Raw genomic sequence first — 57,671 nt, forward strand, 5'->3', positions numbered from 1 at the left:
TCAAGAATTTTCAGTAGCGCCTGCTGTACCCCTTCCCCGGAGACGTCGCGTGTAATGGAGGGGTTGTCCCCTTTTCGGGTGATTTTATCTACCTCGTCGATGTAAATGATCCCGTGCTGGGCTCGTTCTAGGTTATTGTCTGCTGCTTGAATTAAGCGCAGCAAAATATTTTCGACGTCTTCTCCCACATAGCCGGCTTCGGTTAAGGAAGTTGCATCCGCCATCGCAAAGGGAACATCCAGCAGCCGAGCAAGAGTTTGGGCCAGATAAGTTTTTCCGGAGCCGGTGGGCCCCAGCAACAAGATATTAGATTTTGCTAATTCTACCGTGTCATCTTCAGTGTCATTCATCGCACCACTAGCCCCCGGAAGAGAAGCTTTCCCGCGAGCTTCTTGGGCACGTACCCGCTTGTAGTGGTTATAGACCGCTACCGACAAGGTGCGCTTGGCCGCATCTTGTCCAATAACATAGCGATCCAAGAAAGCAGCGATTTCCGAAGGGCGCGGCAGCTTCGCTGGAGATTCTTTCTCAGATTCCTGAGATTGCGCCATTTCCTCGGCAATGATCTCATTACACAGTTCAATGCATTCATCGCAGATATACACCCCACCACCGGCGATAAGCTTTTTCACCTGTTTCTGGGTTTTCCCACAAAAAGAACATTTCAGCAGGTCAGAGGTTTCTTGCATACGTGTCATGAGGGTTTGGTGACTCGCTTCTGAATACGGCTTCTAAGGTCTTGTCCTCCCACTGTAGCTAACCCGTCAACACCACCCATAGTGCCGTGCCGATAGCGTCGCGCTAATCTTGCCCACGTGTCCTCTCTCTATCAGGAAATTTTTGGTTCCCTCCCCCCGGAATTCCTCGATCGTCCAGCAATAACAGATGATCACCGCACCGTCAGCTACCGAGAACTTCGAGCCCTCATCAACAACGTGGCCCACAATCTCCACGACGCTGGATTTCGCCAGGGAGATGTTCTTGGGCTTTGCCTCCCAAATTCCATAGAATTTGCGGCGTTTTTCCACGGGGCTCTCCGCGCCGGATGCGTGATATCCCCCTTTCACCCTGCTTCCCAACCCCACGACCGGGACTACCAGCTACAGTGCGCCCAAGCTCAACAACTATTCGACGCCTCCTCAGTCTCGGACTTTCTTTCTCCCCCGGCACCAGGACGTCCCCCTCTGTCCTTTCCCCTGATTAAGGATACCGACCTGGCGGTGATTCCCTTTTCATCGGGAACCACCGATGCTCGCCCGCGCGGGGTCAAACTCCACCACGGCAATCTAGTTGCCAATATCCGACAAACCTTACCCTGCATGAAGAATCTAGGGTTGCAACCGTCGTGGACAATGCTGGCGCCTCTCCCCTTTTCCCATATTTATGGCCTTACTGTAGAACTCAACATGGCCCTCGCCCATGGCAACCATATCCTCACGATGGAGCGGTTCTCCCTTTCTTTCTTAGGGGAATTAGCCGAACGCTATCAAGCCAAGTGGCTCAGCGTCGCTCCCCCTATTCTTCTGGCTTTACGTTCGGCGCTGCATTCTTCTTCCCAGACTGAAGTGTTAGCCCAGTTTAAGAGCTTAGAAGTAGTGCTTTCCGGTGCTGCACCTTTAGACGGTCACTTAGCAGCCGATATATCAAAAAAACTCAATGCCCAGGTTGTCCAAGGCTACGGCCTCACCGAGGCTTCACCAGTCACTCACGTGTCCCTTCCGCACCAAGAAGATCCTGCATCAGCGGGGGTGCCGGTAGCTGACACAGAAGTAAAGGTCACTGATCCACACCAACCTAACCGTCTTGTTCCCCCGGGCGAACTAGGCGAAATGTGGGTTCGCGGTCCTCAGGTGATGTCTGGATATATCAACGGCGGAGGTGTTGACCCAGAAGGTTGGTTAGCCACGGGAGACATCGTGAAGGTCGATGAGCACGGCTTTACCTGGATCATTGACCGAGCTAAAGAGTTAATTTTCTATCACGGCTACCAAGTACCGCCGGCAGAATTAGAGGCAGTAATGTTGTCTCATCCTGGAGTTGCCGCCGCAGCAGCAACCTCTGGCTATGATTCCCAGGGCCAAGAGTTCCCCCGGGCGTTTGTGGTGCGAGCCGATAACCCCCAGGGAAAAGCGTTGACAGAAAACGACGTTATATCTTGGGTCGCCAGCCGAGTTACCCCATATAAGAAGGTTCGCCAGGTAGATTTCGTCGACCATATCCCGGTTTCTGCGAGCGGCAAGATTCTTCGACGACTATTAAGAGACAAACCCTGAGGTCACGGCCATGTCCAGGGCCTATGAAACACTAAGTGCGTGAGTAGGAAGAAGAAAACTCTACTGGGCTGGATACGCGTTCGACGTCTCCCCGCGATCCTAGTTGCGCTCCTGGTTGCCATCACCTGGGGGCAAGGCAAAGAGCAAGATTTTTCTTCACTGCTTCAGCAACTAACTCGTGTTCCCTCACAATTAGCCTCCGAGTTGGAAGCTGAGGATTCCCCAGCAGCAGCGGAACGCTTCCCGACGGTGGATGCGCATCGCGCCTTCCAAGAGCTTTCTGAGCTCGAGGTGAAAGGTCGAGCCCCGAAAACCGGTTATCAGCGCAACATGTTCGGCCAAACCTGGAGCGATGATGTGGACGTGGAGTTCGGCCACAACGGCTGTGACACTAGGAATGACATTTTGCGACGGGATTTACAGGACGTAAGGCTTAAACCCGGAACTTTTGATTGTGTGGTGCTGTCCGGTCATTTGCTCGATCCGTATTCCGGGAAAGAGATTGATTTTGAGCGTGGCAAAGACAGCAGTTCTCGGGTGCAAATTGATCATGTGGTGGCGCTTTCCGATGCTTGGCAAAAGGGTGCCCAACAACTAACCCCGGAACAGCGGCGAAACTTTGCTAATGATCCGCGTAATCTTCTTGCGGTCGATGGTTCCGTTAATCAGGCGAAAGGAGATGGAGACGCCGCTACCTGGCTGCCACCTAATAAGGCTTTCCGGTGCTATTACGCTGCTCAACAAGTTCTGGTGAAGTGGAGTTATGGTTTGTGGGTGACCGAATCAGAAAAAGCCGCCTTGGAGCAGCAGCTGCGCAGCTGCCCACAATAGCGACACGCGTTATCTGTTCCGCGGCGCTTAGTCCGCGACGGTGAAAGGAGCGTCGGTAATTTCCTTAAGCTCTTCTACGCTAACTCCCTCTGCGCATTCCACCAAAGTTAAACCGTGAGTATGGTCCACTTGGAACACCGCATGAGAAGTAACAATCATATCCACGCAGCGAGCTCCAGTCAGGGGAAGAGTGCAGGCTTTAAGGATTTTTGAGGTTCCTTTTTTAGTCAGGTGATCGGTCATCACAATCACCTTCTTCGCTCCGCGCACCAAGTCCATGGCTCCCCCCATGCCGCGGACCATTTTCCCTGGGATCATCCAGTTGGCTAGATCTCCAAACTGGGAGACCTCCATGGCACCGAGTACCGCAACATCAACAGTCCGGGAACGAATCATCCCAAAAGATTCTGAGGAGCTAAAGAAACTCGCACCGGGATTCACCGTAATAGTTTCCTTACCGGCATTTGTTAACTCGGGATCTAGTTCTTCTTCCGTGGGGTATGGCCCTACCCCTAGCACCCCGTTTTCCGAGTGAAGAACAACGTCTTTACCTTCCGGGATAAAACCGGGGACCAAGGTAGGCATACCAATCCCTAAGTTGACGTACTGTCCATCTTCTAATTCTTGGGCTACTCGCACAGCCATTTGTTCTCTACTCCAAGTCACTGGCGCACCTTCTTAATCTCGATGGGGGTTTCTTGCGGACCAACTTCTACGACCCGTTGAACATAAATGCCGGGAACGTGGATCTCATCTGGATCTAGTGCTGGCACAATCTCTTCGACCTGCGCGATGGTCACCTTGGCGCATCGCGCAGCATCCGGATTAAAGTTTCGCGCAGTTTTGGAAAAAACTAGGTTTCCAGCCTGATCTGCTTTCTTGGCGTGCACCAAAGCGAAATCAGCGTTGATTGCTTCTTCGAGCACAAAAAGTTCACCGTTGAACTCACGAGTCTCTTTTGGTTTTGATAACTCGGCTACGCTTCCGTCGGGATTATGCCGCACCGGGATACCACCGTCAGCAACGGGGGTGTTAACTCCAGCAGTCGTGTAAAAGGCGGGAATACCAGCACCCCCGGCGCGCATCCTTTCGGCCAAAGTTCCCTGAGGGGTAAATTCAACAGCAATTTCGCCAGCAAAGTACTGACGTGCGTACTCCTTGTTGTAGCCGATATAGGATCCGATTGTCCGAGAGATCCGATGGTCAGCCAGCAAAATCCCTAAACCCTGACCGTCTGCCCCACAGTTATTGGAGATAATGGTGAGGTCTGTAGCCCCTTGACTGTGCAATGCCTCGATCAGGCGGACGGGAACTCCGACCAGGCCGAATCCGCCTACGGCGATGGAAGCGCCGGAAGGAATATCGGCCACGGCTTCTTGTGGCGAAGGCACTGTCTTGTCAATCATGAAAGGTAGTGTACACTTAGTTCATATATTGCACAATTGTTCTATATACGAACATTTGGGAGGTTCTTTGTGAGGCACACATCCGCCAGAGATTCCTCAACCATTACTCCGGTCCAATCTCTCATCCGGGGGTTAGCCGTAATCCAAACCTTTGGTGCGGAACGCCCCCGTCAAACCCTGACCCAAGTTGCCGAAGCTACCGGCCTTGCCCGAGCCACTGCTCGACGTTTCTTACACACCTTGGTACAGCTTGGCTTTGCTGCCACCGACGGTCATGAATTCTGGCTTACTCCCCGAATTCTCAGCCTCGGCACCGCCTATCTCTCTGGCTTAGGGCTACCCGCTCTGGCTCAGCCTCGGCTCGAACAGCTCTCCCGACAACTTAATGAGTCTGTCTCTATGGCTGTTCTTGATAACACTGACGTGGTGTATGTCAATCGGGTGGCCGTGCGTCGAATCATGACGGTCGGAATTACCATTGGCTCCCGATTCCCCGCTTACGCCACCTCAATGGGGCGCGTATTACTTGCCGACCTCAGCGATAAGGAACTCAAAGAGCATCTTGACCAGGTTGACATAACCAAAATTGCACCTAATACCCTCACTGACTCCAAGACCATTATGAAACGGATCCGTGAGGTCAAAAACCAAGGATGGTGCATTGTAGATCAGGAATTGGAAGCGGGATTGCGGTCATTAGCGGCCCCGGTGCGCAATGCTGAGGGGCGCGTAGTCGCAGCCATTAATACCTCAACCCAGACCGCTGTCCACGATCTGGCCACCCTCCACGAGAAATTCCTACCCGCACTTTTAGAAACAGCTCATGCCATTAGTGAAGATTTGACAGCTACCGGAAAGGATTACCATGACGTCAACTCATGCCGATAACGCCATTGTTCTCTGCCACCCCTTACGCACCCCGGTGGGACGCTATGGCGGCTCTCTGCGATCGGTACCGGTACAGGATCTCGCCACCATCGTGGTCCAAGAAATTATTTCCCGGGCAGGCGAAAACATTAAACCCGAAATCGACGATTTAATTTTAGGACAAGCAACTCCTGGCAGCGCCGCTCCCGCTTTGGGTCGAGTTGTTGCCCTCGACAGCGGTCTTGACCATGTCCCAGGCATGCAACTAGACCGGCGATGTGGCTCTGGACTCCAAGCCATCGGCACCGCCGCCGCACATATCCAAGCTGGTGCGGCCGAACTCATCATTGCCGGCGGGGCAGAATCGATGTCCCGCGCAGAATACTCCGTAGACTCCGACATTCGATGGGGAATTAAAGGCGGAAACCTCAAGCTTAAAGACCGCCTTGCGGAAGGGCGCGAAACAGCTGGCGGCAAGAACCACCCCATTCTAGGCGGCATGATTGAGACTGCCGAAAACCTCCGGGAAGAATACAATATTGCCCGCGAGCCACAAGATCAAATGGCAGTGGAATCACATCAGCGCGCCGTCGCCGCACAGGAAGATGGGCGCTTGGCGGAAGAAATCGTCGCCGTCGGCGACGTCACTAAAGATGAACACCCCCGTCCGGGATCCACGCTGGAGAAACTCTCCACCCTGCGGCCAGTGATGAAGAACAAGGAAGGCTCAACCGTCACCGCTGGCAACGCCTCAGGCCAAAATGATGGCGCCGCAGCGGTGATTGTGACTACCGCTAAGAAAGCTCAAGAAATAGGACTACCCATCGCAGCGGTGCTGCGCGGCTGGGCGGTAGCGGCGGTAGAGCCAGAACGCATGGGAATTGGTCCAGTTCCCGCTACCGCCAAGGTGCTAGAGAGGCTTGGCTTGAGCCTGGAGGACATGGATCTCATCGAACTCAATGAGGCCTTCGCCGCCCAAGCTCTAGCAGTCCTCCAGGAGTGGGGTATCTCCCCCGATGATCCCCGACTCAACCCTCAAGGTTCAGGAATTTCCCTAGGGCACCCGGTAGGGGCGACGGGAGCTCGGCTGGTAGTTAGCGCTGCGCATCAACTGAATCGGAACAACCAAAAGCTCGCGCTCGTGACTATGTGCATTGGCGGGGGCCAGGGTATTGCTGCGGTTATCGAAAACCCGAACGCCTAAAACCTAAGGAGAAAAAATGCCTGTGCTGCACCACAAACGCTATGGAGCCGGACAACCGGTGGTGTTTTTAGGGTCAGTTGCTTCCACGTTGGAGATGTGGGAACCTCAACTAAACGCCCTCAGTCATAGCTATGATGTCATAGCCCTTGACCACCGAGGACACGGGGAATCACCCCTTATTGATGCCCCGACAAGTGTGGCCGAGCTGGCCGAGGACGTTCTAGAAACCTTGGACCAGTTAGACGTCGAGCGCTTTTCCGTAGTGGGATTATCTCTGGGAGGCGCGGTGGCGCAGCACTTATCTGAGCACAGTGGCCGGGTGGAACGAGCAGTATTAATGTGCACAGCTCCAAAATTCGGTGAGGAATCCACCTGGCGAGAGCGCGAAAAATTGACCCGAGAACAAGGTATAGCTCCGATGGTCGATGCCATTTCAGGATTGTGGTTCAGCAAAGAATTCGCTCAACAGCAACCTGCAACCGTAGACCGGTTCCGCACAATGATAGCGGGCATCTCCGGGATTGGATATGCCGCATGTTGCACCGCGCTTGCCGTCTTTGATCGGCGCACCTCCCCCGCCCTTCCAGTCCCCACCCTCACTATTGCGGGGGATCAGGACGCTTCGACGCCGCCGGATGTCGTAGCACAATTAGGCAGTAACTCTCTCGTAGTGCGTGGTGGGCATGTTCCCACCATTGAGTCACCGGAAGAAATTAACCGAGCCCTGATCGAATTTCTTGGATGAGTGATGCAAATTGAATGAGAAGAAGATTGCTCCACTCCGCCCAGGTAATGCGAAGTCGTTGCCACAAAAAGTCGACTTAGTGGTGGTTGGCAGTGGCGCGGGCGGGCTTAGTACTGCCACAATCGCCACCCACTACGGACTCAGTGTGCTCATCGTCGAGAAGTCGGAGTACATCGGGGGAACCACCGCATATTCAGCAGGCACCTGTTGGGCGCCGGGTAATAAATTCCAGACATCCCCCGACCGAATTCAAGCATCAGAATACCTTGATCAGGTGGTAGGAGATAAAGCACCTCGGGAACTACGAGAGGCATATCTTGATGCAGTTCCACAAGTCATATCAGAACTGGAATCGCTAGACGTACACTTTCTGCATTCCCCAGCAGTAGTTGATTATCACAGCGAAATTGATGGTGCTGGATGTACCGGCCGGGCTTTAGAACCCGAGCCCTATGATGGTCGCCGTCTCCATCGAGAAGCTTTTGCTGCAATACGACCTCCCGTACCAGAGTTCGCCTTGTTTGGGGGCAAGCTCATGATTCGGAGGCCGGAAGTCAACATCCTCCTCGGTCTGTTTAGTAAGAAACCCGCATCAACTCTTTCCGCCATGAGTACTGCGTTTCGTCTTGGCCTGCGATATGTGATCGACCGGCTACGAGGGTGGCCACGAGGTACTCGCCTAGTTATGGGCAACGCTTTAATAGCTTCTCTATACCAAAGCGCTACCAAACGCGGCGCCATAGTCGCAGTAAGCGCAGAGCCTAAACGAATCTATCGAGAAGGCAAAGCTATTACCAGCCTTGATATTTCCTTTGATGGAAATACTCACAACGTCAAGGTGAATCGAGGCATCGTACTCGCGGCTGGCGGGTTTCCCCAATCCCCTGAGTTGAAAAAGCAATTACTCCCCGAACCAACTCCTCAATTTAGCCGAGCCGCAGAATCGTGTACTGGGGATACTCATGTCCTCGCCCAAGAGGTTGGCGCGGTTCTTGATGGAGGCTTTGATAATGCACTATGGTTTCCGTCATCTATCGCAAGTCGGCGAGACGGAACACGCTCCGTTTTCCCACATATTTGGGATCGTGGACGGCCAGGCCTCATTGCAGTTAATTCACGAGGGAAAAGGTTTGTCGATGAGTCCTGCTCATATCATCGGTTTGTTCGCGCAATGTATGGAGAAAACAAAACCTCGCAAGCAATTCCCACTTGGTTAATTTTTGATTCGCGAACATTGCAACACTACGGCATGGGAAGAATTACTATGCCTCATCTCCCGAAGATTTTCCTCCGCAATGCAAAACGCTCAGGGTATCTCCACTGCGGAAAGACAATTAAGGATTTAGCTCAAAAAATAAATGTTAACGAAAATAACCTTGCCGAAACCCTAAATCAATGGAATAAAAATTGCGAAAAAGGAGTTGATCCCTTATTCCATAAAGGTGAGAGTGCTTTTGGTTTAGCGGCAGGTGATTCTGAGTCGCCAATAAATCCGAATTTAGGACCTATTGATAAAGCACCTTTCTATGCCATCGCAGTTTATCCAACCCCATTGGCCACAACTTACGGAATCATCACAAATACCTCCGCACAAGCTTTAGACAAAGACGGCGAGCCCATCCCAGGTCTATACGCGGTTGGAACTGACGCCCGCGGCATCATGGGTGCAGAGTACCCCGGCGCTGGAGTTCAAGTTGGTTCAGCTCTCGTATCAGGCTGGCAAGCAGCCCAACATGCCGCTCGTTCTTCTATAGGTTCTGCGGAACAGGATCCTAGGAAAGACTAGTCAAGGAGATGGCACCCTATCCCCGTATTGACAGTTTTTGGCTTGAAGCCTTCCTAGCTGTAGCTGAAGATCTACATTTTGGTAAAGCATCACAGCGCCTATCCATAGGACAATCCCCACTCAGTCAAATCATCAAACGCTTAGAAAGGCAATTGGGGGTCGCGCTATTCGACCGTTCTACTAGACAAGTGAGATTGACGCCCGCCGGCCATGCTTTTCTTTCTGACGCACAATCGTTACTTTTTGACCTTCGATTAGGAGTCGAACGGGCCCAATTGGCAAGTGGCGAGATACACGGAGCTATACGCGTATCTTTCTCAGGATTTATGAACCATTCTACTTTGCCGTCACTGGTGGTTCAGGTCCGGAACCGCTATCCCAACATTGAGTTGCAATGTACGCACCGATTATTATCCGGCGAAGCGATATCAGCCCTGGAAAATGATCTAGTGGACATTGCTTTCATTGGTTTACCTGTTACTTCTCCGTTAATTTCAACTCTTCCAATAGCTGCAGAGCAACATTTTCTCTTGATTCCCGAGAACCACCCCCTGAGGGAACTTAATCGAAAGAGCTGTCGCTTTGAGGAGTTAAAAGAAGAAAAATTTATTACCACTCCTGCAGATCAGGGGTCTACTTTGCGTCGAATACTCGACAACACTGCACAAAACGCAGGGTGGGAGCCAACAGTGGTACATGAGGTGGCAGATGCAGCGTTAGTCATGGCGTTTGTATCTCGTGGTTTGGGTGTGGCAATGGTTCCCGAGTGCCTTCAGCAAGTAAAACCCAAAAGAACCGTAGCCATACCTATTGAAGATGTTCCTCCACTCCATTCTGCTTTAGCATGGCGGAGTGGTAATGAATCCCAGGTAGTGGCTGCGGTGATCGAATGTGCCAAGGAAACTTGGCCGTCATAGGACTAGGTTCTTGTTAGGCTTTCCGCTACAGCGAAAGCACGCACCATTGCTGCACCAAGAGTTGCTCCTCCCCCCGGATATGCTCCCTGGAATATGGTGCTAGAGCAATTTCCTGCAGCCCACAGCCCGGGAATCGGATTACCTTCAGGATCCAACACACGCCCGTCTAGGCTTACCTTAATACCGCCAGCTGTACCCAAGGTGCCAGGATATATCTGAACCGCATAAAAAGGAGGGGTCTTCAGCGGGGCCAAGCATGGATTTGGAGACTGTCGGGGATCACCTAAGTGTCGGTCTTCGTCTGTTTCGCCACGATGGAATTCCGGATCCTTTCCGTCGACGGCATGTCGATTAAAATTGGATACTGTATCTTCCAATCCTTGCCCATCTACCTGAATAGCCCCAGCCAATTCCTTTAGCGAGCCTCGCTGAATAAACCATGGCAATGGTTTTCCGGGTGTTGACCCGCTTAAAGAATAACGTTGAATATACCGATCATCGACTATCAACCAGGCTGGAATATTTTCCCAATCTCCTGTTGCTGGGTCTGTATTTATAAATATTCTATTTAGGTCATGGTAATTAAGAGCCTCGTTAATAAACCTTTTCCCTTTCGAATTAATCAAAATTGCACCAGGAAGAGTCATTTCAACGTTCCCCATTCGCCCTCCCTGAACACCGTCATATTGGGAATCAGGAGGGCAGATTACCGGCACTCCCCACAAAGCTTGAGTATTTTCAATATCCGCACCCAATTTTAGTGCAAGGTAAAGCCCATCACCTTCGTTTGAAGGGGCTGAAATGGGAGTAATTGGATAGGGTAAGAGATTCTCACGTAAATGCGAATTCCACTCAAATCCCCCAGAAGCTATGATCACATTTCTACTTACAATCGTTGTCTGAATGTCTCCTGCTAAGGTCACCTCATACTCCGAATCAGATATCCTGTGGAGTGATTTGACGGAAGTACCTCGAACAATGTCTACCCCCTTTTCCAAGGCAGACACTATAAGCGCCCCTGCTAAAGCTCCACCCATCGTCCGGATATTATTGGCCGCCCGCCATTCTAAAAGCTCCTGATCAGGTAATGCTCCCGATAGTTGATCTCGTTCTGCCATTGAAATCAAAGGGAAGTACGTTGGCGGGCGGAGAATCTCTGCAACCTCAGGCCATGGCTTCAAGTCAAAAGGTGCGTTATCTAAACCTCGTCCGGTCTTAGCTCCCGGAGCCGAACCATGATAATCAGGACGGGAGAGGGGCTGCAGACGGACTCTGCTATTAGCAATTAACCAGTGGATAAAACGCCTCCCAGTATTGACATACCAGTCAATCTGAGTTTCTGACATAAGGTTGTTAGTGACCGCAGCTAGGTACTCCTTAGCGGCCACGACATCATCTATCCAACCCGCCTCCTCCATGAGGTGATTGTTAGGGATCCACGAAACACCGCCACCGGCAGCTGTGGTACCGCCAAGAAATGATGATTTCTCCACAACCAATACCGACTTACCATTTTGACTCACACGAAGAGCAGAAACCATGCCAGCTGCCCCGGAGCCAATAACCAGAACATCTAACTGTTTTTCTCTATTAGGGAGTTCCGAAAGGCTTGAAAATAGCATATCGTTTTCCTAACTAATTGTTTCCAGCTCACTGGTAGCCATATCCATGAGAACCGCTATTTTGCCCACCCCTGAAGCACGTCGAGCCATTTGTTCCAATGCTAATGACACCCCCGATAAACCTGTCTGGTGAGTAATTAAGCTACTAAATAGCTTTTGATGAAGAGTCAAGAACTTTAGAGGTTCAGTTAATCCTCCCTCACAATTTCTGGAACCGAGGATCTCAATTTCTTTAGTGGGCAGACTGCGTAATGGAATCTGTGCGGAATGCTCAGAGATGCCAACAGCCACGACGCGTCCGGTGCAACCCACAACGTTAATAGCTGACTCAAAGCACTGCGGAACTCCGGTAGCCTCGATGACTATCTCAGGCCCAAACTGTCCAGCCCAAGCCGCGACGACCTCTTCGACACTTTCAACCCCCGCCAACACAACCCTATCAGCGCCGCATACTTGAGCAGAGCGAATCCGATCAGCAACGGTGTCAATTGCTAAAACTTCACAACCTTTATCTTTCAATGCTCTAATAGCGATGAGGCCGATGGCTCCACAACCAAAAACCACCGCCTTTTCCCCAGCACAGGCTTTACTTCGACGCACTGCATGATAGGCAATCGAGACTGGTTCAGTAAGCGCTGCGGTACGTAAATCTAATGTCTTTGGTATAGCTACAATTCGTTCGGTTGGCACTGCGATCGTCTCGGTAAGGCCACCGTTCGTGTAGCACCCTAAAACCGATAGATCAGTACAGGCATTTTCCCTTCCATTTAGGCACGGAGGACATACACCACAGGGAATTAGAGGGTGTATTACTACCGAATCCCCCACTTCCAGCGTTCTGCCATCCGCATCGACCTGACCTGGCGCAACTTCTTTAATTGTCCCTGAGATTTCATGCCCCTGGACAATCGGAAATTCACATGCGTAGTGCCCCTCCCAAATGTGAATATCTGTCCCACAGAGTGTTACCGTGTGAACATCGACTAGAGCTTCATTTTCTTTACATTTTGGCGCTGGAAGATCGACGATCTCTATCAGCTTTTCCCCAACAGTTATTGCTCCTTTCATGATAAATTATTCATCCTATATTTCCGAAAGCGGGATTCCATTCTCGAATTGGACGTTCTTTAATGAAGCCAGATTTCCAGAACGGATCTTGATTTAATATATCTTTTAAGTAATCTTTCGATTCAGCTTCGAAGATGAGCAAAGCAGAAATTCCACCATCAGCAGGACCAGAAACTTTCAATATCCCCGATTCATGCAACCCTCGAAGAAATTCGACGTGGACAGGGCGGATTTCTGCCATTTCTTGGGGACTACCCTCATAAAAGTACTGAACAGCAAAAAGTGACATTGAAATCACTCCTTTTCATGATAGCTAATTACAGATTAGGTTCAGTATTGTTCATGGTTAACCATCAATCAAGGATCAAATTCCACATTCTGTATACTGTTTTTCAGCTTAATCCAAACGATACCTGCATTCTGCACCTACCTTAAGGAAATTAGATTACACTTAAAAATAAGTATAACCCTCCCATGATCCCCAAGAAAGAACATGTGAAGAGTTATAGTTACTAGAATTTAATAAGTTGCCACGCAAATTATGGAGCTGTCTTACACAAAGCTGTTGACATGATCAATTAATCTTTTCTTTCCTGACCCTGCTGAAGAAAAGCTTCCCGCATCCGGGCCGGGTCCGCTTCTCTTCCCGTGAATATCCGAAAAGCATCTACCGCCTGACCTACTGCCATCCCCGTTCCATCAAGGGTTTTACACCCTAAGGCACGGGCTTCACGAAGAAGCTGCGTTTCAACCGGCATATACACGACGTCGCTTACCCAATGGCGAGGAGTAAGCCAAGAAGTATCGAAACTAGTTCCAGGGTGAGCTTGCATTCCCATAGGCGTTGCATTTACCACCCCAAATGATGCCGCAATGCTTTCTTCTAGAGCAGTTAATCCTATGCCCTCCACTTTATCCACTCCGAGAGCGGAATTTATATTATCTGCCAACAGACGAGATCGATTTTCATCCATATCGGCAATCATTAGCCTCTTCACCCCTGCAGCTACCAGTGCATAGGCTACGGCATTACCGGCGCCCCCCGCACCAATTTGTACCACTACTTCACCGGAAATCTCACCCGGAAGACTACGCCCATACCCAGTAACGTCGGTATTATACCCAATGGTTTTACCATCTTTGATAACTACGGTATTTACCGCATTGATAGATGCTGCAACAGGATCAATCTCATCCAATAATGGAATAATTTCTTGCTTATGCGGGTGAGTTATATTTAAACCCTGAAATCCGAAATCGATTGCACTTTCCAGAACCTCATTGATAGATCTTTTCAACAAGAGCGTATCAATAATTCTATATACTATTGGACAGCCTTGATGAAAACCTTCGATTTCGTGCATTTTTGGAGTTCGGGATAAACCAATCCCATGCCCTATAAGGCCTAAAAGATAAGTTTTCATAGAAAATCCTTTCATGGAAATAATTATTGTTTAAGTCGGTATCCCTCTAGTGTGGTCCCTCAGTACTCTATACTGCGCTGCCAGCCGCACCGCGGAATTAGCCCAGCCGTATCCACGATAGCCATTAATTCGTTGAGCAATTTCTACGTAAATATTTCCAGAATCACCAAAGTTTTCTGTATAGAAATGCAGATACTCGCCCTGATCATCTCTGTCATACAAGAGATTTAAATCACGATATGTGTTTATAAATTTTTCCGGCAAATCATAGCGCGCAGTTAAATCATCATAATAATTATCCGGAATTTCAAGAATATTCAATCCTCTAGATCGACACTGGCGCGCGCACTCAATCGCATTGTCAGTATTAAAGGTCAGATGCTCCGGATAAGATGCAACAAGGAAATCTCCTTGCTCCGAAGCTTCAGGTGCCACGTTTAGTGCAAGACGAATTCCGCCTTCCATAGATTGACTGGTTACTAAACCAGCAGGCGTAGGTACCTGTTCGACAGGAGATGCTTCCAGGCCTAACAACGAGGTAAAAAATAACCGAGCCTCATCTAACCGGTGCCACGGTTGAGCCAAAGTAACGTGATCAATTCCGGTTAATATCGAAGGCTCTGCTTTCTGTACCGCATGAAATTCAGACAGCCATTTATGTCCGCTGTCACAAAAATAGATTTCTGTCCCGTCGGGAGCATACACAGCAGGAAGCCGAATTTCTCCTTCCTCTTCAGAGCGCTCTACTTGGCGCACCCCTAGCTGCCGTGCTCTTTGTATCGCACCTTCCGAAGAGTTCACAGAAATCCCGAGTGCTGTCAGCTCTGCTGGTGCACCATTAGGGCCCAAGTCTTGCACTACAACTGTTATTTCACCTGCTCGCCATACTTGAAAATCTGTTTTACGGCGGTGGTATCCACCTAGTCGAAAACCCAATTGGTGCAGGATCTTTGACACCTCTCCGACATTTCCGGTTTTTAATTCGACGAAGTTATAAGCCAAAGACTGAGGGGCATCAGGCAGCCGACACAATCCGGCTTGATCGGCAACCCATCTCAAGGAGCGTTGCCCATCAATTGCGGTTCGAAGAGCATCAGCCTCTCGAAATGAGTCATTAAAGATTTCTAAAGATAGCGGCCCAGAATACTTTTTTAGATATGACACGAATTTTGGCAGATTGAGCTCGCCTTCACCAGGAAAAACACGAGAGTGCCTTGACCAATCCAGGAGATTCATATCCTTGCGGGGAGCATCAGCTAATTGAACGAAGAAGATCTTGTCAGCGTCCAGCTCAGCTATTCCAGCAGGATCATCGTTTCTAGATAAAATATGAAAGCTGTCAAGACATACGCCAATTCTTCGATGCGCTGCTTTCATCACTATGTCATAGGAATGGCGAAAAGTATTGACAAATTTTCCCCAGGCTAAAGCTTCATAAGCGATCCACATATCGTAGCGCTCTGCTAATTTGCCTGCCTCATTAAGTTGTTGCGCTACAACTTCGTCATCGTTAATAGTTGCGGTAGCTACGTTAGAGCACAGAAGGATCATCTTGCACCCAAGCCGCTGCATCAATTGGAATTTAGCTTCTAAACGTCGCAGATTCTTCCGAAAAAGCTCTTGCTCCACGCCCTCAAAATCTCGAAAAGGTTGAAAGAGCTCAATGGTTAAACCAAGTTGCTCCGCTCTCTCTCGTATTTGTTCCGGAGAGTGTGGAGAGACTGTTAAGTCTTGCTCAAAGATCTCAACGCCCTGGAAACCAGCATCTGATGCGGAACGAAGTTTCTCCGCTAAGGTTCCAGACAGGCAAACGGTAGCAATAGAAGTACGCATAAGTTTTAACTTCCGGTGGATGAACTAATAATTGATGCAGTTCGAAGAGAAGTAGAGACAGAAAAAATTACAGCTCCCAAGGCGCCTACGGCAGCAAATGCGAAGAATCCCCAAGGGTAAGCGTAACCAGCTCCAGCTAGAGTTCCGGCTAATATGGGACCACAAATCGCGCCGATTCTGCCAACTCCCGCAGAAAAGCCCATTGCCGTCGCGCGTATGGATGAAGGATGATTGGCTGCGGTGAAACCGTAGATTAAAACTTGAGAGCTAAAAACAAAGATTCCGGTGATAAAGACCACACCATATAGCGCAATCATCGGCATTCTGACTGCAAGTAAAGCCAAGAATATTGCCGAGGCGATGAACCATATCAAAGCCGTCGTACGGGGAGTGAGGTTATCTGACAGCCGGCCCGCAACGAGAAGACCCACTACGGCTCCGACGTTGAGAATGAGAAGAAATCCTAAGGAATCTCCCATCGGGTAGTTTGCTGCGCGCATAATTTGAGGTAGCCAGGTATTCAACCCATAAACCAAGAGAAGCCCCATGAACGATGTACCCCAGATCGCTATGGTATTTCTCCGGTAACGGGGAGCAAAAAGTGCAAGCACGGAACTTTTTTCGGCGACGTTGGCGTTTTCTTGACGGTCAAAGTCGTCGTGGAGGTCCAATCCCCACTGCTCCGCGATACTGTGGGCTTCTTTTTTCTTTCCAATATTGATCAAATAGTGCGGAGATTCTGGGAGTAACCAAATCAAAAATGGAACCAGCACGATACCGGCCGCTCCTCCGATGAGGAACATTGATGGCCATCCGAAATGCGAGATGAGATAGAGAGCAAGTACCGCGGTCAATACCGCGCCCACATGGTATCCCGTCATAAGTGCGGTTGATGCGGATCCCGCTTTTGCTCCGCCTCGGAATTCGGTTACCAATGCCATGGCAATTGGCAGAGCACCGCCTAGACCAAGGCCCGCTAGAAATCGCAATGCAATAAACCACCCCACTGATGGGTGAAGCGCCAAAGGGAGAGTGAATAACGAGAAAAGGAACACGGCAGAGATGAGGACTTTTCGACGTCCGAATCTGTCGGTAATGGTTCCGATAGTTACTGCCCCTATTGTCATGCCAACCAGGCCGGAAGTAGTTACTTCCGTCGCCTGGGCTGAAGTCAGCTCCCAATTGGGGTCTTCCAACATGTGCGGTAATACCGTTCCAAGAACAACTAAATCGAAGCCATCTAGGAGAGCAGCCAACCAACAAAGAGTCAGGATAATTCCAGTTGAACGCTTCATGAGGTGAGTTCCTTTGCTTGAGTACCTACATATTGTTCAGCTAAGAATCGACGACCGGCTTCGGAATCTAATACGGAACGAAGCTGCGCTATTCTACGTCGCGCGGAAAAATGGTTTTCCCCCTTGGTTGCATGAAGCAAAGAAGACATCCACCAACTAAACTGCTGGGCACGCCATACATGAGGTAAAGCGAATTCAGTGTACTTATCTAGTAAATCAGTATGACCGGTCTTAACGGCCCGAATTAACCCGGGAGCTAAAACCTCAACATCCGCTACTGCTAAATTTAATCCTTTAGCCCCAGTTGGCGGAACAGTATGGGCAGAATCTCCCGCCAAATATAGATTTCCACGCTGCATAGGTTCGGTGACTGCGGATCGGAATCGCAATACTGCTTTTTCAGTAATATTACCTTCTGAAACAGTTATCTCATTCGAATCAGCCCGCAAATGAAGCTGTTCCCATATTCTTTCTTCGGGCCAATCTTCAGGCTGATCATTGGGATCACATTGCAGATAATATCGCTGCACATTCTCATTACGCTTGGAAATTAAAGCAAAACCGGCTGGGTGCGTCGCATAAATTAACTCTGAATGGGTTGGGGGGGCTTCTACCAGCAATCCAAACCAGGCGTACGGATATTCGTGACGTGCACGTACTTCAGCAACCTTTTGACGCCATGGAGAGGCTGAACCATCGGCAGCTACCACATGATCAGCACGTATGTGAGTGATCTCGCCCGCCGGTGTTTCGATAGTGACAACTTCACCTTCGATATCTCGTACGGTGGTGTTAAAAAGAATCGTTCCTTTATCTTTTAGACGACGGGAAATGAAATCCTTTAAAAACTCATGCTGGGGATAGATTGCCGCGGTTTTTCCCGTTAATCCATATAAGTCAATTCGTGTTCTGTTACCGTCAACACTGATTTCAATTCCCTCTTCAGGAATTCCTTCACGAGCAACTCGATCTCCAACTCCAGTTCGCTTCATTAAGTCTAGAGTTGCAGGTTCCAAGATTCCCGCTCGAATCGTTCCTTCTACTTCTTCCCTAGAACGCTTTTCTAAAACAATTGATTCAACACCGTCTAAATGCAGTAAATGGGATAAAGTTAAGCCAGCAGGCCCAGCCCCGATAATAAGAACCGGAGTGTGGTTGTGGTTCATAATTCCTCCTTGACAGCTTGATCAAGTAGAGCAAACCCATGATTGGAATTGGGAACTCCGGCATAAATCGCGGTATGCAAGAGAACTTCTCCGAGAGTGTCAGCGCTAATACCTGCCCGTAGCGCTGCTCGAAGGTGCATATCGAGTTCTCCGTCATTACCAACTGCAGTGAGAATCGCAATTGTTAATAAGCGACGCTGAGTATGGTCTAACCCTTCTCGGTTCCAAATATCCCCCCATGCGGTTCTAGTAATAAAGTTTTGAAAAGGCTCAGTTACTGGTGTTTGTTTAGCTAAGGCTCGGTCCACATGAGCGTCGCCAAGAACAGCACGTCGATTTTTCATTCCTTGCTCATAGCGGTCAGTCATAACAATCTCCTCGAAGAATGGTGTCAACTAATTCAGCAGCATGGCCGACACTTTGCTTTCCCGTTTCGGCCTGCTTTAGGTTTCTTGACATTGTTTCGGTGTAGACCTGGAGGCCACTTAAAGCAGCATTTATTCGGGCTTGCGCCGACCCAGCACACGCAGCTAGTTCCCTTATGCTGCGCCATTCGGCGTGCCACTCCCCAATAGCTCGTTGTTGAAGATGGACCGCACACGTTGTCAACATGTTCAAGTATCCGGGTGCTTGTAGGGCATATCCTCGCGCTGCAATAGCAGCTGCGGGGTTAGCTTTGTGGGGCATTGCGGACGAACCACCCGGATTAGCTTCTTGGACCTCAGCAATTTCCGTAGCAGAAAAAGCGATTAAATCTGTTGCGATCTTGTTTGCTGCAATAGCGGTCTCGCAGAGACTGTTGGCTATCTTTAACATGGGGGTTCGATCGGTGTGCCAAACCATGGGACGAGAGACTAAGCCAAGCTCTTCTGCAATGATTTCATGCATTTTCATCCCATGCGGATACACTGCAGCTAAAGTGCCGGTGGCGCCAGCAAATTGCACCGGAAAAACAAGAGCATCAAGGTCCCGGCGGGCTTCTTGCAATTGCTGCCACCATAAAGCGGCACATAAACCAAAGGTTGTTGGGGTTGCTTGTTGACCTAAAGTATGGCCAATAACAGGAGAATTCCGGTGAGTAAGCGCTAAGGTTTTCAGTAGCTCCAAATTCTCATCTACAAGCACAAGAAGCTGCCTAATGGCTTTTCTCATTACCAGCATCAATGAACTATCTATGGCATCTTGACTCGTCGCTCCGACATGTATCCCCTGAGGACTCTTTGCCTTGAGCTCTTTAACCAGAGGAATAACCGGATTAGCACCACTAATCGCGGAACGAGAGAGATCTTCGAGCTTCAAGTCAAAATCCTCGATGACGTGAAGTGCTTGTTCTAGGCCACTGGAATCTATTAATCCAACCTGACATGCTGCTTTTGCGACAGCTTTTTCAAAGTCAACCAAACCACCAAGAAATGCCTCGTCACTAAGACAATGGTGGACTCTGGTGTCTCCGCCAGCTAAATCCGCATAGGTGGATCTGCTCACAGCGCTCTACTCCTTAGTGAGTGTCAAAAAATGGGGTTTCTTTTGTAGGGTCTTCATGCTGCACTTGAATATCAAAGCGGTAACCACCCGGTACTTCTTGTGCAATTAAAAGATGACGACGCTCTTCTGGGACGATTTCTAATACTGGGTCAGTAGCGGATTCATCCGCTAAGTACATTCTGGTGTACAACCGCTCAAGCATCCCCCTGGCGAAAACTCCGACTTTGAAATGAGCCGCTTCTTGACCACGAGATCCGGGTTTCAATGTCGTAAAAGTAACCTCACCAGCGTCGTTAACCATGCCTCGACCTAAGCCCCTAAAGCCTTCAGGGCTAGCCTGATCGCAGTCCGGGTCTAGGGGTGAGTTATAGATACCTGCGCAGTTAGTTTGCCAAATCTCAATCATGGCGTCAGCAATCGGTTCTCCGGCGCCGTCAGTTACCGAAATAGTCACCTCGATAGCATTAGGATCTGTAGGATCCACCATAATTTCAGAACCCTCACGAGTCAGCCCAATGTGAACATAAGGACCCACAGTTTGACTCGGTGTGATCCCCCACTCAGCCTCATCCTGATCTGTTATAGCGGACTGATGGTAGCGAAATTCACCTGTTTTCATATTGTCAATCATTTGATTTCCCCGTTTCACTAGTGAGTTTTTGTTTCAAAAGGTGTAGCGTTGCGACCACGCAGCACGATGTCGAATTTGTACCCCAATGCCCAGTTAGGTCGCGTTTCGTCATAATCGAATACAGCAATCATTCGTTCTCTCGATCCCTCAGGCACCGAGTTATAGATGGGGTCCTGGAAAAAGAGAGGATCATTGGGAAAATACATTTGGGTCACTAACCTCTCGGTGAATTGTCGCCCAAAGAGCGAAAAGTGAATATGGGCTGGCCGCCAGGCATTGTGATGGTTCCCCCAGGGATAATTTCCGGGACGCACAGTATAAAAGTGGTAGTAGCCATCCTTATCTGTAATAGTGCGGGCTACGCCATTAAAATACGGGTCCAACGGTGCTGGCCAGGAATCATTCTTATGGCGATAACGGCCAGCCGCGTTAGCTTGCCAAGCTTCAACGAGAGTATCCGGCACTGGCTTTCCATCCCAACCGAGAACCCGGCCATGGACCAAAATTCTTTGCCCCATCGCTTCACCACCATTTGCCCGGGTCATATCATTATCGACTTCCCCTAGATCGCTTTCACCAAAAACGGGACCAGTCAATTCTCCCATGCGATCAGGAATAATCAATAAATCGTTATTTGGGTTCCGGCGAATAGTTGTCCGATATTCTGGAAAATGAATCGGGGCGTAGATGCCATTTGTCGGGGAAAAAAACGGAAGAGTCATGTTATTTCATTCCTTACCTATTCAAAGTTCATTGGTGTGGAGACATTATATATCGAATTATATATTGCATACAATAGTTTCTTTACTTATTTTAATCCCTCCCCTCTGAAATAAACTCCCCCACCAGAAATCCAAAGGTAAGTGCAGGCCCCAGGTTTGTGCCCCCGGCAGGATAGTAGCCTGACATGATACTAGCTCGATCATTTCCGGCACTAAATAAACCAGGAATTGGTTCACCGTCACGTTTTATAACTTGCCCCCGTTCATTGGCCGCGATTCCTGCAAAAGTTCCAAAACTTCCCGGAACCACGCGAACGGCATAGAATGGCGCTTTCTCAATCGCTCCCAGCGAAGGATTAGGGAGGTTCTCTTGATCACCTCCGTAACGGTTAAAAGGCGTGCTACCACGGCCAAACTCCGGATCCACACCTCGTTTCGCGTTTTCATTAAATTCTCGGATGGTATTTGCCAAAACTTCCGGATTAATTCCACATTTCCGAGCAAGCTCTTTGATGGTTTTTCCTTTAACTAAATATCCACTCCGGAGATAGGGAGTTAAAGGGATAGGGAACGGTTTCGCCATACCTAAGGGATAACGTCGAACAAACTGGGAGTCTGCGATTTGCCACGATTGTACAGGTTCACCTTTAGGGGTTTTATTAATCAAAGCTGATACGTAATCATGATATCCATTAGCTTCATTTACGAAGCGTTTTCCATTTGATAAGACACCTATGCTGCCCGGTTTTGCTCGGTCCATAATATGCGGAAAGACACCCTGTTTTCCATTGAAATAAGGAACTAGAGAAACGGGACACCATGCTGCAGGAGAAGAATAATCATCGATTCTTAAATATCCACCCACACTTTCAGCGAGGCGTAAACCATCACCACACGCAGCATCTGGGGCTAGCGTATAATGCTTTTGCCCCGAGAGGGCTTTCGGAAAATGTTTTCCGACTAGTGTCTTATCTGCCGGAAACCCGCCTGTAGCTAAAACCACCCCATATTTCGCCTTAATGATCTCCCCGGTACCGAGACAAACCCCGGTCACTCTGCTGTCCTCCGATATTAATCTCGTTACAGCGCTTTGGGTACGAAATACCACCCCTTGTTCCCAAGCAGACCAAGCTAAACGACCCACCAGAGCAGTGCCATTAACCAATTGGCAACCGCGCCGATACCGTATCAGGTCCCACACATGATGCGTTACCCTGCGCGCGGCATGGAACAACCCTCGAGGACGAAGTCTAGCGGCAGCGAGAAATCCCATAAGATCTGGTCCAGCCATTATTCCCATTCCCAGGAAGGATGTCTCGTAGTATTGGGGCGCTAATATCTTCTGGATCCCGGGTGGCAACTGCTTAGCGTTGACCGGCTTCGGCCCCACCGAGCGGTGCCCGTTTCCAGCTCCCGGAAGATCTCCATATATGTCCTTGATCGAAGTACCCGGAACGAACTGTAGTCTAGTTTTATGGTGGAAGAAATCGACCATTCTTGGTGCCGCATCAAGAAAACTCGAAATATTCTCTTTCTGGTAGTTATCTCCTATGACCGATTTCAAGTAAGTCTGAAATTGTTCAGAAGGTTCTTGGATTCCATCCTTACGAGCAAAAAATGTCCCTGGTGTCCACGCCCATCCTCCGGAACGGGCTGTCGCGCCACCAATAACGGGCTCTTTTTCAACCACAATAACTTTTAGGCCTTGATGAGCAGCGCTGACTGCTGCGGCTAATCCCCCAGCACCAGACCCGACTACTATAACGTCAACTTTCTGCGAGCTGGTCATAACAAACCTTTCATAGATGTAGCTAACTCTTTTATCCAAGTTCCAGAATCTTTGAATCCAGCTGGATTAGGAGCTTCAATACTGATTGGGAGATCCTCTGGCAGAGCCGCTAAATACTCCGTTAATGGCAGCTCGCCTTGCCCCGGCGACAAACGGTGAGTGCGAGCCTCAGTAATCAATTCCTGATGACTGACCGGAGAATCTTTTGGAGCATCACACAATTGAAGCATCGATATGAATTCTGCATATTTGGCTAATTCGGCAGCATCAACTCCTATGCGAGCCAAATGCAAGGTATCTGCCATCACCCCAGCCCCGGCAGCTTGAGCAATTCTTACTGCCGATTCCAATGTCTGTACTGGTTGATAGCTGATGGGTTCCAAAGAAACGGCTATTCCTTGCCTCTTGGCGTAGTCTGATAAATTCCCCAAGTTGTCAATCAGGCGGTTTTCTTCCGGATCTCCGCCTGACACTGTAAAACTCCGAGCTTTCAAGCTGGCTGCTATATCAATCTCCCGAACCCAATCTTCGGAAGTTACCTCCGGGCTGAGACAAAGAAACTCAGTATCAACGACCCTTAAACCGGTTTTCTCAAGAAGACTCAACACCCTAGTATGCAGGGCGCCACCAATAGACAGGTCATGATGTGTTTCTGTTGGAGTTGCCGCCTTAACTCTTAAGCCCACAAAGTCAAAACCAGCATTTGCAGCCTTAATTATGAAATCATCTGGAGAAAGATGAAGTGCTGATAATGCAGCTAAACCTACTTCACGCATAACTATTGACCCCTTGTTTTTATGCTTCTAGCATTGAGTTTTCTTTTGAACGTTTCCGTAAGGGGTCATGTTCTGCCCCTAAGTCTTCTAGACGCACAAATGCTGTTTCTTTACTCGTCAATATAAGGAAAGCTGCGAACGCAATGCTCAATGAAACGAAACCTACTACCGCTAACCAGCCTGCCCAATCCCTAAGAACGGTTGCAATGCTTGGAGCAAAACCTACAAACACCAAACCCACTTGGTTGCCCATAGCCATTCCGGTATAGCGAACCGAAGCTGAGAACATCTCTGGGAAATAGACTGTCCAGACCCCGTTCCAGCAAGAATAGAAGAATCCTTGGTTGAGGACGCAAAGGAAAAATAGAAGTCCAATGTTACGGTCATTTAGAGCGGTGAAATATAGATACGTCGTGATAATGCAGCCTATTGCACCAAACACCAGTACGGGACGCCGCCCGATCTTGTCCGAAACAATTGCAGCAGCAGGAATTGTAGCGAGAGAAACCGCCATGGCCAATGTGTTGATCTGAACCATTGTTGCTCTGGGAATTCCAGCTACGTCGGTACCATACGTCAATGTATAAACCATGAAAGTTGTTTGGACAACAGAATAGAGAGTTACCCCGACAATTCTCAGTACGTCTCTCCACTGATTTTTCAGAACTTCTACAGCTGGAACAAACTCAGCTGGCTCAGCTTCTTCAGTTTTCTCAAAAACTGGCGTCTCCTCTAGATGAGTCCGGACAAAATAGGCAACTAAAAGAACCAGGGCTGAAAGCAAGAAAGGAACTCGCCACCCCCAACTCATGAGATGTTCTTCCGGAAGAGCAAGAAAAGGCATAAACACCAGACCTGCCAGCACATTTCCTGCCGAGCAGCCAACCATTACCGAAGAAGTAAAGAAAGCACGCCGCCCTTCCGGGGAATGCTCCATAGTCATTGTCGATGCCCCCGCAGATTCGGCACCCGCCGAGAATCCTTGAGCTATGCGACAGGCAAATAGCAAAATGGTTGCAAGAATACCAACCGAATCATAAGTAGGCAGTAAGCCAATACTAATGGACGCCAATCCCATGACCACGAGCGTGATCATCAAAGCGGTCTTGCGTCCAATTTTATCTCCTATGTGACTCATCAACAGGCCACCTATTGGACGAGCGATATATGCCACACCGAAAGACGCTAGGGAGGCAATGGTTGCGACAGTAGCATCGCCTTTGGGGAAGAAGAGATGATTGAATATTAATGCCGACGCCGAACCGTAAATGACAAAGTCATAGTATTCCAAGGTGGAACCCAAAAAGGATGCTAAAGCCGCTTTCTTTGGTGTTTTCACTGGATGGCCTGTACTCATCGTGACTATCTCCTGACTTGCTCATATCACTAGGGAGTCGTGAATCACCCCTGGAATTGACGAGAGTATGACGTGGATCATAATTCGATCTGCTAGGTTGGGCCGAAAATATCCCATTGAACGGGAAGGTTTGGGGGTATGTAGTAAAAAACTGCGCTGGTGAGTGCGAAATGCGCACCCCCGTTCAGTATGCGAATCTTTTCATGCTGGTGATTCTGATGCTTAGCTCATCAGCCGCATTCATAACCGCCTCAGAGATGTGCGCCGGATCGGCTTGCTCCGTAAGAATTGTGCAGCTAACTGCGGCGACTACTGAAGAATGGGGCCCCCATACCGGAGCAGCTATTGCCGTATTCTCAGCAACTACCCCACCAATGATATGGGAATATCCCCTTTCTTGACATAGCTGCACCTGCTCCATCACCACTGAGGTTTCAACAGGATCCCCAAAGAACGTTGGACGCAACAAAGGGCCGCCGGACTTTAATTCTTTAAGCCACTGTTGGGGCCCGAACGCCAATAACGCAATCCCTGAAGAAGTCATGAAGATATCAGCACGTCCTCCATGGTATGCGAGGATTTCAGCCTCCCCAAACTCATCGCGATAGTCCAGATTAAGCGTTTGCCTTTGCGGGAAATCAGGTATCGCTAAAGCGACATAACAGCGCAATTTCGCGTGTAAACGCCCCAGGATGGGCTGAGAAAGGGCTCGCAACCGTTCTATCGGGCTGGTCTGCAAAAACGATTCCCAAGCTCGTCCGCCTAGCACAAAATTTCCATTGTCTAGCCGATCAAGCAATCCAACCTCCAGCATTTGCAAGCAAAGACGGTGTGCTGTGGAGGTGCTAAGGTCTGCAGATCTTGCTATCTGAGAGGCGCTCAACTGAGGAGAATTTGGACTGAATGCCTGGACGACACGTGCTGCGCGGGCAAGCACCGATTCGCCTGATGAGGAATTTGCCACAGGATCAGCATACGTTCTAAGGGTAAACCCGCGTGATAAAAGTTGCGACAACTGCAGGTCTTTCCTGGCCTTCAATCTCAATATTTCCCTCAGCAACTATGTGCAATCCATCTCCTTTCACTTCTGTTATTTCGGTGATTCGAGCTCCTAGGCGAACCCTTGATCCGACTGGCACAGGAGCTGTAAAGCGCACTCGATCTAAGCCATAATTAACTTTTGTTGATACATCAGTAATGTCGAGCAGCTCAGTCCACATTGGAATAATCAACGAAAGGGTGAGAAAACCGTGGGCAATAGCTGTACCGAACGGTCCGTCTTTAGCCTGTTCAGGATCAGTATGAATCCACTGATGATCATCAGTTGCATCGGCGAATGTGTTGATGCGGTCTTGCGTGATCTCTACCCAAGAGGAATATCCCAGATCTTTCCCCTCTAATTTCTGCGCATCATGAAAACTAATAATGTTCTTGGGCTGAATATCCATGTTCTTTCCTTTCAAAGAGATTAGTTATTGAATCGAAAAATTACTTAGAGAGCAACTAGGTAAAGGCACTGATCCCGATGATGGAACGGCCTAGAATAAGGGAATTGATTTCATCTGTTCCTTCATAGGAATAGACAGCTTCGGCATCAGCGTGAAAACGTGCGACATCATTGTCCAAGAGAATTCCATTCCCACCGCAGACCTCCCGAGCCAACGCCACCGTTTCTCTTAGTCGACGAGCGGTTGTCATTTTTACTAGAGCCGAGTCCTCATCTCGGTAACACCCCTGAGCCTGTCGTCGAGTTATTGCTGTACACAGCGCCAGGTTGCTAGTCACATTTGAGAGCATTCTGCTCAATTTCTCTTGAATGAGTTGAAAACTACCCAGTGGTTGGGAAAATTGCTCCCTGCTACGAACAAAACGTACCGCGGCTTCGTATGCCCCAGCAGTTGCCCCTGCAGCTATCCACGCAACATCTGAACGCATAAGCCTTAAGCAACGAGCCACGTCTCGAAAACTATTGATATTTTTGAGTCTCAGGGCATCAGAAACTTCAACATTCTGATAAGAAATTTCAGCATTCTGCATTATTCGAAGGCTGGCTTTATGCGGTATTAATTCCAGATGTACACCAGGGGATTCTCGTGGCACTAAAAAAGCCTTAACTTGACCATCAGCTTTGTCTCTAGCAAAAGTACATAGATAATCTGCTGTATGAGCTCCACCTATCCACCGCTTTGAACCTTGAATCACCCAGCTTCCATCTGATTTTTGTTCAGCTGTAGTAGCTAAACCGCCTGCTATATCAGAGCCATGATCAGGTTCCGTTAGCGCAAAAACTCCACGAATCTGGTGTGAGTCAATTTTTTCTTTCCACTGCTCGATTTGAGATTGATCCCCACCTTCCAAACATGCAGTTCTAAATAGGCCAGCGTGAGCGTTATAGAGAGTAGCGATATTAATATCGCATCGCGCCAGCTCAAATGTACGAAAAGCGCAATACAGCGGCCGAACGTCTTCTCCACGGGCTCGAAGCAAAGGGGGATCAATAAGATCGAGGCTTTCCAAAACGTTAATAAAATTGTCCGGTAGCGTAGCTTTTTCCCACGCCTCATTAAGATACGGAGAAATTTCTTTCTCTAACGTTCGCCGGAGCTCTAACAACAATTCTTGTTCCGTCGGACTCAAATCTTCTGCGAGCGCAAATACATCACTCGGAATAACATAATTTTCCGACATCATGACAGCCCCAACACTCGGACAGCATTATCTTTAAGAATCTTTGGCCTCACCTCGTCCTTAATGGGGAGTTCAGCAAAGTTCTTCAACCACTTAGCGGGTGTAATTAACGGGAAATCCGTACCGAAAAGCAGTTTATCGCTAAGCAGGTTATTAGCCATCTTTAACAAAGATTCCGGGAAATACCGAGGAGACCACCCAGACAGATCAATGAATACGTTCTTTTTGTGAACTGCGATGGAATTCGCCTCTTCCTGCCAGGGGACCGAAGGATGAGCCATGATGATGTCTAAACCTGGAAAATCAGCCGCCACATCGTCCAAAAGCAGTGGATTAGAGTATCGAAGCTTTATCCCGGCGCCACCTCGAAGTCCAGCTCCCATTCCGTTTTGACCAGTATGAGAAACGATAGGTAGCCCAATACTTTCTAGCGCTTCCCAGAGCGGATAAAACTCAGGTTGTGAAGGATCGAAACCCTGGACAGAGGGATGGAATTTAAAACCTCGAACACCCAGCTCATGAGCCTGACGTTGGGCTTCTTTGATCGCTTCTTTCCCAGTTCGCGGGTCCACTGTACCGAAGGGAATAAGAATGTCATTATGCTTGGCGCAGCCTTCCACCAAATGATCAATCGAATTCGGATAGTGACCTAATTGAGTACGGGCGTCGATAGTGAAAACAACCGCAGCAGTGTTTATGCTCCGATATAGCTCAGCAATACTATCAATGGTGGGAGTTCTTTCTTCTGCCTTAAAATACTTCTCTGACGCAGTAAAGAATTCCTCGGGCATTGATTTATGTCCACACTCATCTACTTCAAGGTGGACATGGGTGTCTATAGCGTCGATTTTGCCGACATCAATTGCACTGTGATACAGCATTTCCCGCTCCTATTTTTCGGGCTGCAATTCAGTCGGTAATTCAGGGAATTTTTCCCCAACAGATTGAAGATTCCCCACAATGAGATCCTTGCCCTCACCTAGGAGAGTCGCATAATCCCAGCCACCTGAGTGATATTCTTCGACAACCGGTTCCGGGTGCGTCCAAACTTGAAGACGGTCACCACCAACACCAATTACCTGACCACTAATTCCAGCAGCGTCCGGGGAACAAAGAAAAGCAACAATCCCGGCAACATCTTCAGCTGTTCCAAAGCCTAATTCACGGCGAAAGAATTCCGGAATTTCTTCTCCGCTGTCAATTGCCTCAATGGCTTTTTGGAAAAAGGGAACCGTTCGCGTCATAGCTGTAGCTGCCACAGGAATTACTGCATTAACACAAACCCCTGCGCGCTTCATCTCCAAAGCCCATGTCCTGACCATACCTACAATGCCAGCTTTTGCAGCCGCATAATTGGTTTGTCCGAAGTTTCCCCGCTGCCCAGTGGGAGATCCAATACAGACAATTCGACCTTCAACACCATTGGACTTGAAGTGCTCATAGGCAGCACGGGCGCAGGTAAAGGTACCGCGTAAATGCACCGCGATAACGGCGTCGAAATCATCATCAGACATTTTGAGGAATGATTTATCTCGGAGAATTCCGGCATTTGTCACCAGACCATCAAGGTGCCCAAACTCCGTGACAGCAGCATCTACAAGTTGCTGGGCGGTTTCGCTACTCCCCACAGCAGCAACAACTGCCACTGCCCGTCCACCATTCTCTCGGATTTCACCTACGGCTTTGTCGAGGGCATCCTGATCAACATCATTAAGTACGACGCTTCCGCCTTGGCGAGCTATTTCCTTTGCGTATGCCAAACCTAATCCGGCACCTGCACCGGTTATGATGACAACCTTATCCTTGAGAGACATTCAGCACCTCTTTCTTAAATGAGATCTGCAACACATCTGAGCATTGCTCATTTAGTTGAGATTGTCAACTACCCTTGAAAATCTGAGGAGGAAAACTACGACTGTCATAAACTGGAGTGATTGATAAGAATTCCAACGAGAAGAAGTTAGGACAGAGGAGATGAGCACAAGCCGTCACCCCAATATCCCAGAGGACCATGAGCATTTACTTGACTCTCCCCTAGCTACTGAAATGCAGTTCCTTTTAGCCCGCGCCACCGCTCGGGGTTCTGGGCACGCCAACCAGGCCCTAGCCTCTTTAGGCATTAAAGTTCGTCAGTATTCAGTCCTGTCTCTAGCCTGCTCCGAATCTAAATTAACCCAACGTGAACTGGCACTTTTCCTTGGCCTTGACCCTAGTCAAGTAGTGGGAATTGTGGATCAACTGCAGCTACAGGGGCTGGTTGAACGCACACCGGACCCCACAGATAAACGTTCTCGGATTATTAGCGCCACCCACAAAGGGAGGCAGCTTTATCAGCAGGCGCAGGCAATCACCCACGCTTCCGAGAACCACACCTTAGCCCCACTCACCCCGGGAGAACGAGCGTTATTATTAGAGCTTCTCATCAAAATAGCTTTTTAACCCTCACCCCAACCACCCCTGAATAGTACGGCTAGCAAAATTTTTTAGTTGACATTATCAACGATTTAATATTCAATGTGTCCTATCCCACATTGAAGGAGGTTGAGATGTCAGCTCCAACAGCCACCGGTAGGACCAACCGGAGCAGCTCCCCTAGCGAGCTGCGAAAAGAACGCCAACGTGTCATTTTCTCCAGCTATCTTGGCTCGACGATTGAGTACTATGACTTCCTGCTCTATGCATCAGCAGCAGCTCTCGTCTTTCCAAGCGTCTTCTTCTCAAATCTTGATTCCCTAGCTGCAACCGTCGCTTCCTATGGAACCTTCGCCGCGGGGTATCTCGCCCGCCCCTTTGGCGGTGTGATTTTTGGCCATTTCGGCGACAAGGTAGGCCGAAAGAAAATGCTGATGATCTCCATGTTCATCATGGGTATTGCGTCCACCCTCATCGGTTGTGTCCCATCAGCAAGTAGCATTGGCTCGTGGGGAGCTATCATTCTGGTTCTCTTACGAGTTTGTCAAGGAATCGCCGTTGGTGGCGAATGGGGTGGGGCAGCGTTAATGGCCCTTGAGCATTCGCATCAAAAGTCCAGAGGCTTCGCCGCGTCCTTCGTTAATGCCGGTGCTCCTTCGGGTTCCGCACTAGGAACGCTGGTACTAGGCCTGGCAGCCTCACTGACCTCAAGTGAAGATTTCCTGGCCTGGGGGTGGCGCATTCCCTTCCTGATGTCATTCTTATTGCTCATCCTCGGCCTTGTGATTCGGTCGACAGTGTCCGAGTCCCCCATGTTTACCGCGGCCATGAAGAAATTAGATGAGCAACAACGCGGAAAACCGTCCTTTCCGATTGTGGAGGTTCTCCGTAACCCTAAGACCGTAATCTTAACTATGCTTGGCGGCGCTTCTGGTTTTGCACTTCAGGTATTGCTATCCACTTTCTCTGTAAAATACGCCACGGAATATGGCGCCCAGCGCTCAACCGTTCTCTACATGTTCGCGCTGGCTTCGATTATTTCAGTACTATTTGTTATTTCCTTCGCTGCGTTATCAGACCGTTTCGGACGCAAGCCAGTAATGATCTCTGGTCTAGTGCTATTTATCGCCTATGTTTATCCGATGTTCTGGCTCTTGCGCTCCAATAATGCTTTCTTCATTTTCCTTGCTTTTACTTTAGCTCTCGCGATACACGCCCTGGTTTTTGGCCCATTAGCAGCTTTTATCTCTGAGCAATTCGGAACCGGTTCCCGATACACCGGGGCATCTTTAGGCTACCAATTCGCAACCCTCATCGGAGCTGGCTTCACCCCGTCTATTTTGGCTTACTTCTACAACCCGGGCTCCGGAGCGTCCATCACACCCGTCGTTATTTTCTTAGTCTTCATGACCATTGCTTCTGGAATCGCCATTTTTCTTACACGAGAGACCCGACACGTAGATATCCGTTGATTTTCTAAGGAGCCTCATGTTTAACCACAGTATCGGTACCTGGATCCACCGTCGTCGAATCAAATCAGCAGATCATCCCGCAATAATTTATGACAATGAACATATAACCTACAGCCAATTGGCTGAAGAGATTGATAAAACATCACAAGCTTTACTTTCACTGGGGGTAAAGGGTGGAGACCGAATCGCATTTTTGGGTGAAAATTCTGTTGAGTTTATTCAGGCTTTATGCGGAATTACACAAGTAGGAGCAATCTTTGTACCTATTAATACCCGCCTGGCAGCTCCCGAAATATCGTTTCAACTACAAGATACCCTTCCCAAAGTATTCATCTGCGCTGAGGAACTGCTCACAACAGGTTTAGACGCCATAAAAGACACGGAAATTTCAACTCTTATAGTTATCGGTCACATTCCCAATAACTGTACGTTTCCAGACAATCTAGAAGTCCATACCTGGTCAAAAGTCGTGGATAATGCTGCGAACCTGCACCCCCAAGCCTCGGTTGATCTTCACGACGCTGCCATGATCTTGTTTACCTCGGGAACAACCGGCAATCCTAAAGGAGCAGTACTCAGCCACGAAAATTTAGTATGGAATACCTTTAATGTCATTACAGACTACGACTACACATCTCAAGATGTTGCCCTCATGATTTCTCCTATGTTCCATGTTGCTGCACTAGGAATGGGAGTTTTGCCGGTCCTCTTAAAAGGCGGGACTGTCGTTTTAGAAAAGCAATTTAGACCAGACAGGGCGTTGAAACTCATCGAACAATACGGTGTCACCAGTATGTCCGGAGTTCCAACCACCTACCAAATGCTGTGTGATCATCCAGACTGGTCCACTACCGATATCTCTACTCTGCGGCAACTAACCTGTGGAGGATCGGCTGTTCCCTCCCGCGTGCTGGACGCATACGAAGAGCGCGGACTTCGTTTCACTATGGGGTATGGAATGACTGAAACTAGCCCAGGAGTTACTAGTCTGCCAGGCCGTTATTCACGGGAGAAGCAAGGATCAAGCGGACTCCCGCATTTTCATACCACTATTCGCATTGTGGATCTCTTCGGCAACCCAGTACCTGTCGGAAAAGAAGGCGAAATTCAAGTTTCTGGCCCTAATGTCATCGAACATTACTGGAATCGGGATGAAGCTAATCGCTCTTCATTCGAACACGTCGATGGTGCAGTTTGGCTTCGTACTGGCGATCTCGGCTATCTAGATGACCAAGGTTTTCTTCACGTTTCAGATCGAATTAAAGACATGATTATTTCAGGAGGCGAGAATATCTACCCGGCGCAGGTAGAAAATGAAATCGCCAAATTAGAGGGAGTGGCGACGGCTGCCGTATTCGGCGTTCCTGATCAACGATGGGGTGAGGTCCCACGAGCGGTAATCCAAATGCGTGAAGGCTACCATCTCAATGAAGCGGACGTCGTGGAATATCTCTCGTCCCGGCTGGCTCGTTATAAGGTACCCAAGACGATTTTCTTTGTGGATGAGTTACCCCGTACTGCCTCTGGGAAGGTGAAAAAGCACGACCTTCGGAAGAATTACGGCGAGTAGTCTCTTTCCTCTCTTTTCACACCTTAGGTAGTCGGAGTCGCGTTTTCGACCTCAACTACCTCCCCCGGTCTTATTCCTGGAAATAGTAGTGCAAAGCGTTGGGGTGCCGAGAAAGTGGCTCAATTTTAATATCCATGTATTGAAACATCGGAAAACCAGTCATTATCTCATGGAGATGATCGTGGTCTCGGACGTTATAAATCGAATAATTTGAATACTGACCAGCGACTCTCCAAATCGCTTTCATAATCCCTTTTTCCTGCAGCGCTGCAGAATAGGCTTTCTCCCGTTGTTGGTATTCACGGATCTCTTCAGGTGAAAGAGATTCCGAAAATTCCACAGTCATTCTAGCTATGAATAGCATTTCGGTCTTACTTCCTTGTGAATTTCTCAACTTGGGTCCAATCTGGATTCACTCCTAGACCCGTTCCTTTTGGAAGAGCCACCTCTCCCTTTTCATAGATGAATTCTTCCTGAATGTAGGAATCAGCGAGCAATAGCGGGCCAAAGAGTTCGCTCCCAAAATTGATGGCCGGGGTGGACATTGAAAAATGTAAGGTTGCGGCAGTTCCTATGGGACCTTCAAGACTTGTAGCAGCATGACAGGCCAAACCAGCTGCTTCTGCAATCGCTGCAACCTTCTTAGCTTCCGAGAGTCCACCGACCTTTGTGGTCTTGATCGCTAGGACATCAGCAGCTTCAGCGTGGACAACACGAAGAGCGTCGGCCGGGGAGCATACTGATTCATCAGCCATGACCGGGACATGGCATCTATGCCTGATCTCCGTGAGGAGACCTAAATCATGCGCTGGAGTGGGTTGTTCAAAGAGCTCAACCCCCGCTTCCGCAAGAAGTGGCAGGAAAGTTAAGGCTTCCAAGCGTCCCCACCGGGCATTGACATCAATCCTAAAACCAAATTGGTCTTTCTTTGAGCTAACAAGTTCCGCAATTCGATGACAATCTCGCTGAGGATCTCCAGATCCCATTTTGAGCTTGAAAGACTCAAATCCGAAAGCCTCATGCTGCTCCTCGACTTCCTCGAGAGCCTCTTCTAAAGGCAGAACCCCTAAAGCCCAGGTGACTGGGATGGATTTCCTAAAGGCTCCACCCAAAAGATCAACTAAAGGTAATCCAAGCGCACGCGCCCACGCATCATACATTGCGATCTCAAGGGCTGCTTTAGCGAATCTGTTTTTGGCAACTATTGTTCCGGCCAGTCCGATAAAGTCGCTGACTTCATTGACATTCTTTCCGATGACAAGCGGTTTTAAGTATTTTTCAATGATCGCTTGCATCGTCTCGACTGATTCACCGCCCCACCACGGCCCGCCGGGGACGACCCCTTCCCCATAGCCGACGGCGCCGTTCTCCAGGCTTAGCTTCACCAAGAGAATAGACTGGAATTCTGCCACAGTAGTGGCAAAACCGTGAGGGCGAATAAGAGGTACATCCAAAATTCGAGTCTCGACCGACCTTATTCTTAAGTCACTTCTCATCTCTAACCTCCACGACAATCTATTGTCGAGATGTACTTATCAGGGCCTTGGTGTGAGCGATCAGTTCCTAGCTTTCCTTATCGAGAGCAAAGTTGTAAGTAACCGAGCTGGACCCGTCGCTCTCCTGCTGTAAGTCCAAAATAAGTTCCGGTTTGACAGCAGTTGCCACATCGTTATCGGTGTAATCTCCACCTTTGAAGTACAACTGAGTAGTAATCTCCCGGTAACCAGGATGCTTTACCATTAAGTGGAGATGAGCTGGACGCCAGGGATGTCCACCGTAGGATTCAATAAACCAGCCAGTTGGCCCATCGTGAGGAATCTGATAAGGAGCCGGGCGAAGAGTTTTCACGTCGTAACGGCCTTCTTCGTCAGTAACAATGGTGCCACGAAGATTCCATTCGGGAATCCCAGGAGCGAACTGGGAGTAATATCCCTCTTCGTCAGCATGCCACAATTCGACGGTGGCTCCACCAAGACCATTCCCTTCAAGGTCTGTTACCTGACCCTGGAAGAAGAGAGCAGGAGCAGCCTTATCCTGATCACGCATAGGCATTTCACACTGAGCGGGGAGTTTAGGTGCGTTCGGAACATAGTACGGACCTTCGATAGAACCCTTAGTTCCCACATAGGAGTGGCGGTCATAGTTAATCTTCTCAATCTCATGCTCAAGGAACACATCAAGCCAAAGGGGCCATTCACCATATTCGCCAATCTGGATCAACCAGTTTTTCAATACGCGGTACTCATCGTAGGTAACTTGGTGCTTCTGGGCGATCTGACCTAGCGCATCCAAAACATCCTTGTAAATGGCGAAAGCGCGCTCTTTAGAAGTGTCAGAATGCACCTGTACATTTTTGAACTTATCGGTGGCTTTCGACCCGGAATCCTGAGCAGTTGGGGTGGGCTGGGTTTGAGACATATCTATTCTCCTTTGAGATAAGTGAGGGATAGATCACCAATTCACATGATCTAACAACGGAACCAATTTCAATATGTCTCAGATCACATCTCTTCTCAAGCTACAAAACCAATACATAAGGAATTTACCTAAGCGCTTGATGGTGAAAATCCCACGAATGTCCACATAAAAAAGCAGATTGATTTTGTATATTCACTCACTGCCCGAGAAACCCTGAATAGACACTAGGGAAACCCCTAAGAGCTACCGGGGGAAGAAACGGGGGTGAACCGACAGCACCTCTAAGCTGCCTCGAGGCCGTCCTATCCGGGAGAGAAAGCAATACTGAGCCAGCCCAGCTCTACATGCTCATATTCCCAAAAGTCTGTCACTACCCCCGTATTGGGTAATTCATATCAATTTTTACTATCTCCAATTACAGCTGAATCTCCACCGGTCAACTCAGGATTTTTCTCAACTATCCCGTGAACCGAACATTCAACCCTAGGAAATCCCTAGGGCTTCCCCTAGCGCACCTCCTAAGTTCCTTCGTCACACTTAAGTCCAAGCCACGTTGTGTCGTGGAACACAATCTCACCCATATCTCTCTACTTGTTAGGAGCGTCCCCATGTCAGAGGGCTTAAGACATGTTTCCGAAGTCGTTGAACGAGCTTTGGATAATCGGCCTGAAGAGGGAATCGTCCGAGTTAATCGCGAGATCTTCACAGATCCCGAGATCTTCGATCTCGAGATGAAGTACATCTTTGAAGGTAACTGGATTTTTCTCGCCCATGATTCCCAGATCCCCAACCCCGGGGACTATTTCACGACAAACATTGGACGGCAGCCCATCGTTATAACTCGCGATAAGAATGGACAGCTTCACGGTCTAATTAACTCCTGTTCCCACCGCGGAGCAATGCTGTGCAGGAAGAAGACAGATAACCGAAGCACTATTACTTGTCCGTTCCATGGATGGACTTTCTCCAACGACGGTAGGCTTTTGAAAGTAAAAGACGAAGCTGACGGCGGTTATCCGGAAGAATTCAACAAAGACGGCTCACATAATCTACGGAGAATCCCTCGTTTTGAGCACTACCGCGGGTTCATCTTTGGATCCCTCAACCCAAATGTGGATTCTCTAGAAAACTTCCTTGGCGACGCCAAAGTCATGCTTGACATGCTGATTGATCAATCCCCGGAAGGCTTAGAAGTCCTCAAAGGTTCGTCCACTTACTCCTTTGACGGCAATTGGAAATTACAGGCAGAAAATGGTGCCGACGGATACCACGTCTCATCAACTCACTGGAACTACGCAGCCACAACAGGTCGCAGAAGTACAGGAGAGTCACTGAACGAAACCAAAGCCATGGATGCGGCATCCTGGGGAGAACAAGGCGGCGGGTATTTTTCCTTCCCGAATGGACATCTCACCTTATGGACTACGTGGAAAAATCCGGAGGATAGGCCGGTATTTGATCGCTTGGAGTCTCTGAAGAATCTTCACGGGGAAGCTCGGGGCGACTTCATGGTTAACGCATCCCGGAATCTGTGCTTATACCCCAATGTCTACATCATGGATCAATTCTCGACACAAATTAGAAGGTTGCACCCCGTCGCGGTAGATAAAACCGAAGTCACGATCTGGTGCATAGCCCCGAAGGGTGAATCACCGGAGAACCGGGCAAACCGAATCCGGCAATATGAAGATTTCTTTAATGCCACTGGTATGGCTACCCCGGATGATCTTGAAGAGTTCCGATCTTGCCAAAAAACCTATCAAGCGAGCGCTTTCCCCTGGAACGATATGACCCGAGGTCTACGTCAACAATCCACTGGACCTAATCAGAAAGCTCAGGAACTTGGACTTACTGATGTGCTGTCCTCGGGAGCTAGAACAGAGGATGAGGGGCTTTATCCCATCCAACATGGGTACTGGGAGCACTTGATGCTTCAAGCGATTGCAGCTGAGAGACAAGGCTCCAAGCAAGCGCAAGATGATGCAAGTTCCAGCGCAGCAACCAGAGAATACGCCAGCACTCACGCTGCTTCTCAGCCCACTAAAACCACCCAGAAGTCGCGAAGAAGACGCCGCCGCCTTCCCGCAAACTGATCTCCGTAAGGAAAGGAAAAATCCTGATGAATAATGAATTGATTAAAACCACGAGGCAAGACGTGGAGGATTTCCTTTATCAGGAAAGCCGGTTATTAGATGAACGGCGTTTCGAAGAATGGCTGGATTGCTATCATCCGGACGTCGAATATTGGATGCCGGCATGGGATGACAATGATGAATTAACAGCTGACCCACAGAGTGAGATCTCGTTGATCTACTATCCTAACCGCTCTGGCTTGGAAGATCGGGTATTCCGGATCAGGACTGAGAGGTCATCAGCTACTTCAATTCCCGAACCACGAACTGGACACAATATTACCAATGTGCAGATTTTGGAAAGAAGAGAGAATGAAATAGATCTAGTTTATAACTGGATTACCTATTATTACCGTTATCAAACTACAGATCACTATTTTGGCTCTACCTATTTAACTGTTGATACATCAGAATCTCGTCTTCTCATTAAGAAAAAGAAGATCATTTTAAAGAATGATTACATCCACCATGTAATCGACATTTATCATCTGTAGGAGTCTCTGTGAGTCATAAAATAGCTCTAGCTTTTGAGGACGGCATCACCCAGTTCATCCAGTGCGATGAGAATCAGACCATCGCAGATGCCGCGTATCAAGCCCGAATCAATATCCCATTTGACTGTCGCGATGGCGCCTGTGGAACGTGTAAATCTTTTTGCGAAGCCGGAGATTTCGATGAGGGTTCATTCATCGACGATGCTCTTACCGAAGATGAACTTGAAAGTGGCTATCTTCTGACGTGTCAATCTAAACCGCTGAGCGATATGGTGATTCAGATTGCTAGCACTTCTGAACAAGCTAAAACATCGGCTTCTTTAGCTAAGGGAAGCATTAGATCTCTGGAGAGAATCTCCCCTGGGGTCTTCAAACTCTCCTTGGCTATTGAAAAGCGTGATGAATTGCATTATCTACCAGGTCAGTACATCAATGTTTCCGTACCCACCTGGGATCAAAGTCGGTCATATTCCTTTTCCTGTAGTCCTTCAAAAAATGAAGTTACCTTCCTGATAAAGCTGACGCCCGGCGGACTCATGACTGAGTACCTCAAAGAAGAAGCCAAGATCGGAGACGAACTCAACCTGGTTGGCCCAATGGGAACTTTCTTTCTCCGTGAACCTTTGAATCCCATTCTTCTTTTGGCCGGTGGTACCGGTCTAGCACCCATACTGGCAATACTGGAGAGCCTTTCCGAGGATGAATTGTTGGATGTGCCGGTTCGGCTTATGTATGGCGTAACCCAAGAATGTGACCTAGTGGAACTCAATAAACTCGACGCATTCCGCGATTCTCTTCCAGATTTCGATTACCTAACTGTAGTGAGTGATCCCGATTCACAGCATGAATGCAAAGGCTATGTCACGGATCATATCGCCCCAGAGATGTTGGGTAACGGCGATACTGATGTTTATCTTTGTGGACCCCCACTGATGGTTGAGGCCGTGCGGAAATTCCTCGCCGCCCAGGAAAACCCACCCCAAAATTTCTACTTTGAAAAATTCACGTCTCCGGTAAGTGCTGTTTCTTAACAGATCAGGTTCCAGAATTTTACAGCACAAGACACCGGTCTTTCTGCGGAATGCATTCCTTCCTCATCCGCTACCCCGTCTTCCAATATTCGCTGGATACATGAAAGGGTTGAACTTCAACGATGCCAGCTCCCACCGGCCCAGAACCTAAAATGGATTCAATTTATTTTCACCCCAACCGATTTTCACATAGCAATGTTTTAGTAACCGGGGCAGCTCAAGGCATAGGAAAAACTGTGGCGCTGCGTTTAGCTCTAGAAGGAGCCAATCTTGCCCTAGTTGACCGTGATGCCAGTGTCCATGAATACGCCGCTGAGTTGCAACAGTCCTGTACCGGGAAAATCTTTTCTGTCACGGCAGATTTAGAGAACTGGGAGGGTGCCCAAACCATGGTTGATGAAACCCTTAGTCAACTGAATTCGATTGACATCGCTATCAACGCGGTAGGTGGCACTATTTGGGCAAAACCATTCGAACGATACTCAGATGAGGAAATCATCCGAGAAATTGATCGGAGTTTATTCACCACGCTGTGGTCAGTAAGAGCGGAACTTCCCGGAATGATCGAGCAACAGAAGGGAACGATTATCAACGTTTCTTCGGTTGCTACAGCTGGCATCAATAGGGTCCCATATGCCGCAGCTAAAGGAGGTGTTAATGCTTTAACTTCAGCTCTTGCAAGGGAGGCTGCATCACATGGGATAAGGGTTGTTGCGACGGCACCAGGTGGAACTCTGGCCCCCGCACGCGATATTCCTCGGGGCCCGGTCCCCCAGAGCGATGAAGAGCGAGCTTGGTATCAAGACATTGTTGAACAAACGCTTGACTCTTCATTGATGGGTCGATATGGAACACTAGAGGAACAAGCTGCAGCGATAACTTTTCTCGCTTCAAAAGAGGCAAGTTATATCACCGGAAGCGTCCTTCCTGTCGCTGGTGGAGACCAGGGATGACCTCGCAGTATAGATTTTATAGACCGGCGATTCTAGCACTGACCATCGCGCATCTTTGCCATGGAAAACAAAAATAAGGAGTCCCATGTCACTACCTCTTGGAACCCCTTCTCAGAGACATAGCCCACTCAAAATTCTTCTGGAAAAGATCTGTCAATTGAAATCCCCTAGTGGATTTAGCTTCTTAGCAACGGGTCCTAGTGGTTGTGGCAAAAGCCGGTTAATCCAGGAATTATCACAAGAACTCTACGGCTGGTCTATAACCTCAGTACGTATTCTGTCCTGGAATTCGGCGCAAGAGAAAGGCATTGCTGGCCAAATATTCGATGAGAAATCCACGATTGAGGAAATTCTTCAACGCATAGATCATCCCGGCAGCTCTTCTTTATTCATCATTGATGATGCCCACAAAGCTAACCAACAAACGGTCTATAAACTCCTTGAGATTAGCCAAGCGGTAAAACATTCCCGGATCGCTGTTGGTTTCGTGGCAGACGAGGAACTCATCGCTACACATAACAATAAACTAAGTGAGTTAGTGGATACTCACATCCGTATTCCCCCGTTAAGTCTCCACGAGCTCCACAGTCTTGTGCTGGAACTGTTTTCTTTCCACCTTTCTCGGTCTGCAGCTCTCGATCTCCACAACATAACCGCGGGCAACCCCAAGCGAATTTTGGAGGTCCTTTATTCCGAGCCTATTGATTATTGGCGCCAAGAGAATCCGATCATTCCGCTACCGTCTTCATGGAGAACATCATTTTTTGGGAAACTCGGACACTATGCTTCTGATCCTGAGATATTGAGTGTGTTACAAGCACTGGCAATTTTCCCTCAGGGCGCCAACCCCGAAGCTATGGAAAGTCTGGTAGGTCCAGAGGCTATTTCGAAAGTGGATGCTGCTATTGACATGGGACTCGTAGAGATGCATTCCCCTCTTCTGCGGTTAGCTTTTCGTCAGTCGACAGACCGTGCCGTCGCGCAATCTCTACTGGGCCCAGTAAAGCTCAGCAAGCTTCATAAAGCTGCGTCCCGCTTTTATCATTCTTTGGGACAGATTGATTTGGAGCTTTATCATGAAGCTAGGGCGGTTCAAGGTAAGAATGATGCCCTTGCCTATCGGCTTGCGGAACGCGGAAGGGAGCTGGGCAACCGAGGTCAATGGCGTAAAGCAGCCGATTCTTTGAGTCTCGCATCCAGTTTATTCTCTTCGGAACAGGATGCTAGGGAAAGCTATTTGGATGGGATCGAGGCACTGATCGCGGCTTCAGATGTTCCGGAGGCCCGTTCTCGTTCTAAGAATCTCTATTTTGAAAAACCAGACGCAAAAACCGACTCGATTAGAGCTTATCTAGCCCTTCACGAAGGCCAAAAGGCCTTATCTACCCAACTTTTATCTCGAGCGTGGAATGAATTGGATGGCAATCCTGATTATTCCGACGCGCTAAAGGCGCAGTTAGCCTCTCGCATGGCCTTACTTCATCTCAATAATTGGGATCTAAAAAACATTCTGAAATGGACCGATATAGCAAAAAAATGGGCACCTCCAGAATCATCCATGGGCAAGGAAGCACACTATATCTCTCTCATTGCGCAAGGGGCTCTGAGCGGAAAGATCCCCGAAGATATTCCTTTCCCGGACGAGTCACCTATCCTCGCCCAACGCCGTCACATGGCGCTTGGGTGGTTATCACTCGTTCACGATGATCCTATCGGGGCTCTGCACCATCTCAACACACCTTCAGAAGGAGAAGGTTCTGAGCGGATCGGAGTATGGTTAGATGCCTGGCTTGGCCGCACATATTTTGTTTTGGGCCGATGGGATGACGGAATAAAGGTGGTTGAACGAGGTTTAGCCCGTGCAGAACGTTTTGGTATCCACTTCCTAGAACCACTACTACTTTGGACAGGTGCCAGCATCGCAACCTACCGCGGGGAGTCCTGGCTCGCACAAAACTATTCCTCACGCCTGGCATTCTCCCATGACACCTTTCCTCTTCAACAAATTCCCTCAGCGATGTGCAGGCTTCTGATTTCGAGTCTGCGCAACGATTTCCCGTCTGTAATGCGTGCTGGAGCTAAACTCGAATCCCTTGGGAAAACAGTTGATATGGGTCAACCGGGGTTCTGGCCTTGGGAAGATGTCTGGGCGCAGCAATTGATCCATGCTGGGAGAATTAGCGAGGCAGATCGAGTGACATCCGAGGCAGAAGAGAGATTGTCGGGCTCGAACATTCTTTCTTCCCGGGCCAAACTCGGGGTTCCCCGTGGCTCAATCCTCATTTTGCAAGGAAAAGTAGAGGAAGGCCTTAGAGTTTTTGAGGATTCCGTGGAATGCGTGGAGTCATTAGCGCTTCCCGCCTATGAAAGCCGGATACTTTATGAGTACGGTCTCGTGCTAAGACGATTAGGAAAACGGCGACGAGCTGATGAGATCTTTAGCCGTGCCGCCGAAATCTATCACATGATGGGAGCATCTGATTTCGTTGATCGCTGCAACCGTGAACGTCGGGCCAGTGGAATTGGTACCCGCACACGAGACATAGGGAAATTGACCCCTCAGGAAGAGGAAATCGCTAAGTTAGTGGCCAGCGGTGCCACTAACCGAGAAATAGCAGGCGAGCTTTATCTATCCACGAAAACAGTTGAGTACCATCTGACACGGGTCTATAGGAAGCTAGGAATTAGAGCTCGCACTGAGCTTCCGAAAGTTTTTGATAGTTATGTGGAAAACACCCAACCCTAAAAAACACGAACCCCCGGTCAGTCGTGCATTGACTGCCCGGGGGTTCCGCAAAGCATCAGGTAGGTTTAGGAGTTCAGTTTCCGATAATCGAAAACTTGGTCAATAATCCCGTATTCCACTGCTTCTTCAGCGGTAAGGATCTTGTCTCGGTCAGTATCAATACGGATCTGCTCGGCGGTGCGTCCGGTGTGCCGGGCAAGCGTCGTTTCCATTTGTTTCCGCATCCGCTCAATCTCCGCAGCTTGAATCTCCAAGTCGGAAACCTGCCCTTGAGTACCTTGGGTAGCCGGTTGATGGATGAGCACACGGGAATTCGGCAAGCAGGCTCGCTTACCTTTGGTTCCTGCAGCTAAGAGAACCGCCGCTGCGGAAGCGGCTTGCCCAAGGCACACCGTCTGAACATCAGGGCGTACATACTGCATCGTGTCGTAGATCGCCATAAGTGCTGTAAAAGACCCGCCTGGCGAGTTAATGTACATGGTGATGTCTCGGTCTGGGTCAAGTCCTTCCAGGACCAACAGCTGCGCCATAATGTCATTTGCAGAGGTGTCATCAACCTGAGTACCGAGGAAAATGATCCGCTCTTCAAACAGCTTGGCGTAGGGATTTGTCTCTTTTGTACCGTAGGAAGATTGCTCAATAAAGGAGGGCAACACGTAGCGGGCCTGCGGCATCTGGAATCCATTGCTCATGAGTTTTCTCCCCTCGCCTTAGTTAGCAGCCACCGAACCACCTTGGGCGGTGGTAATCACGTGGTCTACAATCCCATATTCTTTGGCTTGCTGTGCGGTGAACCAGCGGTCACGATCAGAATCCTTAGTGATCTGCTCATAGCTTTGACCAGTATGTTCAGCTATCAATTCAGCCATCTCTCGCTTAGTTGCGGCAAACTGTTCTGCCTGAATGGCGATATCTGCGGCTGTGCCTCCTACACCGGCAGAAGGCTGGTGCATCATAATCCTGGCGTGGGGAAGCGCAAAACGCTTTCCTTTTGTGCCGGCACCCAAGAGGAATTGCCCCATCGAGGCTGCCAACCCCATCGCATAGGTTGCTACATCGCAAGGTGCGTACTTCATGGTGTCATAAATTGCCATGCCTGCCGTAACGGATCCACCGGGAGAGTTGATGTACAAGGAAATGTCCTTGGTGGGGTCTTCGGCTGCGAGCAAAAGAATCTGGGCACACAGTTTATTAGCTATTTCATCATCAACTTGGCTTCCCAAAAAGATGATGCGTTCCTTTAAAAGCCGCTCATACACAGAATCACTCAAGTTGAGCCCCTGCGCGGAACCCTGCATCCGGGTCAGATCGGTCATAAGAATTCCATTCCTTGCAAGTACTATGAAGCTTTCATCCTCCGGGGAAAATCCCGGCTTCAAACTAGGCTACCTATCCGAATAGCGTTCTTGGGGGTTGTTCGCTGACAGCGTTGTCGAATCCCTGCTTTTGCGGTTAATAGGTTAATAACAGAAAACGCCGCCACCGGACTAGTTGTTCCGGCGTGCGACGCCATTGTCAAGACTTGTCTTCGTCGGACTTTAGTCTTCTTCGTTTTCGGTGTTATCTTCTTCCTCACCGAAATATTCCGTCGGGTCTACCGCATTACCCTCATCATCTTTCACCGTCACTCGGCAGATAGCTGCTGCAAGAGCCTTGCCCCGGCGAACATCAGAGAACAAGTTAGCGATCTGACCAGAGCTTTGCAGCTGCTGAACAAACTGCCCTGGCTCAATTCCATAGCTTTGAGCGGTAAACAGGATATGGTCGGTGAGCTCCTGCTGGGAGACCTCAACATCCTCCTGCTCGGCAACAGCATCGAGGAAGAACTGAGTGCGCACAGCTTCTTCCGCTTGCTCCTGAGTTTTCTTCTCGAATTCCTCACGAGTGGTGCCCTGTGCTTCGAGGATCTTTTCAAAGAGGTCCTCATCGCCACCGAATTGTCCCTTAAGCTGCTGGGTCTGAGCTCGAGCCTGCTCTTCCACAACCGTTTCAGGCAGAGCGAAATCAGTCTTAGCTAATGCAGCTTTCAAAACCTCATCGCGAATAGCGGCTGCTTGACGAGCCTTCTTCTGCTCTTCAACCTGACTCCGAGTTGACTCACGGAGTTCCTCCGCGGTGTCGAATTCAGAAGCCATTTGGGCGAAGTCATCATCAAGCTCAGGAAGTTTACGTTCCTTCGTTTGTTGCACGTGGACGGTAACCTTAGCTTCCTTGTCCTTGTGCTCACCCTGCTGCATGGTCGCGGTGAACTCATTATCCTCACCGGTCTTCATACCACGCAGTGCGGTATCGAGACCGTCAATGAGATCCCCGGATCCTACCTGGTAAGACAGCCCCTCGGTAGTTGCCTCATCAATCTGCTCACCATCAATTTCGGCTTTAAGATCAATGATGGCAAAGTCATTAGTCTTTAACTTCCGCTTGGTGTCTTTGAGTTCACCAAAGCGCTCACGCAACTTGTCGAGCTCTGCATCGACATCCTCATCCTCGATCTTGAGGGCAGGAACCTCAACTGAGAGCTGAGAAAAGTCAGGAACCTCGATTTCAGGGCGAACATCCACCTCAGCTACAAACTCGACCAGTTCACCGTCTTCAATCTTGGTGATGTCCACCGACGGTTGACCAACGACTTTGAGGTCATTTTCCGCACAGGCCTGCTCATACCGAGAAGGCAGCATATCGTTAACTACCTGCTCCAAGATTGGCCCGCGACCAAAGCGAGCATCAATGAGCTTCCGCGGAGCTTTGCCGCGACGGAACCCGGGGATTGCGACCTGCTGAGCGATGGCAGCATAAGCCTGATCAATCTCAGAGCCAAGATCCTCAAAAGGGACCTCAACGGTGAGCTTGACGCGGGTCTCGCTCAGCTTCTCGACGGAACTCTTCACGAGTCACTCTCCTCAGATTTCTCATTGATCTACAGGTAAATGTCACAAAGACGAGCCTTCGGGTTATCCCCATCGGCTCGTTTCGTCGGGGCGACAGGATTTGAACCTGCGACCCCCTGCTCCCAAAGCAGGTGCGCTGCCAAACTGCGCCACGCCCCGTAGCGTGTACTTCTCCAGTATCCACAGAACAGGAAGATCTGCGCAAACCTGAACGCTTTTCAACGTCCGAAGGAAACGTACGCAGTGCAGTGTAGCGGGCCTGAAAATCAGCCGAGACATTGGGTCCCTAAAAAGCGAATAGCTACGAAAAAACCCGCTGTTTCCAGCGGGTTTTCTTGGTGGAGGGAACGACGGGAATCGAACCCGCGTCTTCAGCTTGGAAGGCTGAGGTATTAGCCACTATACGACGTTCCCAGCAACGCACTAGCGAAGTAACGCGTGATTGGCACTATAGCGCATTCTGAAGCTTTGTGTGAAATCCGCACTTCGTCCCCGGTGTAGCCGGATAGATCGCTGTTAAGAAACCAGAGCGGGCGCACCGTCTCATAACAGTGAGTCTTTCTTAGGTGAGCCGGGAACTTAGCGAACCGCTCCACCGTTACTCTTAGTAGGAAAAATCCAACCCGGGAGGAACCTAAAAAGTGGTCGCACTCATTCTCGTTGCGCTAGTGGTACTCGGTTTAGTTTTTGTACTGAGTCGAGGCACTAAGAACCAAAAGCAACAACAAACCGTTCAACTTGATGACGCCCTAGCCGATGCTCGGCGGTGGACTGAACGTCTAGGGTCGCAGGTACTTACCATGAGTGGCACCGATGCCGCCTCTACCCAAGCTATTGCCGATGCCTCGGATCGATATACCGCAGCAAATTCCCAACTAGCATCGGCGACAACGGTGCGACAGGCTGAATTAGCCCGTGAGTCAGCCCTTGAGGGATTGCACTACATGAATGCGGCACGAGAAATTATGGGGATGCCGCTGGGCCCCGAGTTACCTCCGCTGGAAGGACAACGTAACGCCGGTCGAGTAAGCGAAAAACGCACCATCGAGCACGAAGGACAGACCATTACGGCCTCGCCTTCTCCTTCTCCGGAGACTCCCAATTATTATCCCGGTGGACAAGTAGCGGGACGGCCCGTGCCGGCTGGTTGGTACTCGCAGCCGTGGTGGGCTGGTGCGCTAGCTTCCGGCATGTGGACTGCAAGTTCCGTGATGATGTTCTCTGCGCTATTCTCCGGCATGTCCGGCGTCGGTTATAGCGCCCAGGCATTCGAAAACGGCTACGGCGAGGGCTATGCCGAAGGGCTGGCAGACGCCAACGCGGACACTTCCGATATGGGAGATACCGGTGATTCCGGCGATTTCGGCGATGCTGGCGATACCGGAGACGCCGGTGGAGACGGCTTCTTCGATGGTGGTTTCTTCGACGGCGACGGAGGCGGCCTGTTCGACGGTGGCGGTTTCGACTTCGACTTCTAAGCGACACCAAAACCCGCCCTGCAGCGAGATCCTATGTCTCGTGCCGGCGGGCTTAAGGATATTTAGGTCTCTGGCGAAGACGGCACTGCCGGTGCAATCCCGGTGCGTTCATACTCGCTGAGTAAGTCAATACGACGTTGATGGCGCTCTTCTTGAGACCATTCCTGAGTAACAAAAGCATCGACAATCTTTAGCGCCTCTTTTTCAGAGTGCATCCGCCCCCCGAGGCCGATGAGTTGGGCGTTGTTATGTTCCCGAGCCAGGCACGCAGTTTCTTCAGACCAAGCTAAAGCGCAACGAGCACCTGGCACCTTATTCGCGGCAATTTGCTCCCCATTTCCAGAACCACCCAATACGATGCCCAGTGATCCTGGGTCATTCACCGTACGGCTAGCGGCCTCAATACAAAATGGGGGGTAGTCATCCTGGGCATCGTATTCATACGCACCGCAATCAATCACCTCATGCCCTTTGGCCTGGAGGTGATCCTTGATGACGTTTTTCAACTCAAATCCAGCGTGGTCAGCTCCCAGATAAATTCGCATAGCTGAGAGTGTAGTGCTTTAGGTCGCATCTCCGCCGACTTGGGGCCGCTCGGTTCTCGTCCGTTTAATTTCAAAGAAGTAGGGGTATTGCGCTAACCGAACTGCCGCATCGAAAATCTCGCCGGCTTCTTCTCCCCGAGGCACCCGGGTAATCACCGGCCCGAAGAAAGCGGTTTCTCCCAGTTGCAGCACCGGAGTTCCCACTTCATCCCCCACCGCATCCATTGCTCCTTGATGATAGTTCCGCAGACTCTGATCAATAGCGCCGCCTTCTGCATACTGCGCAAACTCTGCCGGTAATTCGACTTCCTCAAGCACCTGGGGAATCAAGGAATCAAACTCTCGATTCCCCTCCTCATGAATATGAGTACCAAATGCGGTATAAAGAGCGTCGAGTTTTTCCGGCTCATGCTCTGCAACCGCAGCACAGATCCGTGCTGGCGCCCATGCTAATTCCATGAGCTTTAGGTAGTCTTCCGGGAGGTCACGGCCTTCGTTCAACACGCTAAGAGACATGGGAATCCACTGAATTTCCACATCTCGTACCTTCTCAACCTCTTTCATCCAGCGTGAAGTTTGCCAGGCAAATGGGCAGGTCACGTCAAACCAGAATTTCACGGTCTTGGTCATCAATTTTCTCCTTCCATTTCCAATGTTTCCTACTCTATCGGGACTAGCCTTGAAGTCATTGGTTCTCAAGCCATCTCGGTGGACTTTTTCTTCAAGGAGTTTCGATGAGTTCTATCAACCTCACTCGTCAGGAAGCCGAGCATCGCTCTCGGATTGTGCATCCCCAGCACTACGACATTCATCTGGATTTCAGTGATGCATCTAACCTGGATAATCCCTATTTCGAGTCCATCAGTACAGTGGTATTTGACGTTAGGGAACCCGGTTCTACGTTCATTGACCTGCGGGCCCATAAGGTTAATGAAGTTCGCCTAGATGGCAAGGATATTCGTTCTTCTGCATAACTCTTGGACCACAGGGTTACTGCTCTCAGGAGGGAATAAAACTCACCAATCTACGTCCTGGCCGGCATACTCTGCGGGTAGTTGCTCAATGCCAGTATTCCCGCACCGGCGAGGGACTTCACCGCTTCCGTGACCCTGTTGACCAGCGAACCTACCTGTATTCCCAGTGCGCAACGGCAGATGCTAAAAGGATTTTTGCGTGCTTTGATCAGCCGGATCTCAAAGCTACTTATCAGATTTCCGTCGAAGCCCCTTCGCATTGGTCCGTGATTTCCAACGCACCACAGCACAGTCACCGCATTGATGACTGTATCTCGCACTTCACCTCCCAGATGCACATCCCCCTCCCCACCTATCTAGTGGCAATTTGCGCAGGTCCTTACGTCGGAATTCGGGATGCTTGGCGCGGGACCCTCCGCCACCACTCCGAGACGCCCACGGACCAACCAACTGAGCTGAGCGTACCCCTGGGTATTTATGTCCGACGTTCCCTGGCTCAGTCTCTTGACCCAGAGCAGATTTTCACCATCACCCGCCAAGGCTTCGATTTCTATCACCAACACTTCGGCATGGCCTACCCCTTCGGCAAATATGACCAAGTTTTTGTCCCTGAATTCAATGCCGGCGCCATGGAGAATGCTGGTTGCGTCACCCTTCGCGATGACTATGTTTTTACTTCTCCGCCAAGCCCTGATGAGCAAGAAAGCCGGGCCAATACTATTTTGCATGAACTAGCACACATGTGGTTTGGGGATTTAGTCACCATGCGCTGGTGGGATGATCTCTGGCTTAATGAATCCTTTGCTACCTGGGCAGCGACGTGGTGCCAAGCAGAGGCTACCGATTACGCCAATGCCTGGGTAACTTTCACCAACGCGGAAAAGGCCTGGGCCTATAGACAAGACCAACTTCCCTCAACTCATCCGGTCTTTGGTCCCGCAGAGGATATTGATGCTGTTGAGCAAAACTTCGACGGCATCACCTACGCTAAGGGAGCTAGTCTGCTAAAACAGCTCCAGGTCTATGTGGGAAGAAAACATTTCCTAGCGGGAATCCGGCGCCATTTTGCGTCCCATGCTTTTTCTACTGCCACTTTCGATGATCTACTTGCTGCCTTAAGCCACACCAGCGGCCGGGATCTTTCGACCTGGGCCCAAGAATGGCTCTGCACCACGGGAATAACCACCCTTACTCCCCGATTCACGATCAAAGACGGTCGTTATAGTAGCTTTAGCATCGAGCAAAGTCGGGCACTCCCCGGCAATAGTGCTCCGCGTAGTCACCGCACTGCAGTGGGGTTGTATCGTCGGACCAAAGGGCCCTTGAACGCAGTAGCTGCATTGAGCTCGACGTCAACGGCGAGTCAACCGATGTCCCTGAGCTCATGGGCACTCCCGCTGCTGATCTTATCCTTCTCAATGAAGGTGACCTCAGCTATTGCCGAGTTGGGCTAGATGAGAAATCCCAGAAAGTCATGCTGGCTTATGCCCATGAATGTCCCGATCCCATGATCCGAACTCTTTGTTGGTCTATAGCCTGGGAAGATACCCGGCACGGGGATCTACCGGCCCGAGAATTTATCCGCTTCGTCGCCCGAGGCGTAACTACCGAAAGCGAAACAGCGGTCATAGGTTCTGTCCTTGCTCAGGCCACCCAGGCACTGAACTATTACGCTTCCCCCGACTGGGCAGCTAAGGAAGGTATTGCACTGCTGAATGAGGTGCTCATTCGCGGCGGCAAAGATCCGGACCCACAGCGCGCCTTGCTCTTCCGCAAGGCTCTATGCCACGCTCCGCTGAGTCATCACGGTATCACCTACGTGCAGGAGTTGCTCCAGGCATCCGACAGCGAAGACAATAAGGAACTCCAGTGGGCTGCGCTGACCGCGTTGATTTCACATCAGGCGGTACGAGGTCCTCGGGAGATTAACGAGGTTATAGAAAAGCTTCTGCGTCAGGACCCCACTGCCACAGGAAAGTTATCTGCTCTGCGTGCTCGGGCCGCTCAGCCAGACGTCGAAACGAAGCAATGGGTAGCGCATCGCCTCCTAGCTGGAGAGGGAACTAATCTGGAAATCCGTTATTTATCGCACGGGTTGATCTGGCCGGGTGGGCGTACTGCTCAAGAATCTAGAAACAGCCTCAATGATCTGTTTTTCCGCGAAGCCCTCAGACTATGGAACCGCAGTAGCATGTGGGTGGCAATCGCTACGCTGACAGCGCTATTCCCTAGCTGGGATCCCCGGCCTGAGGTTCTTGAACAGTCCGACGAGCTGCTAGCTCAGGACCTTCCGGGCGGATTAAGAAGGCTCATCGTGGAGGAACGTGAGAAAGTACGTCTTGCGATTCACCTTAGGGAACGAGACCGCGAACAATAACACCACCTCCTGGACTAAACCCACACAGAGGTGGAGTTATGCATAATGCTCAGATAAGAAGAAACCCCCACACAGCAGTGGAGGTTCTTCTTGAGGGGATAATCAACAGGATTATTTCAGCCTTGTTTCGTCGAGCCCCCCCCCCGTGGATTTTTCATTCCTCAACTCAATCATGACCACATCAGAGCGCAGCAAAATCTCGAGCACATAAGCTGGCTTGTCATCGAAGCCAAAACCAACCCGATTAATACTTAATAGCGGCATATTTGCTGCTAGGTTGAGTTCCTTACGGTCTGTAGCGGAAGGAACTGAAATGGCAATATTGGCTCGCGCCCGGCCGGTGCACTCCTCCAAATGAGGCAACACGAATTTCGCGGGGTCATGGCTTGCTAACTCAGGAAATAGATCCACCGGGCAATAGGCTTGAACAATTGCTGCTGGAGTACCGTCGAGGCTCAGCCGCTGTCGGAAGACAAAAGTTTTCCTGGAACTTGGTTTGGGGGCGTCGGTCCACTCACTGTTGGCGGAATACTCCACCTTCTCTCCCAATTGCTCGGCTATCACGGGATTTAGTGGCACCATAGCAGAATCAAGATTTTCAATCTCAATGCTATGCCCAGCCTCACGCAGAGCAGTTACACCAGCAGCCAAATCCAGAAGTTCCACGACTGGGGGTTGCTGGCGAACAAAAGTACCCCCAGTTCGACCGCGCCGGCGCTCAATTAGACCTTCCATCTGCAATAGGTCTAAAGCATGACGTAAGGTCATGCGCGCTACCCCAAAATGCTCCACCAATAGCCGCTCAGCGGGAAGCTTATCTCCTGGTCTTAGCTCGTGTGACCGAATAGCCTCACGCAGTTTATCGGAGATCTCCACGTAGGCAGGTTGACCAGACGCGTAGTTACTATCCACTAGTTCCTCTTTAATCATGTTTGGCAGATTTCTCCTGGGTGCTTCCAGTGTAACTACACATAAAGAAGAATTGTTAACTTTACTAGCTGGGCAAACATAAAGGTATTATCTGTTTTGCAAAGCACATCACCTATTTAGCCTCTAGGCCTTAATCTTTTCATTGCTCACATGCACTGTCATCACATCTGAACGAAGTACGGTGGTTAAGCAATAAGTAGGTTTATCATCGAGCCCGAAGCCAATTCGGTCCACGCAAATGAGCGGAACATTCGAAAGCACCTCTAGTAATTTCCGGTCTTCTCCATTGGCTGCAGACAAAGTAATCATGGCGGTTGTTCGGCTAGTTCGTGGCTCCAGATAAGGAGCAATAAAATCACCACGATCTTTTGTGCCTAGCTCTTCAAAGAAGTCCACCGGGCAATAGGCTCGCATCACGGCCGCAGGAATGCCGTTGAGCAGGAAGCGCTGTTGCACCTGATAGATCTGAGGCGGATTGCGCGGATCTGGAACTTCAAGGCGCTCGGCGATTCCGCGGTTAGCCCGTTCTATCGAAAAGGTCAGCGGTTCAACAGTGACCTCATGCCCCGCCGCGATGAGTTTCTCAACGCTATGTGACAAGGTGAGAAGTTCTACTGCTGGAGGCTGCTGACGTACGAAAGTTCCACCCGACCGGCCCCGTTTCCGATCAATAAGCCCCTCCAATTGCAAAATATCGAGCGCGTGGCGCACGGTCATGCGCGCTACCCCAAAATGCTCCACCAACACTCGCTCTGCAGGCAGCTGATCTCCCGCCTTGAGAGTTCGGTTGTTTATTGCTTCACGCAATGAATCCGCAATTTCTACGTAGGCAGGTTGACCTGCATCTCCGATAGTTGGCACGGCACCGTCCTCACATGATGTGCTCAATGAATTCTGAGGCAAAACTCCAACATCGTCCATGACAACGATGTCGGATGAATTTCCTATAGGTCCATCGCCCAGAAAGAATCCACTGTTACATATCGCCTCATTAGAGTCCTAGGTTGAGCGCCCCTTCGCGGTATCGCCGGCCCGGAATAGCCTCAATTAACGTCTTGGTGTACTCCGTAGCAGGTTCTCCGAAAATTTGCTGAGTAGGCCCGCTTTCTACTTGTCTCCCCCGCTGGAGGACAGAGACCGAATCCGAAATTGCTCGGACCACAGCAAGATCATGAGAGATGAAAATATAGGTTAAATTGAGCTCCTGCTGGAGGTGATCTAAGAGCTTCAGGATTTGGGACTGCACTGTCACATCAAGAGCAGAAACCGCTTCATCTAAAACCACAAGCTCCGGTTCCACAACAAGAGCTCGCGCAATTGCAACCCGTTGTCGCTGCCCACCCGAGAGCTCCCCTGGACGTCGCTGAGCCAAATCTGGGTTTAATGAGACGAGCTCAAGTGCCTCTTTAACCTTGCGATCTCGCTCTTGTGCGGTCAACGAGAAGTAGTTACCTAAAGGCTCAGCGATACTTTTGCCAATACTCCATCGAGGATCCAGCGAAGCCCAGGGATTTTGATAGACCAGCTGAACCGTACGTCGAAACTCTTTTACAGCTTTCCCCGTGGGAACTTCTTCACCATTCACCAACACCTGTCCGCTAGTAGGTTTAATAAAACCAGCAATGCTACGACCGGTTGTTGTTTTCCCAGACCCAGATTCTCCTACCAGAGCATGAGTACTCCCCCGTGCTACCTGAAAACTTATGTCATCAATGGCGTGGAAATCCCCGAACTGGTGACTGAGGTTTCGTACCTCCACAATGGGATCAGAATCCACTGGTGTCCGACGGCGGTACTCCGTATGTAAAGACGGAGCATCGGCTAAAAGCCGTCGTGAATAAGGATGCCGAGGATCCGCTAATACCTGTGCTGCGTGTCCAGATTCCCGAACTTCACCGCGTTCCATGACCACAACCCGGTCGGCCCGATCACCAGCCACGGCAAGATCATGGGTTATCAACAAAATCCCGGTGTCTTTCCGCATATCATCCAACAAATCCAGTATTTTCTTCTGAACAGTCACATCCAACGCAGAAGTTGGTTCATCCGCAATAATTAAATCCGGTTCCAAAGCCAACGCCGCAGCAATAAGAACCCGCTGCTTCATCCCTCCACTTAATTCATGGGGATATTGCTGAGCTCGCCGCTCCGGATCATCAATTCCTACCTTGTCCAATAGGTCCAGGACTTTTTCTCGGCGAGCACGACGTGAGCTCATCTTGTGAGCAAGTGAGCGCCGATGGATTCCCAATCCTTCGGCAACGGAGTCTCCTATGGTCTTTACCGGGTTGAGGGAGTTACCCGGGTCCTGCGGGATAAGTCCAACGGTGAGCCCGCGAACCTTTTGCCACTGCTGTTCGCGGTAAGTGCTGACGTTGGTTCCAGCAAGGGTAATGGTGCCAGAGACCTGAGCATGTGCCGGCAATAATCCGATGGCAGCTTGTGCTGTCGTGGATTTCCCAGAGCCGGACTCCCCCACGATGGCTGTCATATGTCCACGAGAAACCTCAAGGTGGACACCACTAACTGCAGGAACAGTTCCGCGCGACGTCTGATAGCTGACATTGAGATCCTCTAAGTACAGCAAGGGGGCAGCGGGGGTGGAATCAGGGGAATGCATTAATTAGCCTCCTTCTGCAGGAACTGAGAAAGATAGTTACTTGCCAGCACCACGGCAATGATGACGAAACCGGGAAGCACTGTCAGCCACCAGGACGTCGCTATGTAGTCCCGAGCATCAGCAATGAGCAGTCCCCACTCTGGGGTGGGGGGTGGAGCACCGTAACCTAAGAACCCGAGGGTAGCTAGCTGCAAAATTGCAGAACCGCATTGCATTGCGGCCAAAGCAAGAACCGGGGTGAGAGAGTTGGGAAGAATGTGCCCGATGAGGACAGCAAGAGGAGAACTTCCACTTGCGTAGGATGCTTCGACAAACTCCGATCGCGCCACGGAGATCACCTGGGACCGAGCCAAACGAGTAAAAGTTGCCACCGAGGTCACTCCCACCGCAATAGCGGCATTGGTGGTCCCAAAGCCAAGGATGATGATCACCGAAAGACTCAGCAGTAGAGCGGGAATAGACAGCAGCACATCGACGATTCTCATGATGACGGCATCGGCGCGCGTGGTTCCGGCGATCAGCCCCAGGATAGTTCCAGCCACAATTCCAATAGTGACGGCAAGAGCTGCCCCGATGAGGGATTCCCGGGTTCCGTAGATCACTCGGGAATAGACGTCGCGACCTACCGAATCAGTGCCAAACCAGTTGTCTTTGGAGGGGGGAAGCAAGGGCTCAAAAGTTCCCGAAATGGGATCAAGGCGAGTAAAAATATGAGGGAAAAGTGCAGCTAGGAGAGCTAAAGCTAGAATTCCTAAGGCCACGACAACGCCGGGATAGTGAGATATTCGACGCACAGTCTGGTTCATGATCGAGCCTTTCGACGCAGACGAGGATCAAGGACTGGATAGAGCAGATCCACGATGAGATTGATGATCACGTAGGTGGTGGCAGCAATGATGACCACGGCAAGAAGAACGGGGGTATCACGATTCGCAACAGCATTGACCGTGAGGTGGCCTATCCCGGCGCGACCGAAAACAGCTTCGGTGACAACCGCTCCGCCGACGAGTTCTCCGAAGAGGAGTCCAGCCATGGTGAGGGTGGGGAGTAAGGCGTTGCGGAAAATATTGCGGCTGAAAATCCACCATCGTGAAGCCCCGCGAGAACGCACCACGCTGATAAAGGGCTGCTGTGCGGTGTCTTCGATGGAGCGAAGAAAAATCTGGGTCAACGGTGCGGCTATGGGGATGGAAAGGGTGAAGGCCGGCAAGATCAGGGATTGCCACCGGGTGGGCTGGATGACGGGGATCCATCCCAGTTGGAAGGAGACGACTTGGATGATGATGACACCGATCCAGAAACTTGGTAGGGAGACCATGATGCCCGGCAGGGTGTTGATGAATGACCTCAGCCAGGGGGAGGAAGGGACGGTGGCGAGAACCGCTAAGACAGCGGTGAGGAGGATTGCCAGAAGAAACGCAGCTAATGCCAAACCTATGGTGCCTGGCAATGCCTCGCGGATCATGCTCGATACTGCGGTTCCCGTTTGTACTGAGTATCCGAAGTCGCCTCGGATAAACCCCCATAGTGAGATGAAAAATTGGAGGATAAGAGGCCGATCAACTCCATATTCCTGGCGAATAGCTGCGATTTCCTCGGCACTTAGACCTAACTCTGGGGAGGCAAATCGCGCCATGACAGCATCGGAGGGCAAAGCTGATAGCAAAATAAAAGCCAAGGCGTAGGTCACCAACAGCACGAGGAGAGCTTGGCCGCAGCGCTGGAGTACCGTTGCAAAAGACATTAGGAGTTCTCCTTCGTGGTGTTTGCTGGGGGCTGGGTCTCGTCCGGGGCGCCTAGCCATACGTCATAAAAACTTGGCCGCCCGATAGCTTCCGCGTGGAATCCGTGGACATAGGGTTGGTATCCATAGACCACTGGTTCTTCAAAGAGCGGCAAAACATAGGCTTGGCTAGTTAAGTAGTCTTGGATTTCCCCGGAAATCTGGTTTCGTTGGGAAGGATCGACGGTGGCCGTGACTTTTTCTAGCAAATCCTGCAGATGTTGATCTGGTGGTGCCACCTCTGCTGGATTAAGCCCAGTGTGCGGGTCGATGGCGTCCACATCGCTGGCTTTATTTAAGAAGGTATTGCGTTCGGCAGTTCCGTATTGGGATTTGATGACGTCATTATCGGCGCGGCCAACCATGGTGTGCCGGATTTCGATTTTCCCTAAATCCTTAGAGTCAGCATTTTGAGTAGTTTGGTCACCGGGGTTTAGCTTCAGTTCTACGCCAATCCGTCGCAGATGTTCTTGGGCCTTGGTAATCAATTCTTTTGAGCGAGGCTGCGGTAACGCCTCATTGACTGTGAAACTCAGCCTGCGTCCATCACGTTGCCGTATCCCATCAGGACCAGGTTCCCAACCGGCTTGATTCAAAAGAGCACTGGAGAGCTCGGGGTCATAGGCAAAGGCATCAGCTGGCTGTGCTTTATACCCCGAAGCGGTCGTGGCCAGGGAGGATGTCGCCAGAGGGTAGGAATCAGAGTAGAGAGTATGGATAATCTCTTCCCGATCTATTCCGTGCATCAGGGCCTGCCGTACGCGAATATCCTGCAATAGGGGGTGGCGGAAACGGAAAGCTAATTGATTAGTCACGCCGTTAGTCCCGTGCGCCAGAATTTCTAATCCTGAGTCTTTGAGATGCTTTTCCTCCGGGGCTTCGATTTGCCGGGCGATATCAGCCTGACCGGCAACCAGTCCCCCGATCCGCACGGACTGTTCGCTGGCCAAAATATAGTTGATT

52 protein-coding genes, 2 tRNA genes and 1 pseudogene (2 of these 55 running past the window's edge) are annotated in these 57,671 nt (G+C 49.9%); 17 read left to right on the forward strand and 38 right to left on the reverse strand.

Translation table 11 applies throughout. The annotated features are described in order from the left end of the window. Window positions 1–698 carry the 5' portion of an ATP-dependent Clp protease ATP-binding subunit ClpX gene (clpX, locus tag GP475_RS09235; RefSeq protein WP_187974114.1) on the reverse strand. The gene continues 610 nt to the left of window position 1, outside the view, so 698 of the gene's 1,308 nt are visible here — the first part of the coding sequence; it begins with the start codon at window positions 696–698; its stop codon lies beyond the left edge, outside the window. Window positions 699–815: 117 nt separating this feature from the next. Here clpX and GP475_RS09240 point away from each other — a divergent pair, with 117 nt between their 5' ends. Together GP475_RS09240 and GP475_RS12535 are read left to right on the forward strand one after the other, a co-directional pair. Beyond that, complete coding sequence (locus tag GP475_RS09240; protein WP_187974115.1) at window positions 816–2,273, forward strand: AMP-binding protein; 1,458 nt, start codon at window positions 816–818, stop codon at window positions 2,271–2,273. 39 nt (window positions 2,274–2,312) lie between these two features. Then, on the forward strand, window positions 2,313–3,104 hold the full coding sequence (locus tag GP475_RS12535; RefSeq protein ID WP_224400670.1) for an HNH endonuclease family protein: 792 nt from the start codon (window positions 2,313–2,315) through the stop codon (window positions 3,102–3,104). A gap of 27 nt (window positions 3,105–3,131) precedes the next feature. Here the strand turns inward: GP475_RS12535 and GP475_RS09250 are convergent, their stop codons facing one another. Together GP475_RS09250 and GP475_RS09255 are read right to left on the reverse strand one after the other, a co-directional pair. Then, window positions 3,132–3,770 carry a 3-oxoacid CoA-transferase subunit B gene (locus GP475_RS09250; RefSeq protein ID WP_187974116.1) on the reverse strand — a complete coding sequence of 213 codons (639 nt, stop codon included), beginning with the start codon at window positions 3,768–3,770 and terminating at the stop codon, window positions 3,132–3,134. Beyond that, complete coding sequence (locus tag GP475_RS09255) at window positions 3,767–4,510, reverse strand: CoA transferase subunit A (RefSeq protein ID WP_187974117.1); 744 nt, start codon at window positions 4,508–4,510, stop codon at window positions 3,767–3,769. The genes GP475_RS09250 and GP475_RS09255 overlap by 4 nt, the downstream gene beginning before the upstream one ends. 69 nt (window positions 4,511–4,579) lie before the next feature. Between GP475_RS09255 and GP475_RS09260 the strand changes: the two genes are divergently transcribed. From GP475_RS09260 to GP475_RS09280, 5 genes are read left to right on the forward strand one after another with little or no spacing between them, the layout of a single operon-like run. Continuing rightward, complete coding sequence (locus tag GP475_RS09260; protein WP_187974118.1) at window positions 4,580–5,398, forward strand: IclR family transcriptional regulator domain-containing protein; 819 nt, start codon at window positions 4,580–4,582, stop codon at window positions 5,396–5,398. Next, window positions 5,376–6,581, forward strand: a complete 1,206-nt coding sequence (locus GP475_RS09265) for an acetyl-CoA C-acetyltransferase (protein ID WP_187974119.1) — start codon at window positions 5,376–5,378, stop codon at window positions 6,579–6,581. Before GP475_RS09260 ends, GP475_RS09265 begins: the two co-directional genes overlap by 23 nt. Window positions 6,582–6,597: 16 nt before the next feature. Then, the gene (locus GP475_RS09270; protein ID WP_187974120.1) at window positions 6,598–7,326 is read left to right on the forward strand and encodes an alpha/beta fold hydrolase; all 729 of its coding nucleotides are present in this window, start codon (window positions 6,598–6,600) and stop codon (window positions 7,324–7,326) included. A 10-nt stretch (window positions 7,327–7,336) separates the two neighbouring features. Further along, the gene (locus GP475_RS09275; protein WP_262485172.1) at window positions 7,337–9,112 is read left to right on the forward strand and encodes an FAD-dependent oxidoreductase; all 1,776 of its coding nucleotides are present in this window, start codon (window positions 7,337–7,339) and stop codon (window positions 9,110–9,112) included. A gap of 8 nt (window positions 9,113–9,120) precedes the next feature. Then, window positions 9,121–10,029 (forward strand): LysR family transcriptional regulator, encoded by a 909-nt coding sequence (locus tag GP475_RS09280; RefSeq protein WP_187974121.1) that lies wholly within the window; start codon window positions 9,121–9,123, stop codon window positions 10,027–10,029. Window positions 10,030–10,031: 2 nt separating this feature from the next. Here GP475_RS09280 and GP475_RS09285 read toward each other — a convergent pair whose 3' ends face one another. The 19 genes from GP475_RS09285 to GP475_RS09375 all read right to left on the reverse strand — a co-directional run bounded on the left by GP475_RS09285 (window position 10,032) and on the right by GP475_RS09375 (window position 29,699). Continuing rightward, window positions 10,032–11,651, reverse strand: a complete 1,620-nt coding sequence (locus GP475_RS09285) for an FAD-dependent oxidoreductase (RefSeq protein WP_187974122.1) — start codon at window positions 11,649–11,651, stop codon at window positions 10,032–10,034. A gap of 9 nt (window positions 11,652–11,660) precedes the next feature. After that, entirely contained in the window at window positions 11,661–12,719 is a 1,059-nt protein-coding gene (locus GP475_RS09290; protein ID WP_187974123.1) for an alcohol dehydrogenase catalytic domain-containing protein, read from the reverse strand. 10 nt (window positions 12,720–12,729) lie between these two features. Then, window positions 12,730–13,008, reverse strand: a complete 279-nt coding sequence (locus GP475_RS09295) for a YciI family protein (RefSeq protein ID WP_223144649.1) — start codon at window positions 13,006–13,008, stop codon at window positions 12,730–12,732. Between the two features lie 289 nt (window positions 13,009–13,297). After that, window positions 13,298–14,158, reverse strand: a complete 861-nt coding sequence (locus GP475_RS09300) for a shikimate dehydrogenase (RefSeq protein ID WP_262485173.1) — start codon at window positions 14,156–14,158, stop codon at window positions 13,298–13,300. A gap of 15 nt (window positions 14,159–14,173) precedes the next feature. After that, window positions 14,174–15,976, reverse strand: a complete 1,803-nt coding sequence (locus tag GP475_RS09305) for a bifunctional sugar phosphate isomerase/epimerase/4-hydroxyphenylpyruvate dioxygenase family protein (RefSeq protein ID WP_187974124.1) — start codon at window positions 15,974–15,976, stop codon at window positions 14,174–14,176. A gap of 5 nt (window positions 15,977–15,981) precedes the next feature. Continuing rightward, window positions 15,982–17,271: an MFS transporter gene (locus GP475_RS09310; protein ID WP_187974125.1), complete on the reverse strand. Its 1,290-nt coding sequence runs from the start codon at window positions 17,269–17,271 to the stop codon at window positions 15,982–15,984. Further along, on the reverse strand, window positions 17,268–18,437 hold the full coding sequence (locus tag GP475_RS09315) for a 4-hydroxybenzoate 3-monooxygenase (protein ID WP_187974126.1): 1,170 nt from the start codon (window positions 18,435–18,437) through the stop codon (window positions 17,268–17,270). Before GP475_RS09315 ends, GP475_RS09310 begins: the two co-directional genes overlap by 4 nt. Continuing rightward, the gene (gene pcaC / locus GP475_RS09320) at window positions 18,434–18,805 is read right to left on the reverse strand and encodes a 4-carboxymuconolactone decarboxylase (protein WP_187974127.1); all 372 of its coding nucleotides are present in this window, start codon (window positions 18,803–18,805) and stop codon (window positions 18,434–18,436) included. Before pcaC ends, GP475_RS09315 begins: the two co-directional genes overlap by 4 nt. Then, the gene (locus GP475_RS09325) at window positions 18,798–19,922 is read right to left on the reverse strand and encodes a lyase family protein (RefSeq protein WP_187974128.1); all 1,125 of its coding nucleotides are present in this window, start codon (window positions 19,920–19,922) and stop codon (window positions 18,798–18,800) included. The genes pcaC and GP475_RS09325 overlap by 8 nt, the downstream gene beginning before the upstream one ends. A gap of 13 nt (window positions 19,923–19,935) precedes the next feature. Beyond that, complete coding sequence (pcaG, locus tag GP475_RS09330) at window positions 19,936–20,553, reverse strand: protocatechuate 3,4-dioxygenase subunit alpha (RefSeq protein WP_187974129.1); 618 nt, start codon at window positions 20,551–20,553, stop codon at window positions 19,936–19,938. A gap of 17 nt (window positions 20,554–20,570) precedes the next feature. Next, the gene (pcaH, locus tag GP475_RS09335) at window positions 20,571–21,275 is read right to left on the reverse strand and encodes a protocatechuate 3,4-dioxygenase subunit beta (protein WP_187974130.1); all 705 of its coding nucleotides are present in this window, start codon (window positions 21,273–21,275) and stop codon (window positions 20,571–20,573) included. Between the two features lie 91 nt (window positions 21,276–21,366). Then, complete coding sequence (locus tag GP475_RS09340) at window positions 21,367–23,064, reverse strand: FAD-dependent oxidoreductase (protein ID WP_187974131.1); 1,698 nt, start codon at window positions 23,062–23,064, stop codon at window positions 21,367–21,369. Beyond that, window positions 23,061–23,840 (reverse strand): sugar phosphate isomerase/epimerase family protein, encoded by a 780-nt coding sequence (locus tag GP475_RS09345; protein ID WP_187974132.1) that lies wholly within the window; start codon window positions 23,838–23,840, stop codon window positions 23,061–23,063. The genes GP475_RS09340 and GP475_RS09345 overlap by 4 nt, the downstream gene beginning before the upstream one ends. Window positions 23,841–23,859: 19 nt before the next feature. Beyond that, window positions 23,860–25,197 carry an MFS transporter gene (locus tag GP475_RS09350; RefSeq protein WP_187974133.1) on the reverse strand — a complete coding sequence of 446 codons (1,338 nt, stop codon included), beginning with the start codon at window positions 25,195–25,197 and terminating at the stop codon, window positions 23,860–23,862. Between the two features lie 184 nt (window positions 25,198–25,381). Further along, on the reverse strand, window positions 25,382–26,161 hold the full coding sequence (locus GP475_RS09355) for an IclR family transcriptional regulator (RefSeq protein WP_187974134.1): 780 nt from the start codon (window positions 26,159–26,161) through the stop codon (window positions 25,382–25,384). 16 nt (window positions 26,162–26,177) lie between these two features. Then, complete coding sequence (locus tag GP475_RS09360) at window positions 26,178–26,645, reverse strand: MaoC family dehydratase (RefSeq protein ID WP_187974135.1); 468 nt, start codon at window positions 26,643–26,645, stop codon at window positions 26,178–26,180. 55 nt (window positions 26,646–26,700) lie between these two features. Further along, on the reverse strand, window positions 26,701–27,888 hold the full coding sequence (locus tag GP475_RS09365; RefSeq protein WP_223144650.1) for an acyl-CoA dehydrogenase family protein: 1,188 nt from the start codon (window positions 27,886–27,888) through the stop codon (window positions 26,701–26,703). Continuing rightward, window positions 27,885–28,766, reverse strand: coding sequence for an amidohydrolase family protein (locus GP475_RS09370; RefSeq protein ID WP_187974136.1), 882 nt, complete (start codon window positions 28,764–28,766; stop codon window positions 27,885–27,887). Before GP475_RS09370 ends, GP475_RS09365 begins: the two co-directional genes overlap by 4 nt. Window positions 28,767–28,775: 9 nt before the next feature. Then, window positions 28,776–29,699 carry an SDR family NAD(P)-dependent oxidoreductase gene (locus GP475_RS09375; protein ID WP_187974137.1) on the reverse strand — a complete coding sequence of 308 codons (924 nt, stop codon included), beginning with the start codon at window positions 29,697–29,699 and terminating at the stop codon, window positions 28,776–28,778. 160 nt (window positions 29,700–29,859) lie between these two features. On the opposite strand from GP475_RS09375, the gene GP475_RS09380 reads away from it, so the two are divergent. The 3 genes from GP475_RS09380 to GP475_RS09390 all read left to right on the forward strand — a co-directional run bounded on the left by GP475_RS09380 (window position 29,860) and on the right by GP475_RS09390 (window position 33,339). Continuing rightward, window positions 29,860–30,324 (forward strand): MarR family winged helix-turn-helix transcriptional regulator, encoded by a 465-nt coding sequence (locus GP475_RS09380; protein ID WP_187974138.1) that lies wholly within the window; start codon window positions 29,860–29,862, stop codon window positions 30,322–30,324. 107 nt (window positions 30,325–30,431) lie between these two features. Continuing rightward, window positions 30,432–31,769: an MFS transporter gene (locus GP475_RS09385; RefSeq protein WP_187974139.1), complete on the forward strand. Its 1,338-nt coding sequence runs from the start codon at window positions 30,432–30,434 to the stop codon at window positions 31,767–31,769. A 16-nt stretch (window positions 31,770–31,785) separates the two neighbouring features. Next, on the forward strand, window positions 31,786–33,339 hold the full coding sequence (locus GP475_RS09390) for an acyl-CoA synthetase (protein WP_187974140.1): 1,554 nt from the start codon (window positions 31,786–31,788) through the stop codon (window positions 33,337–33,339). Window positions 33,340–33,409: 70 nt separating this feature from the next. Here the strand turns inward: GP475_RS09390 and GP475_RS09395 are convergent, their stop codons facing one another. The 3 genes from GP475_RS09395 to catA form a co-directional block, all read right to left on the reverse strand. Continuing rightward, complete coding sequence (locus GP475_RS09395; RefSeq protein WP_187974141.1) at window positions 33,410–33,703, reverse strand: muconolactone Delta-isomerase; 294 nt, start codon at window positions 33,701–33,703, stop codon at window positions 33,410–33,412. A 7-nt stretch (window positions 33,704–33,710) separates the two neighbouring features. Next, window positions 33,711–34,835, reverse strand: coding sequence for a muconate/chloromuconate family cycloisomerase (locus tag GP475_RS09400; protein ID WP_187974142.1), 1,125 nt, complete (start codon window positions 34,833–34,835; stop codon window positions 33,711–33,713). Between the two features lie 67 nt (window positions 34,836–34,902). Beyond that, window positions 34,903–35,757, reverse strand: a complete 855-nt coding sequence (gene catA / locus GP475_RS09405) for a catechol 1,2-dioxygenase (protein WP_187974143.1) — start codon at window positions 35,755–35,757, stop codon at window positions 34,903–34,905. A gap of 608 nt (window positions 35,758–36,365) precedes the next feature. Here catA and benA point away from each other — a divergent pair. The 5 genes from benA to GP475_RS09430 all read left to right on the forward strand — a co-directional run bounded on the left by benA (window position 36,366) and on the right by GP475_RS09430 (window position 43,113). After that, window positions 36,366–37,850, forward strand: a complete 1,485-nt coding sequence (gene benA, locus GP475_RS09410) for a benzoate 1,2-dioxygenase large subunit (RefSeq protein WP_187974144.1) — start codon at window positions 36,366–36,368, stop codon at window positions 37,848–37,850. Window positions 37,851–37,876: 26 nt separating this feature from the next. After that, window positions 37,877–38,383: a benzoate 1,2-dioxygenase small subunit gene (gene benB / locus GP475_RS09415; RefSeq protein WP_223144651.1), complete on the forward strand. Its 507-nt coding sequence runs from the start codon at window positions 37,877–37,879 to the stop codon at window positions 38,381–38,383. 8 nt (window positions 38,384–38,391) lie between these two features. Further along, entirely contained in the window at window positions 38,392–39,414 is a 1,023-nt protein-coding gene (benC, locus tag GP475_RS09420; protein WP_187974145.1) for a benzoate 1,2-dioxygenase electron transfer component BenC, read from the forward strand. A 122-nt stretch (window positions 39,415–39,536) separates the two neighbouring features. Continuing rightward, window positions 39,537–40,367, forward strand: coding sequence for a 1,6-dihydroxycyclohexa-2,4-diene-1-carboxylate dehydrogenase (locus GP475_RS09425; protein ID WP_394367384.1), 831 nt, complete (start codon window positions 39,537–39,539; stop codon window positions 40,365–40,367). An 85-nt stretch (window positions 40,368–40,452) separates the two neighbouring features. Next, a complete protein-coding gene (locus tag GP475_RS09430; RefSeq protein WP_187974146.1) occupies window positions 40,453–43,113 on the forward strand; it encodes a LuxR C-terminal-related transcriptional regulator in 2,661 nt (886 codons plus the stop codon). A gap of 65 nt (window positions 43,114–43,178) precedes the next feature. Here the strand turns inward: GP475_RS09430 and GP475_RS09435 are convergent, their stop codons facing one another. The 5 genes from GP475_RS09435 to GP475_RS09455 form a co-directional block, all read right to left on the reverse strand. Continuing rightward, window positions 43,179–43,805: an ATP-dependent Clp protease proteolytic subunit gene (locus GP475_RS09435; protein WP_187974147.1), complete on the reverse strand. Its 627-nt coding sequence runs from the start codon at window positions 43,803–43,805 to the stop codon at window positions 43,179–43,181. A gap of 18 nt (window positions 43,806–43,823) precedes the next feature. Further along, the gene (locus GP475_RS09440; RefSeq protein ID WP_187974148.1) at window positions 43,824–44,429 is read right to left on the reverse strand and encodes an ATP-dependent Clp protease proteolytic subunit; all 606 of its coding nucleotides are present in this window, start codon (window positions 44,427–44,429) and stop codon (window positions 43,824–43,826) included. Between the two features lie 222 nt (window positions 44,430–44,651). Then, window positions 44,652–46,001 carry a trigger factor gene (tig, locus tag GP475_RS09445; protein WP_187974149.1) on the reverse strand — a complete coding sequence of 450 codons (1,350 nt, stop codon included), beginning with the start codon at window positions 45,999–46,001 and terminating at the stop codon, window positions 44,652–44,654. Between the two features lie 85 nt (window positions 46,002–46,086). Then, window positions 46,087–46,160, reverse strand: a tRNA-Pro gene (locus GP475_RS09450). 180 nt (window positions 46,161–46,340) lie between these two features. Then, window positions 46,341–46,415 (reverse strand) — tRNA-Gly (locus tag GP475_RS09455). Window positions 46,416–46,642: 227 nt separating this feature from the next. Here GP475_RS09455 and GP475_RS09460 point away from each other — a divergent pair. Next, window positions 46,643–47,479, forward strand: coding sequence for a DUF1542 domain-containing protein (locus GP475_RS09460; RefSeq protein ID WP_187974150.1), 837 nt, complete (start codon window positions 46,643–46,645; stop codon window positions 47,477–47,479). Window positions 47,480–47,541: 62 nt separating this feature from the next. On the opposite strand, the gene GP475_RS09465 is transcribed toward GP475_RS09460, so the two are convergent. Then, entirely contained in the window at window positions 47,542–48,024 is a 483-nt protein-coding gene (locus GP475_RS09465; RefSeq protein WP_187974151.1) for a ribose-5-phosphate isomerase, read from the reverse strand. 18 nt (window positions 48,025–48,042) lie between these two features. Then, a complete protein-coding gene (locus GP475_RS09470; RefSeq protein ID WP_187974152.1) occupies window positions 48,043–48,654 on the reverse strand; it encodes a mycothiol-dependent nitroreductase Rv2466c family protein in 612 nt (203 codons plus the stop codon). A 104-nt stretch (window positions 48,655–48,758) separates the two neighbouring features. Between GP475_RS09470 and pepN the strand changes: the two are divergent. Further along, a pseudogene (gene pepN / locus GP475_RS09475) lies at window positions 48,759–51,375 on the forward strand (aminopeptidase N). Between the two features lie 111 nt (window positions 51,376–51,486). Here pepN and GP475_RS09480 read toward each other — a convergent pair. The 6 genes from GP475_RS09480 to GP475_RS09505 form a co-directional block, all read right to left on the reverse strand. Further along, a complete protein-coding gene (locus GP475_RS09480) occupies window positions 51,487–52,305 on the reverse strand; it encodes a GntR family transcriptional regulator (RefSeq protein ID WP_187974153.1) in 819 nt (272 codons plus the stop codon). 123 nt (window positions 52,306–52,428) lie between these two features. Beyond that, window positions 52,429–53,166 (reverse strand): GntR family transcriptional regulator, encoded by a 738-nt coding sequence (locus tag GP475_RS09485; protein WP_224400647.1) that lies wholly within the window; start codon window positions 53,164–53,166, stop codon window positions 52,429–52,431. Between the two features lie 130 nt (window positions 53,167–53,296). Then, window positions 53,297–54,925, reverse strand: a complete 1,629-nt coding sequence (locus GP475_RS09490; protein ID WP_187974155.1) for a dipeptide ABC transporter ATP-binding protein — start codon at window positions 54,923–54,925, stop codon at window positions 53,297–53,299. Further along, on the reverse strand, window positions 54,925–55,731 hold the full coding sequence (locus tag GP475_RS09495; protein WP_187974156.1) for an ABC transporter permease: 807 nt from the start codon (window positions 55,729–55,731) through the stop codon (window positions 54,925–54,927). Before GP475_RS09495 ends, GP475_RS09490 begins: the two co-directional genes overlap by 1 nt. Beyond that, window positions 55,728–56,669, reverse strand: coding sequence for an ABC transporter permease (locus GP475_RS09500; RefSeq protein WP_187974157.1), 942 nt, complete (start codon window positions 56,667–56,669; stop codon window positions 55,728–55,730). The genes GP475_RS09495 and GP475_RS09500 overlap by 4 nt, the downstream gene beginning before the upstream one ends. Next, window positions 56,669–57,671: the 3' portion of a TIGR04028 family ABC transporter substrate-binding protein gene (locus GP475_RS09505; protein WP_224400645.1), read on the reverse strand. 773 nt of this gene lie beyond the right edge of the window; 1,003 of the gene's 1,776 nt are visible here — the last part of the coding sequence; the start codon falls outside the window, past its right edge; its stop codon occupies window positions 56,669–56,671. The genes GP475_RS09500 and GP475_RS09505 overlap by 1 nt, the downstream gene beginning before the upstream one ends.

The sequence above is a fragment of the Corynebacterium poyangense genome, from assembly GCF_014522205.1.
Classification (GTDB): Bacteria; Actinomycetota; Actinomycetes; order Mycobacteriales; family Mycobacteriaceae; genus Corynebacterium; species Corynebacterium poyangense.

Bases quoted from the DNA above. Each gene is read 5' to 3' on its own strand.
- GP475_RS09255 (WP_187974117.1), bottom strand. From the start codon at position 4,510: ATGATTGACAAGACAGTGCCTTCGCCACAAGAAGCCGTGGCCGATATT.
- GP475_RS09265 (WP_187974119.1), top strand. From the start codon at position 5,376: ATGACGTCAACTCATGCCGATAACGCCATTGTTCTCTGCCACCCCTTA.
- GP475_RS09270 (WP_187974120.1), top strand. From the start codon at position 6,598: ATGCCTGTGCTGCACCACAAACGCTATGGAGCCGGACAACCGGTGGTG.
- GP475_RS09280 (WP_187974121.1), top strand. From the start codon at position 9,121: ATGGCACCCTATCCCCGTATTGACAGTTTTTGGCTTGAAGCCTTCCTA.
- GP475_RS09285 (WP_187974122.1), bottom strand. From the start codon at position 11,651: ATGCTATTTTCAAGCCTTTCGGAACTCCCTAATAGAGAAAAACAGTTA.
- GP475_RS09290 (WP_187974123.1), bottom strand. From the start codon at position 12,719: ATGAAAGGAGCAATAACTGTTGGGGAAAAGCTGATAGAGATCGTCGAT.
- GP475_RS09295 (WP_223144649.1), bottom strand. From the start codon at position 13,008: ATGTCACTTTTTGCTGTTCAGTACTTTTATGAGGGTAGTCCCCAAGAA.
- GP475_RS09300 (WP_262485173.1), bottom strand. From the start codon at position 14,158: ATGAAAGGATTTTCTATGAAAACTTATCTTTTAGGCCTTATAGGGCAT.
- GP475_RS09305 (WP_187974124.1), bottom strand. From the start codon at position 15,976: ATGCGTACTTCTATTGCTACCGTTTGCCTGTCTGGAACCTTAGCGGAG.
- GP475_RS09310 (WP_187974125.1), bottom strand. From the start codon at position 17,271: ATGAAGCGTTCAACTGGAATTATCCTGACTCTTTGTTGGTTGGCTGCT.
- GP475_RS09315 (WP_187974126.1), bottom strand. From the start codon at position 18,437: ATGAACCACAACCACACTCCGGTTCTTATTATCGGGGCTGGGCCTGCT.
- pcaC (WP_187974127.1), bottom strand. From the start codon at position 18,805: ATGACTGACCGCTATGAGCAAGGAATGAAAAATCGACGTGCTGTTCTT.
- pcaG (WP_187974129.1), bottom strand. From the start codon at position 20,553: ATGATTGACAATATGAAAACAGGTGAATTTCGCTACCATCAGTCCGCT.
- pcaH (WP_187974130.1), bottom strand. From the start codon at position 21,275: ATGACTCTTCCGTTTTTTTCCCCGACAAATGGCATCTACGCCCCGATT.
- GP475_RS09340 (WP_187974131.1), bottom strand. From the start codon at position 23,064: ATGACCAGCTCGCAGAAAGTTGACGTTATAGTAGTCGGGTCTGGTGCT.
- GP475_RS09345 (WP_187974132.1), bottom strand. From the start codon at position 23,840: ATGCGTGAAGTAGGTTTAGCTGCATTATCAGCACTTCATCTTTCTCCA.
- GP475_RS09350 (WP_187974133.1), bottom strand. From the start codon at position 25,197: ATGAGTACAGGCCATCCAGTGAAAACACCAAAGAAAGCGGCTTTAGCA.
- GP475_RS09360 (WP_187974135.1), bottom strand. From the start codon at position 26,645: ATGGATATTCAGCCCAAGAACATTATTAGTTTTCATGATGCGCAGAAA.
- GP475_RS09365 (WP_223144650.1), bottom strand. From the start codon at position 27,888: ATGATGTCGGAAAATTATGTTATTCCGAGTGATGTATTTGCGCTCGCA.
- GP475_RS09370 (WP_187974136.1), bottom strand. From the start codon at position 28,766: ATGCTGTATCACAGTGCAATTGATGTCGGCAAAATCGACGCTATAGAC.
- GP475_RS09375 (WP_187974137.1), bottom strand. From the start codon at position 29,699: ATGTCTCTCAAGGATAAGGTTGTCATCATAACCGGTGCAGGTGCCGGA.
- GP475_RS09380 (WP_187974138.1), top strand. From the start codon at position 29,860: ATGAGCACAAGCCGTCACCCCAATATCCCAGAGGACCATGAGCATTTA.
- GP475_RS09385 (WP_187974139.1), top strand. From the start codon at position 30,432: ATGTCAGCTCCAACAGCCACCGGTAGGACCAACCGGAGCAGCTCCCCT.
- GP475_RS09390 (WP_187974140.1), top strand. From the start codon at position 31,786: ATGTTTAACCACAGTATCGGTACCTGGATCCACCGTCGTCGAATCAAA.
- GP475_RS09395 (WP_187974141.1), bottom strand. From the start codon at position 33,703: ATGCTATTCATAGCTAGAATGACTGTGGAATTTTCGGAATCTCTTTCA.
- GP475_RS09400 (WP_187974142.1), bottom strand. From the start codon at position 34,835: ATGAGAAGTGACTTAAGAATAAGGTCGGTCGAGACTCGAATTTTGGAT.
- catA (WP_187974143.1), bottom strand. From the start codon at position 35,757: ATGTCTCAAACCCAGCCCACCCCAACTGCTCAGGATTCCGGGTCGAAA.
- benA (WP_187974144.1), top strand. From the start codon at position 36,366: ATGTCAGAGGGCTTAAGACATGTTTCCGAAGTCGTTGAACGAGCTTTG.
- benB (WP_223144651.1), top strand. From the start codon at position 37,877: ATGAATAATGAATTGATTAAAACCACGAGGCAAGACGTGGAGGATTTC.
- GP475_RS09425 (WP_394367384.1), top strand. From the start codon at position 39,537: ATGCCAGCTCCCACCGGCCCAGAACCTAAAATGGATTCAATTTATTTT.
- GP475_RS09430 (WP_187974146.1), top strand. From the start codon at position 40,453: ATGTCACTACCTCTTGGAACCCCTTCTCAGAGACATAGCCCACTCAAA.
- GP475_RS09435 (WP_187974147.1), bottom strand. From the start codon at position 43,805: ATGAGCAATGGATTCCAGATGCCGCAGGCCCGCTACGTGTTGCCCTCC.
- GP475_RS09440 (WP_187974148.1), bottom strand. From the start codon at position 44,429: ATGACCGATCTGACCCGGATGCAGGGTTCCGCGCAGGGGCTCAACTTG.
- GP475_RS09465 (WP_187974151.1), bottom strand. From the start codon at position 48,024: ATGCGAATTTATCTGGGAGCTGACCACGCTGGATTTGAGTTGAAAAAC.
- GP475_RS09470 (WP_187974152.1), bottom strand. From the start codon at position 48,654: ATGACCAAGACCGTGAAATTCTGGTTTGACGTGACCTGCCCATTTGCC.
- GP475_RS09480 (WP_187974153.1), bottom strand. From the start codon at position 52,305: ATGATTAAAGAGGAACTAGTGGATAGTAACTACGCGTCTGGTCAACCT.
- GP475_RS09490 (WP_187974155.1), bottom strand. From the start codon at position 54,925: ATGCATTCCCCTGATTCCACCCCCGCTGCCCCCTTGCTGTACTTAGAG.
- GP475_RS09495 (WP_187974156.1), bottom strand. From the start codon at position 55,731: ATGAACCAGACTGTGCGTCGAATATCTCACTATCCCGGCGTTGTCGTG.
- GP475_RS09500 (WP_187974157.1), bottom strand. From the start codon at position 56,669: ATGTCTTTTGCAACGGTACTCCAGCGCTGCGGCCAAGCTCTCCTCGTG.